Here is a 57,671-nt window from a genome sequence, read left to right as displayed (position 1 = left end):
GGGTATGATAGGGAGGCATAACCACTTTCTCCATCATCTGTCCGATGATACCGTCTGCCAAGATAATAGCGGGGTTATTGTATTTGAAAGCCAGATCAAAACCAAGGCCTACGAAATCGGCCATCTCTTGTACGGAAGAGGGTGCCAAGGTAATCAAACGGTAATCGCCATGGCCACCGCCTTTCACGGTCTGGAAATAATCAGCCTGACTCGGCTGGATCGTTCCTAATCCGGGACCGCCACGCATAACGTTCACGATCAGACAAGGAAGCTCCGCTCCTGCGATATAAGAAATACCTTCTTGTTTCAAGCTCACGCCCGGACTGGAAGAAGAGGTCATCACTTTCTTTCCGGAGCCGGCTCCGCCGTATACCATATTAATAGCGGCTACCTCGCTCTCCGCTTGTAAGACTACCATGCCGGTCTTTTCCCACGGCATCTCTGCCATAAGGGTTTCCAATATCTCCGACTGCGGAGTGATCGGATAGCCGAAGTAACCGTCCACGCCATAGCGGATAGCCGCATGGGCGATGGCCTCGTTACCCTTCATTAATTTTATATCTTCTGCCATATCTTGATATAACTTTATATTTTTACTTTGTAGATCGTTAGACAACCGTCCGGACAAACTAACCCGCAACTAGCGCAACCGATGCATGCGTCCGGGTTCTTCATGTACACATAGTGATACCCCTTGTTGTTTACTTCTCGTGGGTGCAACTCCAGTACATCCGACGGGCAGGCTACTACACAAAGGTTACATCCCTTGCAGCGCTCTGTGTTTACAACAACAGCTCCTTTTATTTTCGCCATAATACTTGTTTATTTAAAATCTAAATGTAACACATTTCTATTGAGGCATCAAAGTTAGTAAAAAATTACTCGTTGCCAAGATTATAACGTTTCATTTTGTTGAATAGCGTCTTTCTACTGATATTTAAAGCCTCGGCGGTCAGGGTACGGTTATAGTTACTTTTGATGCTTCTTTATCACTTAATTGGTATGGAGAGGATTTCGCTTATTGGAAAAGTACGATGTGCGATGATAAAATGTAGGTAAATAACAATGGGCATCGTAAGCTCTTTACAATGCCCATTCAAAGAAGGTTACAATGGGCATTCTAATCACCTTATAATGCCCATTGTAATATTGGGTTACGCCTTAGCGCTTTTTTGTGAGAGCTTTTCTAGGAAATATACGATCCCGAAACCTAAGATCATCAATCCGACGGCCTCCCAAACAAACTGATTCGGAGCGATATTCGCCTCAACCAACGGCTTGGTCATGCCATGGCTATCCACATAGGTCTCGATCGTTTCTTTCCAAGGCCATACCTTGTTAAGCGAACCCAACATGAATCCGGCCAATACGGCGATCGTTATATCATGGAATTTACGAAGGGCGAATGACAACACGCGGGAGAACGTCGTGATACCAATAGCCGCACCCGCTATAAACACCAACATAACGGGAACGTTAAACGTCTTGACCGCCTCCATGATATAGAAGTATTTTCCGAGCAACACTAAGATAAAGCTACCCGAGATACCCGGCAAGATCATGGCGCAAATAGCGATCGCCCCACAGAGGAAGATAAAGAGTAAATTACTCGGAGTCTCGGCGGGAGTCGCCACGGTGATATAAAAAGCGATCACTCCCCCGACAACAAAACTCAAGATCGTCTTCCAGTTCCATTGCTTGATATCCTTAGAGACGAACCAAGTAGAGGCCAGCACCAAACCAAAGAAAAAAGACCATACCAAGATCGGATGATACACCAAGAGATACGTAATGATCTTCGCTAGGGAGAATATACTAATACCAATACCACCCACGATAGAAAGCAAGAAATTAGCGTTGATCCCTTTCCAGAAGGCCGCTATTTTCCCCGTGAATAATTGTTTCAATGTCGTCCCGTTAATACTTTTGATAGAGTCGATCAGTTCCTCGTAGATACCTACGATAAAGGCGATCGTTCCTCCCGACACGCCGGGAACGACATCCGCCGCTCCCATACCCATACCTTTTAATACTAAAAAACCGTAGTCCTTGAGATTTCGTTTGTTAGGCATATTACATTATTAATTGTCTAATTACTGTTATCTTTATTCTTTAAAAACTCTTTTACCAGATCCTCGGGTTGGATATGTTTCTTCTCTTTATCGGAATCGATGGTAAAGTCCGCAAATACTTCTGGTCCCACTTTACGAAGCAAATAAAGAAGATCATCTCCGGATATTTGGCCGATATGCTCCATGAAATTTTCCATATCACGGTTATCCAGATAAGCCATAGCCAAATGGATATGAATCATTGGAGTCTTCGGGTTGATTTGAAGGACTTTCTTGTAATAAGAGATCGCCTTATCTACATCTCCCTTAGAAAGCAAATATTGTCCGGCATGAAGCAGGCTGTTGCATTCTTCTTGAGTTTCCGGATTGATACTTTTCTTATCGATGATCTTGAATATCTTATTCGTAATAGCGATAGCCTCCTCCTTTTTCCCGCTATCAAGCAAGCAAAGCGCTAAAAGAGAAAGGAGACGGACATTGTTCGGATACAATTGCGCCGCCTTGAATAACATGATGGAAGCCTCGTTGTCACGCTCAGTCTCGGTACAACAACGGATATAATTGATATAATTGGTCGGCCCATCCTCCATATCCGGATCGTTTATGATCGTGGAAAGCAGTTGGTAAGCCTTCTCATATTGCTCCAGCTTCATATAACATTCCGCCATGAGTGGAGAGATACGGCGCATCACCTCCTCATCACCCTCGATTTCTTGATATTCCTCGATCGCCTTCTCATAGCTCTCGTTCATATACAGGCAGTACGCTTTCAATATTTTCAGTTCCGTATCGGAATCATCACACGTCAAGGCGAAGTCGAAAGCCTCGATCGCTTTCTCGTAATCGCCAACCATGGAATGTAGCCTTCCCAGCGTAAACCAATACTCGTATGAGAAAGGATTCTTATCGATTAGCTCATTACATAACTCGATCGCCCGGGGAACGTCTCCTTCCGTCTCGAGGATGTAGCAAAGCTCATTCTTAAGGATCAAGTTATCCGGAAATAAAGCCAAGCCACGGTCCACGAAATCGCGGGCCTCTTTGTTCATGTCTAAATCATTCAGGATGGGGGAGATGTACTCGAAGACTTCCTCCAAATAGTCACAATCCCTAGTGATCAACTCTTCCGTGATCTCCAGAACCTTGGGATATTGGTTGAGCGAGCAATAGCATTCCATTTTTAACATATCCAGATCTTGGTTATCAGTCTCCGCTATATTCTCGAGCAGAGCGAGAGCGCTCTCATAATCCTCGTTATACGCGAATTGCCTGCCTTTCTTGATTTGCAAGGCGGAATTACCGGGATGAAGCTTTAGCCCGAGGGCTAAGACTTCATCAAAGTAAGTATAATCGTTCGAATCTTCAAAGCTGTCCAACATTTCATCGATTTGATCAGCGTCGAAATAAGGCTCCTTACCCTCTTCCTTCGCTGAAAGATAATGTTGTAACAAGCGTGAGATATCGTCTTTTTTCATTTACTATTCTTTATTTATTAATCTTGCTCCACGTGTCCTTTAGTCCTACGGTACGGTTGAATACCAAGTTGTCGGGGGTGGATTCGCTATCTATGTTGAAATAGCCGATACGCTGGAATTGAAGGTAGGAAAGCTTGGGCAAGGTAGCCACGAACTTCTCTACGTAACAGTTTTTCCGGATCTCCAAGGAGTTCGGGTTGATGATTTCCTTCATCGCCTCTAGCGGGGAGCAATTCTTCTCCTCCCGGATAGCGGCCAATTCGTCTCTAGGGTTCTCCACTTTCCAAAGGCGGTCGTATAAGCGTACTTCCGCTTTTTGGCAATGGGCGCAGCTTACCCAGTGCAAGGTACCTTTTACTTTACGGTTAGCGTCCGGCATACCGCTGCGGGTATTCGGATCGTATTCGCAATATACCTCGGTAATCTCACCGTTCTCGTCTTTCTTACAGCCCGTACATTTTACGATATAGGCGTTCTTCAGACGAACTTCCTGTCCCGGTGTCATCCGGAAATATTTCTTGGGAGCGTCTTCCATGAAATCCTCACGTTCCATCCACAACTCACGGCTGAACTCGATCGTATGGCTGCCGGCTTCCGGATCTTCCGGGTTGTTGATCGCTTCCAGCTCCTCCACCTGTCCTTCCGGATAGTTGGTGATAATCAGTTTCACCGGATTGATCACGGCGGATACACGGATGGCGCGGGCATTCAGATCCTCGCGTACGGCGCTTTCCAGCAAGGCGAACTCGTTCAGGGCGTCGTAAGTCGTATAACCGATCTTGTCGATGAACTTACGGATAGACTCCGGAGAGTAACCCCGGCGGCGGAAACCGCAGATGGTCGGCATACGGGGGTCATCCCAGCCGTTTACCAAGTTCTCTTTTACCAATGTAAGCAGGTTACGCTTGCTCATCAGCGTGTAGCTTAGGTTCAATTTGTTGAACTCAGTCTGTCGGGGGCGGTTGTCGTTCAAGTCCTCGCCTTCCTTCAGCCAGTCGATAAACAAATCATACAGAGGACGGTGTACGACAAACTCCAAGGTACACAAGGAATGCGTCACGCCCTCGAAGAAATCGCTCTGTCCGTGGGCGAAGTCGTACATCGGATACGCTTTCCACGTCGTGCCCGTACGATGGTGCGGATGGTTAACCACCCGATAGATGATCGGATCGCGGAAGTGCATGTTCGGGTTTGCCATGTCGATCTTCGCGCGAAGTACCATGGCACCTTCCGCTATCTCACCCGTGTTCATCTTCTTGAAGAGAGCTAGGCTTTCCTCGATCGGACGGTTGCGATACGGGCTCTCGATGCCCGGTTGTGTAGGCGTGCCCTTTTGCTGGGCTATTTGTTCGGATGTCTGCTCGTCAATATATGCTTTACCTTCCTCAATGAGGCGGATCGCGAAATCCCACAATTGCTGGAAGTAGTCGGACGCGTAATAAATATTTCCCCACTGATATCCCAGCCATTGGATATCCTCCTTGATCGCCTCCACGTATTCCTCATCCTCCTTCGTCGGGTTCGTGTCGTCGAAACGGAGGTTGCAGATACCGCCATGGCGTTCAGCGATGCCGAAATCTAGGCAAATGGCCTTCGCGTGGCCGATGTGAAGGTATCCGTTGGGCTCGGGCGGGAAACGGGTTTGTACACGTCCTCCGTTCTTGCCTTCCGCTAAATCTTTCTCTACGGCTGCCTCAATGAAATTCAGGTTCTTCTTGCCTTCTTCTTCGTTTGTATTGATATCGCTCATACTTAAAAATTGATAGTTTTTCTTCGAATGGGGCAAAGGTAGCGATTTCTTTTTAAAATAGGCTGATGAGCAGGGCTATATTTAGGACGGTTACCATCGTTCCCAACAGCAAGAGGATGATGGTCGTAGAGCGGCTGTTCGCGTAGACACCCATGACCTTCTTGCTGGAAGTGAGGTACACTTGCGTGAAGACCGTGATCGGCAATTGCACGCTCAACAACATCTGCGACAGGATCAATCCCTTGAACGGATCGCCGATCAGGAATATGATGGCCAAGGCGGGGACGAACGATAGCAGGACTCCCAGCTTTGAGTGGAGGTCGGTATGATTGTACGCCTCGCCATAGAATCCGGCGAAGATGGAAGCCCCGGCGATACCGGATGTGATGGTCGAGGAGATACCTGCCAGTAATAGGGCGGCGGCGAAAATCACCCCGGCGTTATTTCCTACGAGGGGTACCAATAACTGTTGCGCTTGGTCCAGCTCGTCTACGGCGATGTTTTGCTTGAAGAAGGTAGAGGCGGCCAAGATGATCATCGCCGAGTTGATCGCCCAGCCGATCACCATGGACAGGAGCGTGTCGTAGAACTCGTACTTCAGTTGTTTCTTGATGACCGACTCGTCTTCTAGGTTCCATTCCCGGCTCTGTATCACCTCCGAGTGCAGGAACAGGTTGTGAGGCATCACGACGGCTCCCAGTACGCTCATGATGATCAGCATGGAGTTCTCGGGGAAGGTGGGTTTCACCCAGCCTACCACGGCCTGCCCCCAGTCTACGTCGACCAACGCCAGCTCGTATAGGAACGAGAGCCCGATAATGGACACGAACGTGATGATCCAGCGTTCGGTCTTACTATATGTATTACTGAATAGCATGGCGAGGCATACGATGGTGACGATCACCGCTCCCGCCTTGATCGGCATACCGAACAGCATCCGGAGGGCGATGGCTCCACCGAGTATCTCGGCGAGGGAGGTGGATACGCTGGCGAGCATGGCCGATCCTAGGATCGGGCGGCTTAGCACGCGGGGCATGTATTTGTTGGTCGCCTCTGAGAGGCAGAGGCCGGTCACGATACCGAGGTGGGCCACGTTGTGCTGGATAATGATCAGCATGACGGACGAGAAGGTGACGACCCACAGGAGGGCGTAGCCGAACTCGGAGCCTGCCGCAAGATTCGTCGCCCAGTTTCCGGGATCGATAAAGCCTACGGTGACAAGTAATCCGGGGCCGATATATTTTAGCAAATCCAATGCCCCGGAGCGGGGGCGGTGGTTGATCTTCAGTTTGTCTAGTAAGTTCATGTTTGTATAGATACTTTTAAATTTAAAAAACAGTGTAAAGATACGAATAGTTTCGTTGTTACCCAACGGTGGCCGGAAATACGTTCGTACGGCCGATGGCGGGTATCCGTACGGCTGTCCTCTTGTAGCTGCCCGGCCGCGTGTCCGCGTTTATGCGGATACGGTAAACGAGCTACGGGAATGTCAACACGAAGGTAGTCTGCCGTTGGGCCGGGTTGCTTCTCAACGCGATGCTGCCGCCGGACAGGCGCATGATCTGTCGTGAGATGGACAGCCCGATACCGCTTCCACCTTCTTTCGTGGTGAAGAACGGCACGAATATATGCTCGGCTTCCTCGGGGGGGATGATGGGGCCGTTGTTCGTCACTTCTAGGATAACGGCCTCGTTGGGGTCGCAATACGCCTTGAACAAGATAAGGCCGTTTTCTTGCTCGTGCCCGATCGCTTGCATGGCGTTCTTCAAGAGGTTCAAGACTACTTGCGTGATCAGGTTCTCGTCGGCGTAGACGATCAAGTCCTTCGGTTCCACGTCGATGCGAATGGTTATGTTCGGGTAATTATTGTGGTGGCGGGCCAACCGCGTGAGCCGTTCGGCGAATTTGTTGACGTAGAATAAAGAGGGCTGAGGCGTCGGTATATGCGTAAACTTACGGTAAGACTCGACGAACGCGATCAAGCTCTTTCCGGTAGAGCTGATTACCTCCAAGCCGCCCCGTATCTCCTCGTCGACATTCTGGTGGAGGGAAAGCAAGGTGTCGCTCAAGGAGGTGATAGGGGTGACGGAGTTCATGATCTCATGGGTCAAGACCCGTGTCAGTCGTATCCATGACTCGATCTCCTTATCGTCCAGCTCGCTGTTGATATCATTGATCGCGATGATGCGGACGTGTTTCTCTTGGAGCGTCATCTCGGAGACACGGACCGAGAGATGTACCGTACCCCGCTCGTTGATAAAGGAGATCTGATGTTTCTCGCCGGGACGAACGTCGCTGATGAGGCGCTCTAGATTCTCGTCGATACGTCCGAGCTGGCGGGCATGGGTAAAGACTGTCAATCCCAGCAGTCGCAAGGCCTCGTTGTTTGTCTGGAAAATATTGCCCTTATCATCTTCTACGATGATACCCGTATTCACTTGGTTCATGATCAACTCGTAATATTTCTCTTTCTGGATCGCCTCGGCTTTCGCTTGAAAAAGTATTTGGGTGATGCGGTTTAAGGAGTCGCTAACCAGCTTGTCGTTGGAGGAGCGCCCCCGGGTAGCGTACTTGAAAGCGTAATCGCTATTGTCGATCGCGTCGAACATGAAGGCTACCTTTTGCGCGTTCCGCTTGAACAAAAGGCTGATGCCCCGCAAGGCAGCCAGCCATCCGATGCCTAAGAACAGGAACCACCCCCATTCTTCCGCCAAGGCCAAGTAGGTGAGTGCCGCCGTCAGCCCGATAGCGAGGGCGAGGCGGAAGGTGAGGCTGTAATAAATGCCTTTAAAGTTCATACCGCTTGATCTTATTATAAAGCGTTTGCCGTGAGATACCCAACTGGTTCGCCACGAGCGAGAGATTGCCGCCGAATTTATCCATGGCGGCCTTGATCATAGTATACTCCATTTCCTCGAGCGTAGTGATGTCATTCTTGACGGGCGCCTCCCGCTTACGAGGGAAATCGAAATTGCTGCCATCTAAAGTATCACCGTCGGCGATGATAATCGCTTTCTCCACGGTATGTTCCAGTTCGCGGATATTACCCAGCCAAGGTTGGGCTTTCAGCTTTTCCTTGGCGTCGTCGGTGAGGGCCATGGGCTTTTTACCGTAGATATTGGTATATTTCGTGATGAATATCTCGGTAAGCGGTACGATATCCTCCGGCCGCTCCCTCAAGGGCGGGATCTCTACGTGTATCGTATTGATACGATACAGCAAGTCCTCGCGGAATTGCTCTTTCTGTACCATCTCCTGCAAGTCCCGGTTCGTGGCGCAGATCAAGCGGATATTGATGGGGATCGGGGTATTGCTACCTACCCGTACGATGCTCCGGCGTTGCAAGGCGGTCAGTAATTTGGCTTGCAGATGATAAGACAGGTTACCGATCTCGTCGAGGAACAAGCTTCCGTTGTTCGCTACCTCGAACTTACCGGGGCGATCCGTCCGGGCGTCGGTGAAGGCCCCTTTTACGTGGCCGAATAACTCGCTCTCGAACAGCGTCTCCGTGATAGCGCCCATATCCACCGGTACCATGGCCTCATCCTTGCGGGGGGATAGCAGGTGTATTTCCCGGGCCAGCATTTCCTTACCGGTTCCGTTCTCTCCCGTGATTAATAGATTGGCGTCTGTCTTGGCTACTTTCTCTATCAGCATCCGTAGTTGCTGCATGGCGTTGCTGTCTCCCCAGAACATACCGCTTTCCTTGGATACCAACTGCTTGTTGCCGACACCGCCTTTATGATTGGCCGAGCGGATTTGGTAAGCGGCTTGCAAGGTTTCCAATAATTTGGCGTTGTCCCAAGGCTTTACCACGAAATCGGTGGCTCCTTCCTTGATTCCTCTTACCGCCAGATCGATGTCGGCGTAGGCGGTAAAGAGAACGACTTGTATCGAGGGATAAGCCTTCTTGATCTCGGAGAGCCAGAACAGCCCCTCGTTGCCGCTGTTTATACCGGCGCTGAAATTCATGTCGAGCAATACGACATCCACGTTCTCGTCGTGCAGCGTGTTTTTTATCTTGTTCGGGGTAGAGATGGTGATAACCTTCTCGAAGCAAGTTCCTAACAGCATTTGTACGGCGGTCAGGATACCTTTATTATCATCCACAACTAGTATAGTGCCTTGTTTTGCCATGTCATGTCCATTTATACGGGCAAAGATACTCGATCTGGTCGATACTTCCTAAACCAGATACACCCTATTTCTGTTTCATATACCGTATGGATAAAGAAATAACGAATATAAATGGTCAGACGGGAGGGAATATCCCGGATGGCTTGCCAATCCCTAGCCGTTATTGGGCGATCCTAGCGATTGGGCTTGGTGTTACCGTGTCGGTGTTGGATGGGGCGATCGCAAACGTGGCTTTACCTACGATTGCCGGCGATCTCCATACGAGTCCGTCTGCTTCTATATGGGTGGTGAACGCTTATCAGTTGGCGATCACGATTTCTTTACTGTCGTTATCGTCGATGGGAGAGATCTGGGGGTATCGGAAGGTGTATACGATCGGGTTGCTGTTATTTAGCTGTACCTCTTTGGCCTGCGCTTTATCCGATTCCTTGTTTACGCTGATTATCGCCCGTACGCTACAAGGTTTTGGCGCCGCTGCCATAGCGAGCGTGAATACGGCCTTGATCCGTATTATTTATCCCAAACGTTTTCTGGGGCGAGGTATGGGGATTAATGCCTTGGTGGTATCCGTATCGGCCGCCGCTGGTCCTACGATAGCCGCCGGTATATTGTCCGTGGGGAACTGGCCTTGGTTGTTCGCTATAAATATCCCGATAGGTATTACCGCTTTGATATTGAGCTTTAAGTTCTTGCCGCAAAATCCGGTGAAGGCTGTCGGACGTAAGTTTGATGTTACGGCGGCACTCATGAACGCGCTGACATTCGGTTTGGTGATAGCGATTATCGAGGCGTTCACGCATGATGTACATATCTCATTGATAATAGCGGCGATTGTTATCGTATTGTTCTGTGGGTATTTCTATATCCGGAGAGAGGAACGGCAGGCCTATCCATTATTGCCGATAGACTTGCTGCGTATTCCTCTTTTTACCCTTTCTATCATTACGTCTGTGTTTTCTTTCATCGCTCAGATGCTGGCTATGGTCTCTTTCCCGTTTTTCTTGCAGCGGGTACTGGGACGCGATGAGGTGGCGACCGGCTTATTATTGACTCCTTGGCCTTTGGCGACAATGGTGTGCGCCCCTTTGGCCGGGATCTTGTCGGAGAAAATGAATGCCGGGGTCTTGAGTGGTATCGGGTTGATTATCTTCTCGGGAGGGTTGTTCTCGTTGGCGGAATTACCGGCGCATCCTTCCGATCTGGATATTATCTGGCGCATGGCGCTTTGCGGTTGTGGCTTCGGGTTGTTCCAGACTCCTAACAATAGCCTCATGATCGGGGCCGCTCCGGAAAGTAGGAGTGGAGGGGCTAGTGGTATGTTGGGTACGGCCCGTTTGCTGGGACAAACTTGCGGGGCTTCGCTGGTAGCCTTGATGTTTAAGTTATTTCCCGGCCATAGCATGCCCGCGGCGTTATGGCTGGGAAGTGTGTTGGCCTTGATCGGGGCGGTTATTAGTTTCTCCCGGATCAATCGTAAGGCTTGATCGGATTAGGCGAGATGCGATTTTACCTGCATTTTCGCCCGGTATCCCAGCAGGCATACGGAGCATAAGAAGCCTAATGGGTAAGCCATCCAAATCCCGGCGATACCCCAATGGAACGTGAATCCCAATAGATATCCGGCAGGTATGGCTATGATGAAATAAGCGAGAAACGAGATCCACATAATCGCTTTCACGTCGGCTAGCCCTCGTAAGGAGTTCGCTAAAATGATTTGTGCGCTGTCTCCTATTTGATAGAGCATCAATATGGGGAGTAGTGTCTTCACGATTGCGTTGACATGAAGATTATCCGTAAATATCAATCCAAGCCCGGATTGGGTCATGAATAAGGTGGTGCAGACAATACAAACGACAATAAGCCCCAGATGAAGCCCGGCAATGGTGATCTTACGCACCATATACCAGTCGTTCGCCCCTTTATAATAACTGGTACGAATCGCTACGGCGGCTCCAAGACCTAAATAGATGGTAAAACTGATCGTTGATATGGTAATGGCTATTTGATGGGCGGCAAGCTCAAGGCTACCCAGCCAACCCACCATGATGGCGGTGACGCAGAATGTTCCCGCTTCCAAGCCTTGTTGTAGACTGATCGGCCAGCCTATGGAATTCAGCCTTCTCCAACTCTGCTTATTGATACGAATATGGGTGAAACCTTTCCGGTAAGGCTTATAGTCGGTTCGCAGCATGAATACGGCGATGAAAAGCAATAGCATGATGATACGCGAGATAAAGGTGCTTATACCTGCCCCGAGCAGTCCGAGTTCCGGCATTCCGCATTTTCCGTAAATGAGGATATAGTTGCCGATGATATTCAGCAGATTCCCTGTCAATAGAACCCACATGGATATGGATGGGTTGGCTATGCCTTCCACGAATTGACGGAATGAATTATAAAGCATTACGAATAGGATCGAGACTAATGAGACTGCGAAATAAGGTCTTATCAATGGCAAGAGTTCTTCGGGTTGGCCTAAAGAGTCTAGGTTTAGGTAAATCCCCAGTAAGACGGCTATCAATAATAAGGTGGTAGTCATATTGGCAACCAGACTGTTTTTGAGCCAGCCTCCGATCACGATCTTTTTATTCATCGCTAAATTCTGTCCGATCAGCGGGGTAAGATTATAGGAGAATCCAGTTCCCATTATGATAAACGCATTTATTACATTATTGACGAACGATGCCGCCGCTAGTTCCTCCGTACTGTGCTGTCCCACCATGATGGTGTCTGCCAATCCGGTGATGATAGCCCCCAATTGTCCGATGATGATAGGTACCCCTAGCATTACTAAGGATTTATAATATTGTTTGTAACCCGCTATTCTATTGTACATATGTATTGTTCTGTTATTAATGATGGTGTAAAAATCCTTGATCGTATATACCGGATATACGATAGAGTTGTTCTAAATGAAAATGTAAAGATAAATTAGAAGGAATAGGGTGCGGATACGGTAGAACCTCTCGTAGTCCAATGGACGAACAAGATGCTTTTAGTCGTAAAAAAATAATATTCGAATTTACAGCTCATACCTCTTCTTAGATTTAGCGGTGCAAAATTACGTAAAATCACTGGAATCCGCAAACCTTCAAAATTACCTTTGTTTTTGGGATCGCACTTTTTTTATATCTTTACGGTTATAAGATAAATGAATGATTATGGATCAGTTCGTAGAACAATTAAGGCAGGTGTCTCCTTTATCAGATGAGATCGTGGGGCAGTTGTTGGAAGAAATGAAAGAGGTTTCTTTTGCTAAGGGAGAATTATCGATCCGGGAGGGAGAAAGAGATCCGTTTGTTTGGTTCGTGAAAACCGGATTGGTCCGGGCTTTCGTGGAGCGTGAGGGGAAAGATATCTCGTTATGGTTCGCCTCAGATAGCGAGGTGATCAATTTTGTTTATCGGGATATCTCCGCCTATAATGTTCAAATGGTGGAGAATACGACATTATTGAGAATACCGAAAACGAAATTGGATTACCTATGCCGGAGCTCCCTTGAGTTGGCCAATTGGGGATTGAAAATACAAGATTACTATCTTCGGGAATATGAGAACTATTTTATAAACGATAGCTGGATGGAAGCTCGTGAGCAATATGAGTCATTGCTGAAAACCCGTCCGGACTTGATCTTGAAACTACCCTTGAAACATATCGCCTCTTATTTACAGATAACCCCACAGTCATTGAGCCGTATCCGTGCTTCTGTAAAAAAATAGGGAAAAGTCATTATTTATCATAGGGTAATTTTTCTTGTTTTCAATAGCCATATCTTTGCGTCGTTAAAAACGTGAAGTGGATAATATGAAAATGAGTGGAGAAAAGGCGATCCATCGCCAAGAGTTGGAGCGTGGTTTACTAACCCAAAAGATTTCAAGACTATTTCTGAAATATACGATACCGGGAGTAGCCGGCCTATTATTCCTCGGGATTCAGTCGGTGATCGATGGTGTGATATTAGGGCGGTTTGTCGGGGCGAACGCTTTGGCCAGCGTGAATCTGATCTTACCTTGCTATAGTTTGATGACGGCTTTGTCTATCGTGATAGGAGTAGGGTGTCAGACCTTGATCGGTATAAACCTCGGACGTTCGGATCGGCAAGAGGCGAATAACGCTATAACTACTTCGTTCTTGTTTCTTGGAGGAATATCCGTTTTGATTAGCGGGTTGATTTATATATTCGCCGGAGATATCGCCCGTATGTTAGGTGCGAATGACGTATTGGTTACGGGAGCCGTGGACTATATTCGTTCCCTTGTCCCGTTTTTCCCTTTATTATCATTGATGTTCTTAGGAGATTATATGATTAAGGCGATGGGGCATCCGCTTTATGCCATGATCGTAATGGGAAGTACGGTGTTGATTAATATCGGTCTGGATCTTTTGTTTATCCCGGTAATGGGTTTAGGGATTAAGGGGGCGGGATTGGCTACAGGCTTGGCCTTTACCTTGGGAGCGCTGTTCAATATTCCCCGGATGTTCCAGCGAGGGCAAGTCGTAGCGGTACAAAGAGGACGTTTCCGTTGGCCTTTGGTCTGGAATGCGTTATACAATGGCTCTTCGGAAGGAATATCCGAGCTATCTGCCGGAATCACAATTTTTTTGTTCAATATAACGATGATGCGATATTTAGGAGAGCATGGAGTCGCCGCCTTTACGGCGATTAACTATATCTTGTTTATCGCCACCACGGTATTCTTAGGGATATCCGATGGAATTATACCGATTATCAGTTATAATTTCGGGGCGGGAAGATTGGACCGGATCGAGAAAGTGCTGAGATTAGCAGGGCGTGTTAATTTTATGATAGGTATAACGTTATTCGCCATCTTATTCTTTTTCGGGCAACAGATCACGTCCTTTTTCTTTAAGGGAGGAGAGGCTTTGGACGCTTTGGCGATCGCTAATTACGGCATAACGATTTATTGCTTCACCTTCTTGATGAGTGGGCTGAATATATTGGCCTCCAGTTATTTCACGGCTATCGGCAACGCTAAGCTGTCGGTTGTTATCTCTATGCTGCGTAGCTTGGTATTCGTAACCTTTGGTATTATCGTTTATCCTTCTTTATTCGGCATCCAAAGTATTTGGTATAATGTACCGGTGGCGGAGTTGTGTACGTTATTTATCTCCTTTATGTTGGTAAGGAGAGAACTTTTAAAAGAGGCCGTGCTGAAAAATTAATCAGCACAACCTTCTTAATTTCTTATTCGATATTCTTCCGTATCTTGGTCAGATACTCTTTCATCTTCTCGGAATCCTTATCCTTGATGATTTCTTGCAAGATATGCAATTCCTCTTGTATCCGTTCGATTTGGCGAGGGGTACGGGGGTTGAAAAGGATCTCGGTCAATAGATAATCGTCCTCGGACAGAAGGCCGCGGGCGATTTTCATATGGCGTTTGAACGTCGTACCCGGAGCATCCTGATGCTTCATCGTAGCGGCAAATACCATAGTGGAGGCGAAAGGGATACCTAGTGAGTAGGCTACCACTTTATCGTGCTCCTCGAACGTGTATTCGCAGATATGCAGGCGGAGGCTGGAATAAATATCCTTGAAGAAGATCTTGCCCAGATGATCGCCCTCGGAGATAATAATCGTATTCTCTTTCTCCAGTTGTCCCAGATTAGCGAATGTCGGTCCGAACATCGGGTGAGTGGAGACATACGGGAAACCGCATGTCTCATAAAACTCCTTTAAATAAGTCTTCACGGAAGCGATATCGGAAATAATGCAATACGGTTGCAAGTAAGGCATTACGGCCTTGAAAGCCTCTATCGTGTAACTTAACGTCACGCAGTTGATGACCAACTCGGGATTAAAATCCTTAACCTCTTCCGGGTTTTGTAGGCGAAGGGCGTTATAGATAAAACGCATACGTTTCGGATCTTTCTCCAATACGGCTACCTCATGATCAAAACTAAGCAGGTCGGTGAAGAAAGAACCCATCTTTCCTGCGCCTAAAATCAATATTTTCATCTTATAAATTATTGTTCGTTCATGATAATCATTTGCTGGCGCACGGATTCCTCATGGATCTCCTTCAAGATCTCCTTTACAAAGTCCGGGCTCAGGTCCATTTGTTCACCCATGCTGGAGCGTTTCTCTAAGATCTCGCTGTAGCGGGGAGACTGTAAGATCGGCATATTGTGCTCTTTCTTATAAACGCCGATCTCCTTGGAGATACGCATACGTTTAGCCAAAAGTTCCAATAATTGTTCGTCGATACCATCGATCTGGCGGCGAAGAGCGGTCAGGTTCTCGGTAGTCTGGTTTACGTCACGGATCACCAATAGGTTCAATACGTAATCCAATACATCCGGGGTGATTTGCTGGGAAGCGTCGCTCCATGCGCAATCCGGGTTACAATGAGACTCTACGATTAAGCCGTCGAAACTCAAGTCCATCGCTTGCTGGCAAAGTGGGGCTACCAACTCACGCTTACCACCAATGTGACTAGGATCACAGAAAATAGGCAGGTCCGGCATACGGCGGCGAAGCTCGATAGGAATATGCCACAACGGAAGGTTACGGTAGATCTTCTTGTCGTATGAGCTGAAACCTCTATGGATAGCACCCAAACGATGAATGCCCGCTCCGTACAAACGCTCGAACGCTCCGATCCACAACTCCAAATCCGGGTTAACCGGGTTCTTGATCAATACAGGTACATCAACCCCTTTTAACGCGTCGGCGATCTCTTGGACAGCGAATGGATTTACCGTCGTACGTGCTCCGATCCAAAGGATATCGATACCGGCTTTCAATGCCTCGAATACATGATCTTTAGTCGCTACCTCGGTAGATACCAGCATGCCGGTCTCTTTTTTCACTTTCTTCAACCAAGCCAATCCCTCGGCTCCGATGCCCTCGAATCCACCCGGTTTCGTACGAGGCTTCCAAATACCCGCACGGAATATCTTAACGCCTCTGGAGGCTAATCCTTGGGCTGTTTCTAACACTTGCTCTTCTGTCTCGGCGCTACAAGGGCCTGCGATTACGATAGGACGTTGTGTGTCAACTCCCGGTAATGCTAACGGTTCAATCTTCATTTCCATCTTTGTGATCTATATTTTAATTTTCAATTATCAATTATAAATTCTCGATTCTTCTCAAGGCTTCTTCTAAAGTCTCGTTCTTGCAGCAAAGGGATATACGGATATAACGCTCGCCACGGCTACCGAAGATAAATCCCGGCGTAAGGAATACGTTTGCCTCGTATAGCACCTTGTTGGCGATTGCCTCGCCGCTCTCGGCGGAGTCGGGGATACGTCCCCAAAGGAACATACCTACTTGGTTCTCGTCGTACTCGCATCCCAAAGTACGCATGATTTGTCCGGCAAGGTCCCGGCGGCTGCGATAGACACGGTTCATGTTATCGTACCAGTCTTTCTTTGCGCTTAGGGCCTCTACCGCCGCATATTGCATCGGCTTGAACTGTCCGGAGTCGATATTGCTTTTTACCTTCAGTATCCATTGGACGAATTGGGCGTTGGAAGCCAGCATCGCCATACGCCAACCCGGCATATTATGAGCCTTACTCATGGAGTTCATCTCTATACAGATCTCTTTGGCTCCCGGTATGCTTAAGATACTTAGCGGATGCTCATTCAAGATGAAGCTATACGGGTTATCGTTACATATAATAATACCGTGTTTCCGGCCGAAGGCCACTAGCTTCTCGTATAGCTCTACGCTAGCGTTCGCCCCGGTGGGCATATTCGGGTAATTGGTCCACATCAGCTTTACGTTGGAAAGATCCATTTTCTCCAGTTCCTCGAAATCCGGTTGCCATCCCAGTTCCTCTTTCAGCTCGTAAGGGATCAAACGGGCCTCTACCAGTTTGCTGACGGAACTATATGTCGGATATCCCGGGTTCGGAACCAGTACGCCATCCCCCGGATTCAAGAATGCCAGCGAGATATGCAAGATACCTTCTTTGGAGCCGATGAGCGGTTGGATCTCTGTTTTCGGGTCCAAGTCTACGTCGTACCACGTCTTGTACCAGTCGGCGAATCCCTTACGCAGTTCCGGTATGCCCACGTACGGCTGATAACCGTGCTCGTTCGCTTTGCGGGCATGTTCACACAACGTCTCGATGGTCTGTTCCGAAGGTGGAAGGTCGGGGCTGCCTACGCCAAGGTTAATGACGTTCTTGCCTGCGGCGTTCATCTCGGCTACTTCCTTCAGTTTCTTGGAGAAGTAGTATTCCTGTACGCTACCTACACGGTTAGCGGGTGTAATGTTACACACTTTGTCTTCCTTCTGCATATTCGCCTAATATTTTTAAGTCTTTTGTTAACGGTCTGATAGCGTCCAATGCTTGTTTGTAACGGGTAAAATCCGTGAAAGTAAGGTCGATGTAGAACAAGTATTCCCATTCACGCCCGATAATAGGCAAGGACTGTATTTTAGAAAGATTCATGTCGTAAAAAGAGAGAACGGAGAGGACTTTGGAAAGGCTGCCGGAGGTGTGGGGAAGAGCGAATACGAGAGAGGATTTGTTTTTATCGGTTCCTCGAAGCATCTCATCCGCCGTCCAGCGGTCCGCTATAGCGAGGAAGCGGGTGAAATTCCGTTTGTTAGTTTCGATCCCCTCGGCAAGGACTTCCATCTTGTAGATCTGGGCAGCCAGTTTCCCGCATATCGCCGCATGTCCTTTCAGTTGGTTTTCCGAGATCCACCGGGCACTCATGGCGGTATCTTCTTTCTCTACCACCTTGGCGTTGGGCAGAGTATCGAGGAAATCGGTACATTGCATCAACGCTATCGGATGGGAGTTGACCTCTGTTACCTCGTGTATCGAGGTTCCCGGAAGCGCTACCAAGGAATGGGAGATACGTAGCTTATACTCGCCGGTGACGCTCAGCCCGCTTTCACGGATCAGCTCATGGTTTTGAAGGAGGCTTCCCGCTATCGTATTCTCGATGGCCATCATGCCTAGTACGGACGGGTCTTTCTTGATTGTCGTGATAACATCCCGAAACGTATTGCAAGGGATGATTTCTATTTCTTCACCTTCATGATAATTACGGGCGGCGATGTCGTGATACGAACCGGCTATTCCCTGTATTGCTACTTTCTTTTTCATCTTGTTTCTCTATTTTACTCTAAACTGTTACAAACAAAAAAAGTCCCACCGAAACCGGCAGGACTTTATATTTTATTGATATTTATATTCAATCATCAACGCTTTACATACAAACTCCTGCCCTTACTCTGCTAAAGTAAAAGTAATAAAAGTAATATGTAAAGCTAAATCGATTCATTGTCTCTTTGTTTTTAAATACGCAGCAAAAGTAACGCTTTTTTGGAAACTACAAGCAAAAAGTGATATTTTTTTTCTGTTACATTTAATTTTTATCTTAACTGTTTCTGAACTTCTGTGGAGATACGCCTACGTACCGTTTAAAGTACTTACCGAAAAAGGATACATTCGGGAAGTTCAAGGAGTAAGATATCTCTTGGATAGTCAAGTCCGTAGCCATCAATTGCGATTTTGCGTCCATGATTATCATATCGGCTATGATATCGGATACGGAACGTCCGGTCTTTTGCTTGATGATCATGCAGAGGTGCTGGGGAGAAATTCTTAGTTGGCTGGCATAAAAAGCCGTTTGCCGCTTTGAGGTATAATTCTTCATCACCAGTTGGATGAATTTCTTGTGGATCTCGTCGCTACGGGTCGTTATCTTGTTAGGCCATGATTTCCCTTGATACAAATCGCTGATCCCATGGATCATGGTAAGCAGGATATGTTTCACCATCTCCCTGTTTATGGATTTCTCTTTCGCTTGTACCCGCTCTAGCAAATGGAAATAATCGTTAATGAAGTCCGCCCGGTCCTCACTCAGTGATATGATCGGATTCTCGTAGATAGTAGGTAAGGCGCTCATCGTAGACTTTATCATGTTCACGCAGTCCATGAACTCGGATGAGAATCCTATAAAGGAAAGGCGGAAACTCTCTTTCTGCTCACAGAACTGAATAATGCTTCCCGGCATCAAGGTGATGAAATCATTCGGTTTCAAAGTGTACTCTGTCAAGTTGATGGATGCCCTTAAATTTCCTTCAACGCATAAAGCGAAAATACCTGCTTTTAACCGGCAAGTCTGCTTGTAAAAGTTTAAGATTGCCTCGGTAATGTCGTTTCCTACGACATAATCCCGGGGCAAATCTAATTGTGGTAAGTTTGCGTTCATCCGTTATTTTATTAATGATCGAACACAAAAGTAGTAAAAGTGCTGTTGATTCACTTCTTAATTTAAAAATAGACCAATTAATCCTTGAATCAGACTTATTCCGCTTGTGCTTCCTTATTCCGTTTATGCAAGCTTTTCAGTTCGAAGGATAGCATGACACGGAATATACCTATTATTAATAAGGCGTAAGCGATCATGTAAACCAACGTGAAGGCCCCTAGGGCGGGTTGCCAGATAACACCGATGGAGCAAAGGATAGCCAAGATACCGAAGACCATGTACCAACCCCAGTTCCGTGTACCGTATCGTTTCAGGTCCATCGAGTAACCGGTTGCCGAGAAGCCTCTGAACATAAGCCAGAATGCCAAGACAAACGGAAGCACCTCCATGCTAAGTCCCGGGCTTGCCATCAAGAATATACCTAAGATCAAGTCGATAATACCTCCGGCCAAATACCATCCCCAACTGCTGATACCCTTTTTGTTCGCCAAGGCGAAAGCGATCTCGAACAAGCCGCTTACGAACATAGAGACGCTGAATAAGATACTAAGCGCTACGTAGCTCGCCAATGGCGCGAACATTAAATAAATAGCGACGATGATGTAAAGCAGTCCGACCAATAGTGACAACCACCAATTCTTGACCGCATAATCCATTTTATCAATAAATGTTTTCATATTGGATAATATTTGTATTGTAATTATCCAATTAACAAAGGGAAGGAAGAAAAAGTTCTGGGTATTTGTGGCTAGGATATCCTTAAAAACTTTGTCCTTTGGAAATTAATTCTTTTCTTTGACGTTTCAAATCAATATAGGTATATAAGTACGAGGATTATGATGAAAAATTTGATAGCGATAACTTGTTTTGTCGTGGCGTTGGTGTCTTGTAATAAGGTGGAACATAAGCTGGAAGGGAAATGGCAATTGAAAACCGTAGAGGCGAATGGGGTGGTCCAGACGGTGGATACGGTTTGGTATAACTTCCAGACCTCTTTGTTCGAGTACCAATTATATGACCCGGCAAAGGACGTATATCGTACGAATTTCGGTTATAAGACGTTGGAGGGAGATACGAGACTGGATCTGGAGTTGGTCAATTATGGAGGTACGCCTTTGGAACAATTCATGTGTTATACGGATTGGACCTCACCTAAACAAACTTTCACGATCGAGCAGTCATCTGTGACGAATCTGGTAATGAGCTGCGAAGGAAGAACGTATACGTTTAAGAAATTCTAAGATATCATGTGCTGTTTGATCTCAGTCCCTCATAAGGAGTACTCCAGTACTCCCTAAGAAGTACTGCGATACTCTTTGCGAAGTACTGGAGTACTTCTTACGAAGTACTCTCAGCGATGTTAGATCATGCGATCAAATCCGCTTCTATAGCTTGTGCCACCTTGATTAAATCGGCGGGGGCTATCTGTATCTGCAAGCCTCGTTGTCCGGCGCTTACATAGATCTTATCGAAGCCGGATGCCGTAGGATGGATATATGTAGGGAAATGCTTTTTCATGCCGATAGGCGAGCATCCTCCCCGGATATAACCGGTAAGCGGTAACAACTCTTTCACGGGGATCATCTCACATTTCTTGTTCCCGGATACCTTGGCCGCCTTTTTCAAGTCCACCTCGTCCGCTCCGGGGATCACGCATACGAAATAACCGCTCTTATCGCCATGTAAGATCAAGGTCTTGAATACTTGGGCGATATCTTCCCCTAGCTGCTCCGCTACATGCGTAGCGCTCAGGTCATTCTCATCTACTTCATAAGGCACGAGCTGGTAGGCGATCTTAGCCTTGTCCAGCAGGCGCGCCACGTTTGTCTTATTAATCTTCTCTTTCATCGTTTAGATCCCTTTCATGGATAATTGAACACGTTTTCTGGATAGGTCTACGCTTAGAACCTTCACCTTGACATGCTGATGGATGGAGACCACTTGGGTAGGATCGCTTACGAAACGATCCGCCAGCTCGGAGATATGGACAAGCCCGTTTTCCTTGATCCCTACATCGACGAAACAACCGAAGTTGGTGATGTTGGTCACGATACCGGGCAATACTTGCCCTTCTTTCAAATCCTCGATCGTTTTCACCGTAGGATCGAACGCGAATACTTGGATCGTTTGGCGGGGATCACGGCCCGGTTTATCCAGTTCCTCCATGATATCAAGCAAGGTAGGCATCCCGACCTTATCCGTAAGGTAGTCCGTTAGTTTTAGTTTCTTTTTAAGCGCTTTGTCGGTGATCAGGTCGGCTACCGAGCATTTTAGGTCCTTGGCCATCCGTTCGACGATCGGGTAGCTCTCGGGGTGTACGGCCGAGTTGTCCAACGGGTTCTTTCCGTCGGGTATCCGTAGGAATCCAGCGCTTTGCTCGAAAGCCTTCTCTCCCATACGGGGGACTTTCATCAGTTCTTTCCGGGAAGTGAAGGGTCCGTGCTCCGCCCGGTAATTCACGATGTTTTGCGCTAGCGTAGGGCCTAATCCCGAGATGTAAGTCAACAAATGCTTGCTCGCCGTATTCACGTTTACACCCACCAGATTCACGCAACTCTCCACGGTTTGATCCAGACTCTTTTTCAAGGCGTTTTGCTCTACGTCATGCTGGTATTGGCCGACACCGATACTCTTCGGGTCGATCTTGACCAACTCGGCCAAAGGGTCCATCAGCCGGCGACCGATGCTGACAGCTCCGCGTACCGTGACGTCGTATTCGGGAAACTCCTCCCTAGCGATCTTGGACGCGGAGTAGATAGAGGCTCCGTTCTCGCTGACTACGAACACTTGTACCTTGCGGTCGTATCGTATATTCGTGATGAACTGCTCAGTCTCACGACTGGCGGTACCATTACCGATGGCAATGGCATCTATGGCGTAAGTGGCTACTAACTGGGCGACCTTAGCGGCGGCTTTGCCCTTCTCGTTCTGGGGCGGATGCGGGAAGATCGCTTCGTTATGCAGTAAATTCCCCTGCGCATCCAGACAGACCAACTTACATCCGGTACGGTAGCCGGGGTCTACGCCTAATACCCGTTTTTGTCCCAAGGGAGGAGCGAGCAGCAATTGCCGGAGGTTCTCGGCAAATACCCGGATCGCCTCCTCATCGGCTTTCGCCTTGCTCTGGTTGGAGAACTCCGTCTCGATAGAGGGTTTCAGCAGGCGTTTGAAAGAATCGTCGACAGCTGTAGCCACTTGCTCGGAAACCTCTCCACGACCTTTTACGAAACGCCGGTTCAAGCGATCCAGACAAGATTCCGCGTCGGGAGAGATACTTACACGAAGGATACCTTCCGCCTCTCCCCGTCGGAGAGCCAATAAGCGATGGGAACTGGCCCGGTTTAAAGACTCGCTGAAATCAAAGTAATCCCGGTATTTAGCGCCTTCCTCTTCTTTCCCCTTGATCACTTTGGATGTGATCATGGCGGTATGAGCGAAAGAGTTACGTACGGTATTACGTGCCGATTCGTTCTCGTTAATCCATTCGGCGATAATGTCCCGTGCCCCTTGCAAGGCTTCTTCGGCGTTTTTCACTTCCCCCTTGATAAAACTCTTGATGCGTGCGGATAGGTTATTCTCGTTTTGCATCATAACGATCTTAGCCAAGGGCTCCAGTCCTTTTCGGCGTGCGATCTCCGCCTTGGTGACCCGTTTCGGTTTGTAAGGGAGATATAAATCCTCGATCTCGGTGCTATCCCAAGATTCCTCGATGCGTTTCCGGAGCTCGGGAGTAAGTTTCTCTTGCTCTTCTATCGTGGCGAGGATCGTTTCCTTTCGTTTGCTCAGTTCCGTCAGTTTATCCAGTTGATCTTTGATGGCACCGATTTGCACCTCGTCTAATCCTCCGGTCACCTCTTTCCGGTAACGACTTATAAAAGGTATGGTAGCGCCTTCGTTCAAGAGCCCGATTGTCCGTTCCACTTGTCCTTCCGGAATTTGTAGAAAACGGGCTATAAGCGTGTGAAATACGTTTGTCATATCTAGTTTTCTTAGAATTGGAGTACAAATATACGGTTTTGCTTATATTTTCGGTCGGGATACTCACTTCTTGGGCTTATTATTTGTATCTTTCATTAATTTTCAAGAATTTTACGGCCGGAATATTCAAGCCTTTGATTAAAAAAATCAACATGGAAGTTAATACTACGGAGAACAAAACTTTGGAACAGGATTATAGGGATTTAGCAGGATTGTTATCTAATATCGTGGACTCGTTGCCCATCTACTTTTTCGTGAAGGATACGGGTGATAATTTCAGGTACGTGTACTCCAGCCCTTTGATGAACCAACTTTACGGACGATATCATAATGATGTGGTCGGGAAAACAGATTTTGACCTATTTCTAGATCCGGTCGTCGCCCAATCTTTCAGGGATATGGACGAGGAGGTGGTGAAAACGGGTAAGATGCAGCGTTTCGTGGAGCAAATGATCGATCCGAAAGGTATCTTGCGTACTATGGATACGATGAAACTGCTAGCGCCCCGTGAGGATAAGCCTCCTTATTTAGTAGGGATTTCATGGGATATTACAAAGCAAAGGCAGGTCGAGGAGGAGTTGCATAGCTATAATAAGCGCTTGGCGCTCGCATGTCAAGCGGGTAAGATCTACCCGTGGCTTTGGGATCTGGTAAACGGTACGGCGGAGCTTTCCTTGGAAGAAAACGGCCAGATCAAGCATGTGCAGATCACCCACGCTAGTTTTACGGAGAAGATCCATCCGGATTACCGGAAGGTCTATGAGAATATTACAACCGCTTTCATGCGGGGCGAGATCGATTCCATGCGATTCAGTTTCCCTTGTCGTTATTTCTCGGATGAGTATGTATGGCTGGAGAAGATCGGTGAGGTCTATGAGGCCGATCCGGACGGCAAACCGATCCGCTCGATCGGAATCCTTCGGGATATGACCGTCGATAAACGGCACGAGGCGGATGTGCAGGCCAAGCGTTTGGCGGAAGAGAGCGACCGGATGAAGTCCGCTTTTATCGCTAACATGAGCCATGAGATACGTACCCCTTTAAATGCCATCGTCGGCTTTTCTACCTTATTGGCGGAGAGTGACGATGAGGAGGAAAAAAAGGAATATCTGAGGATCATAGAGAGTAGCAATGAGTTTTTGTTGCAGTTGATCGGTGATATCTTGGATATCTCGAAGATCGAGTCCGGAAAGATGGAGTTTATTTATACGACCCTGCGTTTGAGTGAGATATTCGCTCCCCAGCAGCAAGCTTTCGCCTTGAGAGTGGCCCCGGGTGTAAAGGTTATCTTTGAGTCGGACGGTAATGACTATTGTATTGTGTCGGAGAAGACCCGTTTGACTCAGGTTTTGACCAATTTCCTTTCCAACGCCGTGAAGTTCACCAGCTCGGGTTCTATACGGTTTGGTTATCGTTTGACCGATGATGGTATCTATGTCTACGTAACGGATACGGGTATGGGAATCAGTAAGGAGTCTCAAGCGAGCATATTCAATCGTTTCGTGAAATTGAACAGCTTTAAGCAAGGAACAGGATTAGGGCTTTCTATCTGCAAGACGATTATTGAGAAGTTGAAAGGTAAAATCGGGGTTGAGTCGGAGGAGGGAAAGGGCTCTACATTCTGGTTTACGATACCTTGCCAACCGATGAAAGTGAAATAAGACATTCAAGTTTGGTTGGAATTTATAGGTAAATCACCTCATCCGCCAACAACCGAATCTCATCCGGATTATGTGACGTGAAAAGAATGATCCGTTCTTCTTTCATTTGCTTTTCTCGTATTCGTTCTATAATACGATGGCTTAAGGCTTCATCCAAGCCTTTGAACGGCTCGTCCATCAAAAGGAGAGGAGAAGGGTATGCCAATGCCCTAGCTATAGCGATACGTTGTTGCTGTCCGTAACTAAGCTCTTTAGGATATCGGTTCCCGAAGGGCTCCATTTCCATTTCCTGTAAGTGTTTTTGGGCGATTCGCCGGGCTTTCTCCTCCGTGAGAAAAGAGGAGAGGGGGAGGATGATATTTTCTTCTGCGGTTAGATAGGGCAGGAGTTGCGGTTGTTGGAATATGGTGGCGATTCCAAAGTGTCTTGTGGGATGTATCTCTCCTTCCGTAGGCAATAAGATACCTCCGATTAGGTTTAATAACGTTGTTTTTCCTTTGCCTGAAGGTGCGCTAATTCCATAAATAATCCCTTTTTGAAAGGAATGGGAAAAGTGCTGTATGCCGTATTGGTAACTTATATCTTTCGTGTCTAAAACTGATAATGTAGGGGTGGGGATGGTCTGATCCTCATTCGCGAAAGATATTTTAGGGGTGATATCAGCGACTTTGCTAATTCCTTTGTCAAAAAAGAAACTGATGAATACCGCCACGATCGTCCAAGCGAGCAGCTCAGGGACAGCGATAAAGTTTTGCGCCCTTTTCATCTCGCTTCCGATTCCGAATGCGCATTGCGACAAGACTTCTCCCATAATGATCGCACGCCAGCCGAATCCGGTGGCGGAGGCAAGCCCGCTATATAAGAATGGCTTTAGCTGCGGATAGATGATCTGGAATAAGACATTGGAACGTCTGATATGGAATTGACGTGCCATAATGGATAAACCCGGACGCAGGTCGAGGATTCCCCGTGTCAGATTCTCTGTTAGTAGCGGGAACATGGTGAGAAAGGCGATCATCAAAGGGATGCTTTCCGGATTTAGGAATATAAGCGCTAAAAGTATGAAGGATATGACCGGGATCGAGCGCATGATGGCAAGCAGAGGTCTGAATAATTCATACACCCACTCAAAACGGGCGAATAACCCGGCCATCCCTATCGCACAAACGAATGAGATCGACATGCCTAAGACTCCCCGGAGTATAGTAGCTCCGACCGACTGATAGAAACTACCGGAGACGAGCCATTCGCAAAGTGTCCGTACGAGTCGAGGAAGTGAAGGTATCAGCTCCGGTTGGTTGGCTATAACGGCGAATAGTTGCCATCCCGCCAAGAGGATAGCGGTAGCGACTATTGTAGTGATTGTTTTTCGCAATCTCATTGTTCTTGGGGTATAAATCCGGCATCGGGAAGCCTCTCGCCGACGGCCTTGGGTTCATACTGTTCGATGAGACGCAGGAACCCCATGACGGCGTCTTTCGCCTCGATAGCTGATAAATAATAGATTTTACACCGCTCGATACTCTTAGGAGTTAAGGCCCCTTGGGCGAAGATTCCATGTTCTTCCAAAGAATGGATGGTCTCTTTCGGATATCGTACGGCTTTTTGGCAGGAGGCTCGTAAGGCATCCTCAAAAGCGATACGATATTTCTCCATCGTCGGGGTGTATACGACCGCTGTTTGGGCGAATCCGAGGGTATCGCTGTCTGTAAAATGATTCAAGTCCGCAGTTATTCGTAAGCTGCTGTCTTTCCGTAAAGCGATGCTTAGAAACGGTTCCCCGAGCACGGCACGATTTACTTTTCCGGCTAAGATGCCTTGGGTGATTTCCCCGGCGGTATTGAAGGCGTAATTCAAAGGATAATCTAATCGTTGGCGGCCGAGATAGTACCGGGTAAGGATATCGGGAGTCGTACCGCTGCCGAATACATACAATGCCGGTTCTTTCAAGGGAGTTTTCTCAACGAGGTAAAGGGTTCCCCAGATCGGGCACCCCGCTAGTTTGATCTTGATCCCTTTATTGTACAAGTTCGCCGCATTGATCATGGGGAGTACGGCTATGTCGGTCTCCTGCTTGATCAGTAAGGCTTGCGCCAGATCAGGCGAGTCTACCACTTTTACTTGTACTTTTTTGTTATCTATAATTGGAGGATTCTCAAGCCAATCGGCGAATGCGATAACGGATGGACCACGAAGTACCGAAACCTTGATTACGGTATCTTCCGTTTGTGCGTGCCGGCAACCGGAGCAACAAAGTATGAATAGTAGAAAAATGTATTTAATCATATCTAGACCTCTATAAAACAATTAAGGATTGCCTCCCGGCAACCCCTAACCAACTTTGTTAACCTTAAATCTAATACTATTATGAAAAAACCACAGTGCAAATGTACTGTTTTCTATATATCTGTCAATAGAATAAATGCTAATTAGTGTTTTGAGGTTCATAAGAAAAGCTAAAAAGCCTTCTTTTGAGTCGCTAGGCTAACCAAAACAATCGTTATCGCCGATAATGGCAAAGCAAATAAGATCGGATCTATCGCATGCCACGGATATACATCGATCAAGACGTCTTGTCCGAATAAAGCCTTGCAAAGTCCTACCGGAGCCGCTTCCGCCTTATGAAGGAACAACATGGCGAATAAACTGGCCAAGCCTCCTACCCATAAGCTGGCCAAGGCCCCTTGCCGGGTAGCCCCTTTCCAATATAGCGAGCAGAAATAGGTAGGTAGGAATGTAGCCGCGCAAATACCCATGAACAAGGCGGTGCCTCGTGCGATAATACTCGCACTTAGCGTATAGCAGATAACGTAGCTGACCAAGATAGAGCATAGCACGCCGATACGTACACCTAATGTAGAGTTCGGATTTTTGCTACGTCCTAGTTTGGGGAATGCGTCTGCCCCGAAAGCCGCTCCCATGGTATGAAATTGTGCGCTAAGGGTAGACATACTGGCAGAGAGAATACAAAGCATGAAAACCGCCCCGAACCACTCCGGCATCGCTTTATTGATAAATAGGGGGATGATCTTGTCCATATCTTTTACCGCCTCGGAGGCGACTACACCTTCCGTCTTGAGGAAAAACAAATTAGACAAGGCTCCCACGTGATAAATCGCCCCTACCGTGACAATCAAGAATACGCAGCCGATCAATACGCCCCTGTTGAGTTGCTTGGTACTTTCCACCATCATGAAGCGTACGACTAGTTGTGGCTGCGCTAAGCAACCGATTCCTACGCCAAGGATCAATGAGGTAACCAATGTATACCATTGTGGAGAGCCTGAGATGGGCATAGCTGTCCATCCTTGATGTCCCAAGGCCTTGAAGCGTTCGGGCACCATGGGGGCGATATCCGTCAACTTCTGGTTTGCCTCGATAAAGCCCATGTCCATGATATGGTAAAACCAAAATAGCAGGAATAGCATACAAGCGAACATGATAACCGCTTGCAACGCATCCGTATAAAGTACTCCCTTGATTCCGCCCGTAATCACGTAGGCCGCTACGATCAAGGTGAAGATCAACAAGGCCAGATGAAGGTCGATATGAAACATCTGCTCAATGAAGACGGCTCCTCCCTTCATCACCACGGCGGCGTAGAGGGGCATGCCGATGAAAATGATCGAGGCGATGAAGATCTGTATAGACCGGGACTTATAGTGTAATCCCAATAATTGCGGGAAAGTCCGTGCGTTATGTGCCTCGCCTAACTTCCGGGTCCTTCGTCCGAAAAAGATAAAGGCTACCACTACGCCCATGAACATGTTCAATAAGCAAAGCCATTGAATACCCATGCCGAACGTAGCGGCTACGCCACCGAAACCAACGATCGCCGATGCCGAGATAAAGGTCGCCCCGTAAGACAGAGCCATGATAATGGGGTTTACTTTTCGTCCGCCTAATAAATAATCACTGGCGTTTTTCGTCTGCCTGTATCCGAGATACCCTAACCAAGCGATTACAAACATGTAAATGATGACAATAATGCCTAATGTTAGCGTACTCATTTTCGTGATCCTTTAGTAGGGTTTGTTTTTTCGTCGTCTTCTTTATTCCAAGTGGTTATCCCGAACCAAATAGAAAATAGGAGGCAGGCGAACGCTAGAAGGTAAGCCAGCCAAATACCGGGGTCGCTGATTCCGAACATATATCCGTGCCTATTAAAGTTTTATTAGATCACTTTCACAGATATACTCGAGATTCTGACGGCGGATTACCTCACGGGCGCTTTCTCGGTTGTTCGTACGCAAGATCAAGATCGCTTTTTCCCGGATGGAGAAACAATACATATATTCTATGCTGATGCCCGCTTTCGTGAAATAAGATAATGTATTGGCAAAACTTCCGGCGCATGAGCTGGTTACGATCGCTAATACGTCAGTCAGGTTTGCGCTGACGTTGTTTTCTTTTAATATCTTGTATGCCTTCTGGGGATCGCTTACGATGATACGAAGGATTCCATACTCGGAGGTGTCGGCTACGGTAGCCGCGATGATGCGGATGCGCTCTTCCGCCAATAACGCTAATATCTCGCTTAATTTCCCGTACTTGTTTTCTAGGAAAATAGAAATTTGATTGACTGTCATAAGGTGTTATTTTAATTGTTTATTTAACAAAGCTTGCGATGATCTTTCACTCGTACCGCCTTGCCATCTGTGGTTGGCAAAGATCCCTTGGCTACCAGCTTGATACGCGGCGTAAGTAATAATTCGTCTTTCAATTGACGGGTGATACCTTTCGTCAAGCGCTGTAAGGCGGAATAATCATCGGTGAATAGGTCACTCAACTCAACCTCGATCAACATCTCGTCGCTGTTACCGATCGTTTCGAGGGTGATCAAGTAATTACTGCCTAACTCCTTGAATTGCATCAATATCTTTTCGATTTGGATGGGGAATAGGTTCACGCCCTTCAAGATTATCATATCGTCGCTACGTCCTTTGAAACGGGCAAGGCGTTTATGGGTACGTCCGCAAGGGCAATCGCCCGGTAAGATGCAAGTAAGGTCACGGGTACGATAACGGAGTAAAGGCATCGCCTCCCGGTTGATGGTCGTTAATACCAATTCTCCGACTTCTCCCTCGGGCACCGGTTGCAGGGTAACCGGGTCTACGATCTCTACGATCACGTTGTCTTCCCAGATATGCAAGCCGTTCTGCTCCGTACATTCGAAGGCTACACCCGGCCCGTTCATCTCCGACATACCGAAACAGTTGTAAGCCTTGACACCCAGAAGCTGTTCGATGCGTTTACGTTGTTCTTCCGAGTGAGGCTCGGCACCGATACATACGGTGTGTAGTTTGGTATCCTTTCTGGGGTCTATTCCCTCCTCATACATAACCTCGGCCAAACGAGTGGCATAGCTCGGTATGATATGTAAACAGGTGGTGCCGAAATCGGTGATGAACTTAATCTGTCGTTTGGTATTACCGGCCGCCGCAGGCACTGTCAACGCACCTAGTTTTTCTGCTCCATACTGGAAACCGAGGCCACCGGTAAACATGCCGTAGCCGGATGTATTTTGGAATACGTCCGTATCCCTTAGCCCCACCATATACATGCAACGAGCTACTTGGTTAGCCCATTGGTCCAAATCCTTGGCGGAATGTAAGACAACGGTAGGATTACCTGTCGTTCCACTGGAAGAGTGGATACGTACACATTTCTGTAACGGGATGGCTGCCAATCCGAACGGATAGTTATTTCTAAGATCATCTTTCGTTGTAAACGGAAGTTTTTGTAAATCCTCCAAGGACTGAAAACTGTCCGGGGTAATTCCTTTCTCTTTGAATATCTTATGGTAAAAAGGGGAGTTGCCCGCTAGTTCTATGGTTTGTTTCAGTCGTTCCAGTTGGAATTTTACCAGATCTTTACGATCCATGGTTTCTATTTCTTTCTGCCAATACATCATCGTTTTTTCAATTAGAGTGTGTTTAATTCATGAAATTAGATTGCAAATGTATCTTTTATTTTGGATAATGCCATGCTTTTGTGTCAAAATATTAGTAATGACCTTTTGAAAATAAGAATTATTAGGCGGTAAGCCGTTGTAAATAAAAAAATAATAGTTATTTTTGTCCATTACGCAATTTAACTTTATGTATGGGCCATGGGAAAATATGACCACCTTTCCAAAGAAGAGTTGATTCAAAGGATTGAGAGACTGGAAGCCGATCTGGAAAAAGCCACTTTGACACCATCCGCGAGCGATAACGAACTTGAGATGCGCCAAAGCCAGCATACGATCAACTTCTTAAATATCTTGATGGATACGATCTTGTCGAACGTATTTGTGGAGATCACGGTGAAAGATATTTTCAACGGTTTCCGGTATATCTATTTTAATAAGGCGGCGGAGGAATTTACGGGGGTCAAGGCGGAAGATATCTTAGGGAAGACGGATTTCGAGCTTTTCCCTGATTCCCGGCGGGCGCATGAGATCCGAACGGAAGATTACCATACGATCAAGACGGGACGTATGGTAAAGGAAATGGTCGAGTATGAGAAACCGAATGGAGAGGTGAGAATCGTAAATATCGTACGTTTACTGATCACGAATCCGGACCCGGGAGCCTCGCCTCTGTTATTGGTCATGCTGAATGATATCACGGAGCAACGTCAAGACCAGTTGGCGCTGATGAAAGTACAAGAGGCGGATAAGATGAAAAACGCTTTTATCGCTAATATGAGCCATGAGATACGGACCCCCCTGAATGCTATCGTTGGTTTTGCCCATCTCGTGACGGAAACGACTAATGCCAGTGAGCAAAGGGAATACTTCTCGATTATAAATAAGAATTGCGATTTATTGTTGAAACAGATTAACGATATCCTGGATTTGTCGAAGATCGAGTCCGGTCGGTTAAACTATAACGTGTCGGAAGTTGAGTTGAGGGATATTTGCCAAGAGGCCTATGTGGTACAATCCTTGAAGATGACTTCCGATGTGGCATTATTATATAACTCGGTCGCCATGCCTTCTGTTCGTCTGTGGATCGATCCGCACCGGGTAGAACAGGTCTTGTTAAATCTCTTGTCTAATGCCATTAAGTTTACTTCCAAAGGTTTTATCTCGCTTTTTTATGAGGTGGAAGATATGTTCGTACGTGTCTCTGTCATGGATACCGGAATCGGGATATCAGAGGAAAAGCTGGAGTCTGTTTTCGAGCGTTTCGTGAAATTGGATGATTTTTATCAAGGGGCTGGTTTGGGACTACCTATCTGCAAGATGATTGTAGAGCAGTTGGGTGGTGAGATCGGTGTGCGATCTGAGCTTGGCAAAGGTTCCACTTTCTGGTTCACCTTACCATTGGTTGTTACGGATAAGGCTGTTGTGGAGAAGGATGATCCTTCTGTTTTAAGTGAATGTCAACTATATTAAATAAAAAAGAAATGAAAAATGCGGTTGTCTTTTTAGCGACAGGCTTTGAGGAAATAGAGGCCTTGGGTACGATTGATGTCTTGAGGCGTGGTGGTGTACGGGTTATGATGGTATCTATTACGGGTGACCGATTGGTGATAGGAGCTCATGATATTCCGGTAATGGCTGATTACCTGTTCGAGGAGGCGGATTTCAGTTGTGTCGATGCCTTGATTTTGCCGGGTGGAATACCCGGAAGCAACCATTTAAATGCGCATGCCCATTTGAAAGAATTAGTCAAGGAGAAAACGGAGGAAGGCGTATTAATCGGTGCTATCTGTGCCGGACCGATGGTTTTAGGTGGTCTTGGATTGCTAAAAGGGAAAAGGGCTACCTGTTTTCCTTTCTTCGAGCCAACAATGGTAGGCGCTACCCCTACGGATAATGGAGTAGAGCAGGATGGAAATATCATCACAAGCAAGGGGCCGGGTTTTATGTTTGAGTTCGGCTTGACGATCTTGAGGAATCTGAAAGATGAGGAAATCGCTTTGGAAGTGGCGGATGCCTTATTATATGACGCTTTGTTGCATGGGACAAAGCATTAATGTGCTTGAACCTTGAGAGAATGTCTCTAAGACATTCTCTCAAGGGATTTTTGTTGTAAAGAGTTTTCCCTTTCCTAAATTATTTCTGGAAAGATTTTTTCATACGTGCGATATCTGTCAAATAGTCTTGCAGATCTTGCTCGTGTTCTTCTTCCTCAGCTAAGATATGCTTAGCGATATCACAAGTCGTGAAGTCGATGCCGTCCGTGAATTTAGCGATTTCTTGATAACGCAAGATGGCACAACGCTCGGAGGCGACATTCTGGTTCAGAAGGCTTACTACGTCAAAGTCTGTCGGTGAATCATATTTGCATCGGGCTAATTCAAACCATTGTTTCGGATCAAGTACCGGAACTCCTTCCAATTCGATGATCCGGTCTGCCAATAATTGGGCGTGATGCCTTTCTTCCTCGGCATGTTCCTCGAATTCACCTTGTACGTCGGAACGCATGGCTCCTTCAACGACCAAGGCTCCTACCCAATATTGATAGTATGCTAGCCATTCTTCCGCTAACGCGGCGTTTAGTTGAGATAATAAATTGTCGACATCCAATTTCCCTCTTAAAATTTTGACGCTTTCTTTTGCCATAGCTGTATTAATTTAGAATTAAACGTATTGTTCGTTTTTTATAGTTCTAACAAGCTTACTAGGGCATTGTTTATTGTTTGTCAAAATTTTAACGTTATGCTGCGATTGTTACAATTTAGGTAATTCCCAAGGTGCCCGGTAATAGGCTTTCGACAAGGCGGTAGCTTCGTTATCGCCGACAAACAAATTGTTTTTATCATCCCAATGAACTTCCCGTTGAACCCGGCAGGAGATATTCGCCAGATGAGCCATCTTCGCTACACGGGCACCGATAGCGACATCGGCGTTCGGAAGCTCACGGCTTTTAATGCAGCTCAACATGTTTCCCACATGATTATAAAGTCCTTTGCCTTCTCCTTTCTTGAAAGGAACGGCTTCCATGCGGGCTACGTTATTGGATACGACCGGTATGACCTCCCAACCGGCCCTGTCGAGTACCATCGTACCATTCTCCCCATAGAACGCTAATCCTTCCTTACGGTTATAGAGTCCGTGATTGATTCCGCAGGCGTGATCCCAGATGATATTAAAATCATCGTAGGCATAAGTTGCCATTAAAGTATCGGGCGTCTCCATAGCGTCGTCCGGATAGGCGAACTTGCCGCCGCCTGAGAATACACGGGTGGGAAGACCTGCGTTCATACCTTCTAGGGCATAATCCAGCAAATGTACGCCCCAGTCCGACATCAAGCCTCCGGCATAGTCCCAGAAGAAACGGAAATTATAATGAAAGCGATAAGGATTGAACGGACGTTTAGGAGCCGGGCCTAGCCACATATCGTAATCCACACCGGCGGGAGCGTCGCAATCCGGTTTAACCGGAAGTGTCGGCTTGCCGTCTTGGTAAGCCCAGACCTTGACCGTACGGATCCGTCCGATATTTCCGGCTTTCAAGAAATTAGCCGCCTCGTCCCAATGCGGGTCGCTACGTTGCCATTGGCCCACCTGTACGATCCGGTTATATTTACGGGCGGCTTTTTCCATCAGGTTGCATTCCTCGATCGTATTGGAGAGCGGCTTCTCTACATATACGTCTTTTCCCGCTTGGCAAGCCCAGACCGTCGGAAGGCAATGCCAATGGTCCGGCGTACCGATAATGACTACATCTACGTCTTTATTATCGATTACTCGTCGCCAGTCCTTATATAAGTGAGGTACTTTTTTCCCTGTTTTCTTCTCAACGTCGGCAGCCCGTTTGTTCAACCATTCGTCATCGACATCGCAAAGAGCCACGCATTCCGTCTCTGGATAATCAAGAAAAGTATTCAAATCCCCGTATCCCATGCTACGGCATCCGATGAGGGCTACCTTTACTTTGTTGCTAGGGGCGGTTTGTCCGTATATGGAGGAATACGATTTACCGATAAGCGGCGATAAAGTAAGTCCGGACATGATAAGTCCGGTTTTTTGCATAAAAGTACGTCTGTTCATGATATTAGTTTTTAATACTGTTATAAATATATTCCATATCCACGTGCTCCCTTACGAGGGCGGCGAGTTTGTCATACTGCTCTTCCTTAAAAGCGGCATAATCGAAAGGACCTGTAGTCGTTTCCGTGTCAAAGCCTTCAGCTAAGTTGTCCAATACGGCCGGATTATCAAGGATACCATGCATATAACTTCCCCAGCATCGGTTGTTGAGGTAATATCCGTCCGTTCGTCCGTCTTCCAGTCGGGCTACGGGCTGTTCGGGGGCGTCACCCAATAGGGTGGTTCGTCCCATATGTATTTCGTATCCTTTACAATCCTTATTCTCCGAGGAGGGGAGGAAAGCAAAGTCGCTTTGTCTCGTGATCTTCTCCTGCTCGATGACCGTGCATTGAGGCAGAAGACCGAGACCGGGAATCGCCGGGATATTTCCCTCGATACTTTCCGGATCTTCCAAGCGGACTCCCATCATTTGATAGCCACCGCAAATACCGATCACCTTTTTACCCGCTTTATGCGCCCGGATAATCGCCATCGCTATCCCATTGGCCCGCAGGCTTTGTAAGTCCGATAACGTATTCTTTGAGCCGGGGAGCAGGATGATGTCGGCTTTCTCTATCTCATCGATATTGTTGGTATAATAAGGATTGAAACGGGGGTCCATCTCCAATACATCAAAATCCGTGAAATTAGACATTCGTTTCAGCAGGATGATAGCTACATTGATTTTCCCGTCTTTATAAGTGTTATTTTTCATATCCAACGCTACGGAATCCTCTTCCTCTATCTTGATATCCCGAAACCATGGGATTACGCCGACCACGGGAATTCCAGTCAATTCCTTTAACAGGTTCCGCCCTTCCTCGAATAAAGAGGCGTCTCCACGGAATTTATTGATGATAACCCCTTTCATTAACGCTCGTTCCTCTGGTCGTAATAAAGCGATCGTTCCATATACAGAGCCGAATACGCCCCCACGGTCTATATCTGCGATCAGGTAGGTGGAGGCGCCGGCTTTCATCGCCATCCGCATATTGGTGATATCCCGGTCTCGCAGGTTTAGTTCGGAGATGCTTCCGGCTCCTTCCAATACGATCGGGTTATAGCGAGCTTCCAGACGGTTGAAGGCTTCGATGGCTTCCTTAAATAGCTCCTCCTTCTGGTTTTGTATCCCGAAATAATCCTTGGCGGACATATTGCCGACTGGCTTTCCGTTTAATACGACTTGTGAGCTTTTATCATTTGTCGGCTTTAGTAATATCGGGTTCATATCCGTATGCGGGGAAATACCGCAGGCCTCCGCTTGTACGACTTGCGCCCGGCCCATCTCGCCACCTTCCGGGGTAGAGTAGGAATTGAGGGACATATTTTGTGCCTTGAACGGTGCCGGTTGATAACCATCTTGCTTGAAAATACGGCAAAACGCCGCGTTAATAACGCTTTTACCCGCATCAGAGCAGGTTCCGACAAACATAATCGGTCGTAGGTGTTGCTTCATCTGTATAGATTTTATTTACACAGTGTACAAAGGTAGTATTTTTGGCCTTTTTATTAAGGAGAAGATATGAAAAAAGAAGAAGATTTTGTTATGGGCCTGTCCATCTACATGGCTTGTCTGCGTGAGAAAAAACGGTATTCCACGGCGAAGAGTTATCAAGATGCCTTGAACTCGTTCAAGTGCTTTTGCGGTATGGAGGCGATTCCTTATGCCTATATTAATAGGAACAGGCTTTTGTGCTATCAGTCATGGTTGTTGGACAAGGGCCGTTCGTTGAATACGGTGTCTACCTATATGCGTCGGATTCGTCACATTTATAACTTAGCCGTGGAGGCGAACGAGGCTCCCTTTGTACCCAACCTGTTCAAGGATGTTTTCACGGGCGTTGAGAGCAAGCGGAAGAAGGCGTTGCCGCGAGAGATGCTGGAGCGTATGTTTAACGCTGAATTGGAGGATCAATCCTTGCGGCGTGTACAGTTGACCGTTCGGTTGATGTTTGCGTTCAGCGGGATAGCGTTTGTGGATCTTGCGCATTTGAAATGGGAGAATATCCGGGATGGGATATTGCAGTATCACCGACAAAAGAGCGGATCTCTCATACAGTTGGAGATTCCCTCCGGGGCGTTGCGGCTGCTGGAGGAGTTGTCCGCTTGTACGGCAAAGGAATCCCTTTATTTGTTTCCTTTTTTGAGTGGAACGAGAACCGGTGAGGCGGCCTACAAAGAATATAACAGGATCTTGTCCCGCTTTAACCATGACTTGAAGTTGTTGGCGAGATCGACAGGCGTTACGCTTCCGGTCACCTCATATACGATCCGTCATTCATTCGCCTCGTTCTTGAAGGAACAAGATGTATCGATCGAGGTTATCAGTGAGTTGTTGGGGCATAAGTCTATTAAGACAACACAGATCTATTTGAAGAGCTTCTCGTTGGAACGTTTATCGAAGGTGAACCGGAATTGTTTTGAGAGCGTGTGTAAACCGATACCCAAAGTGGGGTAAGAGGCTTGCTACTTGGGAAGTAGCGTATTCTTTCACGGCGCAAAAGTAATAAAAAATAACAAATAACAAGCAATCATTAGGTTTAGTTTGTGCTCCGATCTTGATTCTCTTTAAATCTTCGTTCTTATTCCCAGTATATAGACATGGCAATAGAGACGAAATGATTTCGTATTTCCTACATCATCACGTCCCTTCCAAAAATCAAACATACATTCTTGTAGAGACGGGGCGTGCCCCGTCTCATCCCCTCAAAATAGTATTCTAAATTACTGTCAGACGGTGGGAGACGGAGCACGCTCCGTCTCTACAACTGGGTAATAACCATTTTCCAACCTTTTACGCTACTTCCCAAGTAGCTTAATATTTCAAGCGATGGTGATTTTCAGAAAAGCCATTTTTAAAAACATAAAGTGTTGTTTATCAGGAGTAAATAGGGTGCTCTTGGTAGGGCTTTGAATTGTCGTGAGGCTTGAGTGGAGATCTTGATATAATCTTAGGAAAAGATAATCATAATGATGAATGTTTTGAGAGACGGTTGCTCGGAGAGGGGTACGGCGCGAGTTGGCAAGCGTCATGACCTGAAGACTGTACGCTGGTACGTGCTCACGCTTCCTACTACGGGTGTGGCGCGACGTGACAGGATCAGCCCCGCTAAAAGCTTGGATGCCGAGCTTTCCCGGCGCAAGCGTCGTGGGGAGACGTTGTTCGAGTATTTCGCCCCCTCCTATGTGGAGGTGAGGAAGGTGGACGGAAAGATGGTTAACACGAAGCGGCCCCTGCTGTTCAACTACGTGTTTATCCGGTCCTCGGTGGAGGAGATCTTTCAGATGAAGCGTACGCTTCCCCTCTACAATTTCCTTCCCCGGGTCTCTTCCGGAGGCATGGCTCATTTCCCTTATCTCTCGGATGACGAGATGGGTAATTTACGTTGGGTGGCGGAATCTTATTCCAACGAGCTTCCGGTGTACGTACCGGACAGCGACCGCTTGCTGAAGGGAGACCGTGTGCGTATCACGTCCGGTTATTTTACCGGTATGGAGGCGGAGGTGGTGATCCAGCCGGGTGGCGGTCATAAAGATGTGATGGCTCGTATCCTCGATTGCATGTGGGTCCCCTTGTTGGAGGTGAAGCCGGGCGAGTATGAGCTGATCGAGCTGAACACAAAGGGTAAGCACGTCTATACCCATCTGGATAACGACCGTCTGCGGGAGGGTTTGCACGATGCCTTGGGACGTTACCATGCCTCCGGCAGCGTATCAGAGGAGGATACCCGCTTGGCCCTTGAGGTGTTGAGATCCTACGGTTCGCTCCGTGCGGAGACGGACGTGATGCGTTGCAAGATCTACTCATTGCTTCTTTCTGCCTACAAGTTGTTGGGCGATGAGGAGGAGTTCACACGTTTGCATGACACGATGCGTGGTATGCTCCCGGTGTTGAAAGCTCCGCAATCCCGTGCTTTGTTGCTTGTGACGCTCTACGGTTGCACGGACAGCGCCCTTTACCGGCAGATGGCGCATGAGGTGGTGGATCCTTGGCGGGGTGAGTCCTCGCCCAAGAAAAGCAAGTTATCCTTGATCCGCCGGCTGGACGATTGCGATCGCTGGCTGAAACACGAAATCAGTTGACAGTTGACAAGTGACAGTTGACAGTTTAAATCAAAAATCATAAATCAAAAAGAAATGTCTTCCCTTCCTTCTGGCGTTCGTTTGGTGGCGTTGCTGAACGAGCATTTGAGTGATATCATGAGCCGCGAGCGAACGAACACTGCTTCCATCCATTTGTATTGCACGGGTCCTTACTGGGTGGCGTTCGAGTACTCAGCCTATCAGTTGCGCCGTGCGTTCCCGGACAGCGAGGTTACGCCGATGCGCTTGCTCGGCTACCCGTTTCCTGTGGTGATGGTATCCGTGACGGATCGTTCGCTCCGCTCGTATGCCCGCAAGCACATCTTGCGAAGAGACGATAAGGATTACAAGCAATTGACCGTCCCCGGTTTTTCCCTGTCTGATTACCAAGGCTGGCATAAGAGAGAGGTGGAGGGATTGCCATTGCTAAGCGAGACCGTATGAGTGTGGCATACGTATAAGGGCATCGTTTTACACATATATCGACGTCGCCCCACACGTATATCGGTGTAGGCCTATACGAACGTAGGCGTGAGTCGATGCCGATATACGTGCGGGATGGAACCGATGCCGGGGAAAACAGGTGCAAGTAATGCAAGTAATGCAGCACCTTTTTCCCACACACGCACGTGTACATTATATATGTCGAATCAAACTTTCATACGGCTATCCAGCGTTTCTCATCCGGATCGTTCCATGCCTTGTTTGTGATCGTTTAGTGTAAAATTCTTGTTCTATATAATGTACGCACGTGTGTGGGAAAAAGGTGCTGCATTACTTGCATTATTTGCATTACTAGGGCCTATCCATAAGGACATAGATGTATAAAAATAATAACAAACCAGACATGTATCACAGACAATCATTTCCCCGTTTGGGCGATTACATCGCCACGGTTTTACAAGTCACCAGACTGACCAAGTCCATTATCCGCGTAAGCGGAGGCATTGGCAGTGACACTTACAATTCTTTTAAAAAGGCAAGGACATGCACTTTAGCGTTTACTATCGTTTGGTAGATCTCCTTTGGGACCATCTGTCGGACGAGGAACTTTTCCGCCGTCTGGTACGTGAGGCCTTGGAGCGGTATATCGATTACAAGAAAGAGGAGGAGAAAAATAGAGGAAAGGAATAAATTAAGCCATGCTTATAAAAGAGAGTGTTGATAAATCTACTGATTTTATCCCGGATGGGATGACCGCCTTCGAGCGTAACGTGAAGCGTATAGGGGATTGTCTTTTGGCCTTTATCGCCTTGGTCGTATTCTCCCCCTTGTTCTTGATCTGCTACATCGCCGTGAGGCGCGAGGATGGCGGCCCTGCCATTTTCAGGCAGGAGCGGATTGGCCGTTTCGGCCATCCGTTTCATATCTATAAGTTCCGCAGCATGCGTTTGGACGCAGAGAAGTTCGGCCCCGCCCTTTACAAGGGAGGCGCTGATCCCCGTATGACGCATGTGGGCAAGTTCCTGCGCGAGCATCATTTGGACGAGCTTCCCCAATTATGGAATGTATTCATCGGTGATATGGCCTTCATCGGTCCCCGTCCGGAACGGAAGTTCTACATCGACCAGATCATGGAACGTGATCCCCGCTATCGTTTCTTGTACCAGATCCGTCCAGGGGTGACCTCTTACGCCACGCTCTACAACGGCTATACGGATACGCTGGAGAAGATGCTCCGCCGCTTACGCTATGACTTGTTCTATCTGGAGCACCGCTCGTGGTGGTTCGATTTCAAGATATTGGTGAAGACGTTCTTGAACATTGCGTTCGGGAAGAAATTCTAGATAAGGATAACCGAGGAGAGCAATTCTGCCCTCCTTTAAATCAAGAATACCATGAAGAAAGTATTGAAAGGCTGGCTTATCGACAATTCGGTGACCACTGACAATAAGACCGATAAGATCTTGTTATTGGCTTCGGCCGGAAGTTTAACTTTGGATGATGTGCTGGAGGAGATGTACAAGCAAGACACGGGGTTGCGCCCGGAGACGCTTCACCATTCAGTGACGCTCTATCACCGTGTGCTGATGGACTTGATTTTGAACGGTTACAGTGTGAACACGGGCCTGTTCCGTGCCGTAGCCCAACTGACCGGCGTGATCGAGGGCGGTGTGTGGAACAAGGAGAGAAACTCCATCTACGTCTCTCTCACGCAGGACAAAGTGCTGCGCGAGGAGATCGCCAAAACCTCGGTTGAGATCCTCGGCGAGAAGTCGAACATCATGTACATCCTCGAGACTGAGGATAAGAAGACGGGCTTGAAGGATGGTAGCGCTACGGCGGGCCGCAACTTCTTCGTGCGCAGCGCCATGCTAAAAGTGGTTGGCGACGACGAGTCGGTAGGCGTTACGCTGACCAATGCGGCGAAGGCTGTCACAAAATTAACGGACGATCTGATCACGATCAATAATCCCTCCTCGCTCACGTTGCTCCTGCCGGCTGATCTGGCGGAAGGTGAGTATACGCTGACGGTGACGACGCAGTATTCCACATCAAACCGTCTCTTGAAAACGCCCCGTAGCGTAAGCGTGCCGGTCTGGATCGGTGGTCGCCCTGCTGATGGCGGTAGTGATAGCGAGAGTCCGGACGAGATTTAAAGGAAGGGGCACGGCGAGCCTTCTCTCTTCATAAAAAGGGATTGGCTCGCTGTATGATCCCTTCTCCAGCCTTGTATAACCATCTTATGCAGTGCTGTATGAAGCCCTTATGCAGGGTTGAATGATGGGATTATACAAAATAGGTTGGTGTAGATGTTTCAAGTAACTTGCTCTAAATAAAGAAGTGCTTTATGTTATAAGGTGTTTTTATTGGAACAAATAGGAGATATAGTGATTATATGTCAGAATCCATAAAAAAGAAAGCATTGCGAGGTGTCGCATGGAGTGCTGTAGAGAAATTCCTTCGGCAAGGTCTCATGACATTGTTCTCAATCCTTATTGCTCGTCAATTATCACCGTCTGATTATGGTTTGGTTGCGATGCTTACAATTTTCTTGGTGGTGGCGCAGGTCTTTGTGGATTCTGGTTTCGTGGAGGCTCTTATTCAGAAACAAGACAGGACAGAGGTTGATTTTTCCACGACGTTTTGGTTCAATATAGGGGTATCATTATTGATATATGCCGTATTGTTTTTGTGCTCACCCTTCATCGCCAGTTTTTATGATGAGCCTCTATTGGAGGAATTATTGGTATGGATGGCCTTGATATTTGTTATCAATGCGTTCCGTACGGTGCAACAAGCGAAATTGAATATAGCGATGGATTTTCGTAGACAAGCTTGGATTTCTATTATCGCCATATCTGTGAGCGGATGCGTGGGGATTTGGATGGCTTATCATGGTTTCGGTGTCTGGACATTGGTGTGGCAACCGCTTTTACAGAATTTCTTGAATGTGGCGTTGCTTTGGGTATCGGCGGGTTGGATGCCCTCATTCGTTTTCTCCATCCGTTCCTTTAAGGGATTATTCGGTTTTGGATCGAGATTGTTGATGAGTCGGACTTTGCATGCTATTTATGCGAATGGAAGTTTTTTGTTGATAGGAAAGTTTTATTCATCAGCAGCGACAGGTTTGTATAGCCAGTCCACACAGATGACAAGTTTTGTCCCGACGGCTGTTAACGATGTTGTAGCCCGTGTAGCCTATCCGATAGAGTGTGAGCTGCAAGATAATGAAGAGGAGTTGCAACGGCGTTTTTTCCAGATGCTGCGCATGACTTGTTTCGTCCTTTTCCCGTTGATGATGGGATTGGCTGCCCTGGCGGAGCCGGTGGTGCGATTATTGTTGACGGACAAATGGATAGAGACTGTTCCCTTGATACGTATTCTTTGCTTCGCTTGGATTTGGTGGCCGGCCTCGAACATGAGCTGGCAGTTGTTGAACGCAAAGCACAGGAGTGATTATTGTCTGAAGGCAGAGATAATAAAGAAAGTGATCGCTATCTCTATCTTGGTATTTTCCCTCTTTTGGGGTATCAAGGTGGTTTGCATAGGAATGTTGCTCTATTATGTGGCAGATGTCTATGTGATCACTGTATTTTCGGCACGTGTACTGCCCGGAGTGACCTTCGCATCTGAAATGAAGTCCATGCTGCCGATACTGGCGTATGCGGCGGTCATGGGTACGGGCGTTTACCTGTTAGACCATATGATAAGCTCCGATGCGGTGTCGCTCGCCGCGGGAACAGCCGCAGGGATCGTGCTTTACATGGCGGTAACGTTGCTTACCGGATCCCGGGAGGCTTGGTATCTATTGGAAATGATAAAGAAAAGGCGATGATATACCTGATTGTTTTCATTTACCTGCTGTATCTGTCTGTCCGCTATGATATTCTTGGGCGGGAAGATTATAGGTGGACGCATTACAGGATAGCTGTAACTCTGCTGATACTGGTGGCGGGGCTTCGCTGGAGGGTAGGCTCAGATACGGTTTCGTATGCGTCTGATTTTTATTTTAGTCATGACTTGTTCCATTTGGAATGGAGCGATTTTGAATCAGTGATGAAAATGCCGCTATGGGTTCTGTTGCAAGCGACCTGCAAGACGATTTGGAACGATTTTTTACTGTTCCAATTTGTTGTGGCGGCTTTCGGTATAGGGATGATAGCATATTTCATAAAAAAAGTGTGTCCCTCTCTATGCTTTTTCATACTTCTCTGTTTTTTCATAGGCCGTTATACGGCTACGAGTATGGAACATATGAGAGGATCCTTATCCATCATTTTTTTCTTGTTGGGTATATTAGCCGTCAATGACGGGAAAACCAAGAAGTTCCTGCTATATTTCTTGGTTGCAGTCCTGTTTCACGTGTTCACGATTTTCGCGGTTTTCCTGTTTGTTATCGGTTACTACCTAATTCCACGAAAGCCTGCTATTTACTGGCTCCTTTGTGTAGCGATGATTGTCCCGATACTTGTCGGAAAGGATTTTATGACTCCTATAGCAGAGGGTGCGTCATTGTTTCTCCCCAGTGAAGATATGGCTTCACGTATAACAGCGTATGCCACAAGTGAGTGGTTTGGAAACAAAGACTTGAGTATAATCAACTATGTGTGGATGGTTGCGCAGTTGATCGTTTATGTATTCATGCTTCATAAAACGCAGGTGATATATCCCCAGTATATCCGCTTGAAGCAAGATCTGTTTCAAACGTGTGTATGTATAGCTCTCCTATTGGTATGTGCAAGATACAGCCTTATGATCCTGTATAGAATGGTTGATTATTTCTATTTCTTCACGCTTTTCTTATCCGTCATGTTCGCCAAAGGGATATTGATCGACCGTATTGTACGCAGACAGAAAATCCTTGTTTTCTGTGTATTACTCCTATTCCCTCTGTTTTTTGGAGCTAAAGCTTGGTTGAATGAAGATATTATAGGAGGAAGCTACACTTATTCACGTTATTATCCATACAGTTCCGTATTTGATAAGTCCCTTGATCCTGAAAGAGAAAAACATCATCAGTTAAGAGGGAGTGGATGGTCGGTGGAAAATGATTATTAGATTATTTTTTAATAATGTTGCGTTTTATTTTATTAGATAGTGTTGTTCTTGTATTTATTATAAAGTGATTATGACTAGAAATGTTGCGATAATATTATCCGGTGGATCTGGATCTCGTATGGAGTGTGATATACCTAAACAATATTTGAAGATACATGGAAAAATGATAATATCTTATAGTTTAGAATGTTTTGTGTGTAATAAGCACATAGATGGCCTTATTATCGCTATAGATCCGAAATGGAAACGAATTCTGGAAGATGAAACTAATAGTTTTGATATCCCTATTCATTTTGCTATTTCAGGAGAAAGTCGGCAATATACGATATTCAATGCGTTAAAGGTGGCAGAAATGTTTTATGCCCCATCTGATATTGTTATTATTCATGATGCAGCACGCCCACTTGTAACAGATGTACTTATTGATGAATGTATCAATGTATGCCAAAAATATGATGGGGCTATGCCTGTTTTACCAATGAAGGATACGATATATGAAAGTTATGATGGACTGAGCATATCTTCTGTCCTTAATAGAGATATATTATTTGCAGGACAAGCTCCTGAAGCTTTTAAATTAGGGAAATATATAAATGCTTGTAAGTCTATGAATAGGGAAGAATTGTTACTGGTGAGAGGAAGTGCAGAAATAGCTTATAAGGCAGGAATGAAAGTAAAGTTAATAAAAGGTGATGAACGAAATTTTAAAGTAACGGTACCGGAGGATTTAGTTCGTTTAAAATTATTGTTGGAAAAATGAAAGCAAATGTGTTATTTGGTATAGGTGATTTAAAGTATACGAATATACCACTGCCTAGATTAAAATCAGATGAAGTATTAGTTAAAGTTAAGGCGGCTGGGATTTGTGGATCGGATATTGCTAGAGTATTTAAAACTGGAACATATCATTTTCCTACTGTTATAGGTCATGAATTTTCAGGTGTAGTTAGTGATATTGGAAGTTCAACATATTTATCTTGGTTGGGTAAGCGAGTGTCTGTTTTCCCTTTGAAACCTTGTTTTAAGTGTAATAATTGTAAAAATAAGGAATATGAATTATGTTCGAATTATGATTACTTAGGATCAAGATGTAATGGGGGTTTTGCGGAATATGTTGCTGTTCCTGTTTGGAATCTCTTGGAGATTCCGGATTGCGTTTGTTATGAAGAAGCGGCTATGCTAGAACCAGCAGCGGTTGCCTTACATGCATTAAAACGATCTGGTTTTAAAAAAGGAGATACAGTTGTTGTTATCGGTCCAGGAACAATTGGGATGATATTATCTCAAATGGTAAAACTTTTGGGAGCATCAAAAGTGGTATTAGTAGGTAGGACTCAAACAAAGTTGGATTTTGCAAAGACTTATGGGGTAGAGAATATCTGTAATTCTACTACTTCAGATGTATCTGAATGGGTATCAAGGAATATAGATAGCTCCGGAGCCGATATTGTTTTTGAGGGGACTGGGGCATCTATGTCGTTCAATACTAGCTTGAAAATAGTGAAATCTTCGGGTACTATTGTTGCTTTAGGTAATCCAATTGATGATATGACTTTAGAGAAAGATTTTTATTGGAAACTATTGCGAAAGCAATTGCAGATTTATGGTACTTGGAACTCTAGTTTTGGCATCAATGATAATGATTGGACTCAAGTTTTATATTGGTTGGAGAATGAAAAATTGGATCTCAAAAGATTGATTACCCATCGTTTGGATTTTAGCCAGTTAATGGAAGGCTTGATGCTTATGCGTGATAATTCTATTTATTCAAATAAAGTAATGTTGGTAGATCATGAATAGAATATCTAAATTATCCGTTTCGCTTATGTGTGCTGACTTGGTAAACTTGGAGCGTGACATCCATATTTTAGAAGAAAATGGAGTTGATTATTTACATGTAGATATAATGGACGCTGCATTTGTCCCAAATCTTACATTTGGTCCTGATGTGGTTAATTCTATTCGAAAGATTACGAGTCTTCCAGTTGATATTCACTTGCTTATGGAACATCCTCGTACAATTATCCGTTCAATGGACATTAGAGATGGGGATATTGTATCTATTCATAGTGAATGTAAAGAAAGTGTTTTGGAGAATGCGGCTTTTATTAAACAGAGGGGTGCGAAATTTGGATTAGCCTTAAATCCGGATACTTCTATAGATGAGGTACGTAAATATCTCCCTTATGTTGATGTTATATTATTGATGCTTATTGTACCCGGATTTGCTGGAACAATGATGATTCATGGAATGATGGAAAAAGTAGGTGAAACTCGTCAATATTTGGATCAACATAATTATGGAAATGTAGAAATATGTGTAGATGGAAGTGTCAGTACTGAGAGAGCGAAATATATGCGTCAATTGGGAGCCTCTATTTTCGTGGGAGGAACAGCCGGAATTTTTAAACAAGGATGTATTCTACAAGATACGATTCCTTTATTTATGTCATATATAAAATAGTAATTTATGATACTTAAGCTTTGTGTAAAAGAAGTCTTACGATTTCTCTTGCGTGTATTCTATGTGTTTAGAGTAAAGTCAAATAGGGTGTTATTTGAAAGTTATTCAGGTGAAAGAATTTGTTGCAATCCATTTTATATTTATGATAATATTGAGAAAATAGTAGGTAGTAATGTTGAGATTGCTTGGAGTGTTAAGCCGAAATGCAATAATGAATATGCTGATATTAAGTGTGTTAAGAGATTTTTTTTAAGTTATTTTAAATATTTAATGACTGCAAAAGTTTATATAACAAATATTGGAGGATATGATTATATTCCTTTTCGAAAGACCCAAATAGTTATTAATACTTGGCATGCAGGAGGAGCGTATAAGAAAATAGAAAAAGATTTTTATGACATTGGAAGATGTCAGTGGTTATATAATAGATCAATTTTGCATTTCTCTAAGGCTACTTCTTATTTTTTATCATCGAGCTATTCTACTACAAAATGTATGAGTTCTGCGTGGAATTTGCATGAGGATAAATTTGTTAAATTAGGATTACCTAGAAATGATGTGTTTTTTAGTGCTCAAAAAATGAATGAATTGTCAAATTGTATTCGTGATAGATTTAATATTAAACAATCTGATTTTGTCGTATTGTATGCACCAACTTTTAGAAACACGACATCAAGTCCGTCTTATGATTGGAGTTTGAAAGAAAATGAATTATTGGAAGCTGTAAAAAAACGCTTTGCTGCAAAAAGAGTCATTCTATTTTTAAGATATCATATGTGTTTATTTAATAGTCTTTCGTTTAATTCAAAAATGCATGAATATACGTCCACTGTAAGAGATGTTTCAGACTATCCAGAAATGCAAGATTTGTTATGTACTGCAGATATGTTAATAACAGACTATTCATCGAGCGTTTGGGATTATTCATTTACCTATCGCCCTTGTTTTCTTTTTACTCCTGATTTAGAAGAATATAAGAAAAAAACAGACTTCTATACACCTATAGAAGAGTGGGGATTCCCTATTTGCAAGACAAATGAGGAATTGAGAAAACAGATAGAGGCTTTTGATGAGAATAAGTTTAAGCAAGCTATGATACGACATCATGAAAATCTAGGTTCTTATGAGAAAGGGACAGCCACAGAGGAGGTCGCTAAAATTATACTTTCACATATTGATCACTAACTTTATTATGAGAGTTAAAGAATTATTACAAAGTGTCCTTTGTAGATGTGTGATAGAATCGGATCTGAATCGGATAAAGAAAGCGATCAATAAATACTCTGTGATTTCTTTTGATATTTTTGATACTCTTTTACAAAGGAAAGTATCAACTCCTTCAGATGTATTCGACCTAGTGGAAAAAGAATATAATAAATTGAGTTCAATTCCGATTCGGGGCTTTAAGCAAATAAGAATAGAAGCTGAATTGAAATCCAAAAAACAATCTTTAACTGAGGAAACGAATATCTATTCCATTTATAATATGCTACCTTACGATAAAGAGGTAAGAGATTTGTTGCTCCAATTGGAATTGAAGATAGAACGCATTGAGCTTTCAGCAAGGCAGGAAATAAAAGCCTTATATGATTATGCTGCCTTTTTAAGGAAAGAAGTTATTATTATTTCGGATATGTATCTTCCTGTTGGTTTTATAGAAGAAATATTATATGCCAATGGTTACCGGTATCATTCTAAATTATATGTTTCATCTGCTACTGGTGTATTGAAATCTACAGGTAATATGTTTCGGTTTGTTTTGAAAAATACAGGCTATAGAACTCAGGATGTTCTTCATATAGGAGATAATATATTGGGAGATTATATTTGTCCTAAATCATTAAAAATTAAATCTATATGTATTTAAAGTACTTTACGTTGTTCTGCGTCCCCTTGGTCTATTTGTTTCGGACAAGGCCTCATGCGGTCGTATCGTTGTTTTTTACCCATCTGCTGCCCATCGTCTTTTTGTACGGAATGCAAACGGGTTTTACCGTTCAGACGTTGGCTTTGTCATTATCAACGCTGCTAATAGTAGAATGTGTGTATGAAATAGGCTATATTCAGAATGATACGGAGACAGTCAAAAGGGATGACAGTCCGACATGGAGACTCAACGGGACGGAACTGGATTTTTATTATCAGCATAAGCGAGTGGTGTATATTTCCCGTATTATCCAGACAATTGCATTTTTAACGATGCTCCATTTCTTTTTCCCCCATGCGCACACTATCTATTTTGCCGTGGGGTTATTGGTGTTGCTCATCTCGTTCTTGCTGTACAATAGTCTTAGTGGATATGTAAAGATGTTTTTGTACTTCATTCTTTCAAGTTTGCGTTACATTATCCCTTTCCTGTTGTTTCCCGAGAACATATCCGTTTCTCTATTAGTGTTATTATTGCTGATACATTCATTTGTACGAACATTAGAGTTTAAATCGTCCAAGCCTCCTTATATAACAACCAATATTTGTTTTCGGAAATATATTATCCGCTACGATGTATCCAGATTGTATGGATTCAGAGTCATCGCTTATTTTCTGCTGCTTTTGGTTTCAGCTGTTTTGTATAGAATCTCATTCTTCCCTTTTTACTATTTACTGATTATGCTTTATGTTCTGTCATTCAGAACAGCGATATATATGTTTAACAAACTAAGAACCCGATAGATTTATTATGAACATCTATTTCATCAATCCCCCTTTCAAAGCCGAATTCGGGAAGTTCTCCAGAGAATCCCGTAGTCCGGCAATTACGAAAAGTGGGGCTTTATATTATCCTCTATGGCTGATTTATGCGGCTTTGTATTCAAGCAAACAGGGACATAATGTCTCTTTTTTGGATGCTCCAGCTAAACAGTTAAATGAGGAACAGTCTTTAAACATTATTCGGAAGACGGATAATGAGCATTCATTGTTTGTTTTAGATACAAGTACGCCTTCCATTAAAAGTGACGTTGCTTTTGCCGGGAAGCTGAAGGCATTGTATCCTCACTCGTTTGTCGTGCTTGTGGGGACTCATCCTTCGGCTTGCGCAGAAGAGACGTTGGGTTATTCGAATGCGGTGGATGCGGTCGCTATTGGGGAATATGATTGTATCGTGAATGAGCTAGCGAATGTTCTGGACGCAGGAAAGGATCTGCGGGAGGTTCGAGGGCTTTGTTTTTGGGACGGGAAGGAGTTTGTACGAACCGCGCCTATGCCACCGATGAAGAATTTGGATGATCTTCCTTTTGCCTCACAATTTATCAAGGAACATTTAAATGAGAGGGATTACTTTTTCGCTGCTGCCACATATCCCTCTATCCAGATATTTACCGGGCGTGGATGTCCCTTTCGTTGTAATTTCTGTGTCTATCCGCAAACGATGCATGGGCATGCTTTTCGGGCACGATCCGCAGAGAATGTGGTGGCCGAGTTCGAATACATTGCCGCTAATTTCCCAGATGTGAAAGAGGTAGTAATCGAAGATGATACATTTACAGCCAATAAGAAGCGAGTATTGGACATTTGTCGTTTGTTAGTGGAAAAGAAATTGAATAAACGGCTGAAATGGTTATGTAATGCTCGTGTAGACCTTGATTTGGAAACGATGTTGGCTATGAAAAAGGCCGGATGTCGTTTGATTATTCCGGGTATAGAGAGTGGTAGCCAACAGATATTGGATAACATCAAGAAAGGAACGAAGGTGGAATATTTCTATCAGTATGTTGCCAACGCTAAAAAGGCGGGTTTGTTAATACATGCTTGTTATATGGTCGGTAACCAAGGCGAAACCCGGGAAACCATGGAAGAGACTCTTCGGTTAGCGTTAAGGTTGAATACGGATACCGCCCAGTTTTTCCCGTTGATACCTTATCCCGGTACGGAGGCTTATCAGTGGGCGAGGGAAAATAACTATATAGAGACGGATTATGAGAAGTATTGTTTGCCGGATGGTACACATAACACCGTATTGTCTTTACCGGATCTTTCCGCAGGGGAAATGGTTGATTTCTGTAATAGGGCACGGAAGAAATATTATTTACGTGCCAGTTACATTTTACACAGGCTGAGAGTCGGTTTGCGTAATCCTTCAGACTTGAAACGTTCGCTTAAGGCATTCGCTAAGTTGAAACGTTATTTATTTAAATAATCATTTGTATTTAACGTGTTGCCTCTTGTATCCATTATAACCCCGTGTTATAATGCGGCTCCTTTTATATCCCAAGCGATTGAGTCCGTATTGGCTCAATCGTTTGGGGATTGGGAGATGATTATTGTGGATGATTGTTCTAGTGATGATTCACTCTCAATCATTCAAAAGTATGCGAGAATAGATTCCCGTATTCGATATTTACGGACGGATAAACCATCCGGTTCGCCTACGTTACCCCGTAATATGGGAATAAAGGAAGCGAAAGGACGGTATATTGCTTTCTTGGATAGCGATGATATATGGTTACCGAATAAGCTAAGCGATCAGTTAAAAGTCTTCGAGAAATCCGAGGTCGCTATTGTTTTCTCTAACTATGAGAAAGTAAGTCTAGGCGGAGAGCGATGCGGGCGTGAGGTAATGGCTCCTTGTGAGGTTGATTATCGTTTGTTGTTGAAAGGGAATTGTATAGGATGCTTGACAGCCATGTATGATTCAGCCTTGACGGGAAAGATATTTTTCAAGGAAATTGGGCATGAGGATTATGTATGTTGGCTTTCTATCTTAAAGCAAGGGTATAAAGCGCAGAACACAAATACGGTGACGGCTCTTTACCGAGTTAGTGACCATTCGGTCTCTTCGAATAAATTAAAAGCCATGCGTTGGCAGTGGAACATTTTGAGAAATGAGATGGATTTGCCGGTGTATAAGGCTGTTTATTATTTTATTCATTATGCGATTAGAGCTTTTGCTAAGGCTATGAGGTGATCTTACTCAGTGAAATATTTGTATGCCTTAGATCTAGTGCTTACTCATAGACAAACTGTCTTGTAAAATAGAGGGCGATATTCTACTTCCAGCTTATGGAAAGTAAAATATTGCCCTCTATTAGTGTAGAAAAAATTGAGTATTTCATAGAATGAAAACTATAATCGGAGACTTGTTCCGGAAAAAAGTTCTATCTTTGTTCAACAACAGGTGTGGTAAGAAAAAAGGTTATGACGACTATGCGTAAATTACCGATAGGAATACAGAGTTTCGAAAATATTCGGAATGAGAACTATTTATATGTGGATAAGACTGCCTTGATTTACCAATTGGTGACGAAAGGTAAGCCTTACTTTCTGAGTCGTCCTCGCCGTTTTGGGAAAAGTTTATTGATATCTACGCTAGAAGCGCTATGGTTTTCTGAACTTTATAACTCCTTTTTATTCATCTATATCTGATGAGGAAAGAGGCGTACGCTGAAAAACTGGAGGCTAAATGCGAGGGGAAAGATTAGGAGCGTCTTTTATGTCAAACCCCATTCGTATGTAAGTGAGTTTGAGTATATTTGTGTTGACTTTAAATGTAAATAGATTATATGGAAAAACAAAAACAACAACCCCAGCGGTTGCAATCATTGGATGCCCTTAGGGGTTTTGACATGCTCTTTATTATGGGCGGTGCTTCTTTATTTGTCGCTTTGGCGACATTGTTTCCGAATCCTTTTTTTCAGGCGATAGCCGGGCAGATGGAACATGTGGAATGGAACGGATTGGCGCATCACGACACGATCTTCCCATTGTTCCTCTTTATTGCGGGTATCTCGTTTCCGTTCTCACTAGAGAAGCAACGAGGAAAAGGTATGACGGAAGGGGCGATTTACAAGAAGATCGTCCGTCGGGGGATTACCTTAGTTTTCTTGGGATTGGTATATAACGGGCTATTGTCGTTTGAATTTGACCACCTGCGTTGTGCGAGCGTGCTGGCGCGTATCGGGTTGGGATGGATGTTCGCGGCCTTGTTGTTTGTCCGTTTCGGTTGGAAAGTGCGTGCGGGGATAACGGTTCTTATCTTGGTTGGCTATTGGCTGGCGATGGCTTTTGTGCCTGTGCCGGACGCCGGTGGAGCGGGGCCATTCACGCTCGAGGGAAACTTGGTAGGGTATATTGACCGCCTGTTTCTTCCCGGACGTTTGCACGAGACTGTTTTTGATCCGGAGGGTTTATTCTCCACCGTCCCTGCGATTGCCACGGCAATGTTGGGTATGTTCACTGGTGAATGGATTAAGTTACGGAAAGAGGGGCTGACCGACCGAAATAAAGTGCTTTGTTTAGTAGGAGCGGGAGCTGTATTGTTGATCGTCGGCTTGTTATGGAGCTTGGTCTTCCCTATCAATAAGAAGCTATGGACAAGTTCCTTTGTCTGTGTGGTAGGCGCTTATTCCGTTTGGATGTTTGCTTTGTTCTTCTATATCATAGACGTATTGGGGTGGCGTAAATGGACCTTGTTTTTTACCGTGATCGGCATGAACTCTATTACGATCTATTTGGCACAGCGTTTCATCCGTTTCTCCTATACTTCCGAGTCTGTATTCGGAGGGTTGGCGAAGTTGATGCCCGAGACCGCCCAGCCTTTGGTTAGCGCTATCGCATATATCGCTGTTTGTTGGGGATTCTTGTATTTCTTATATCGCCAACGTATTTTCTTGAAAGTATAATAGACGGATGGAGAAGAAGAAATTAAATCGGTTGGAGTCATTGGACGTACTCCGTGGCTTCGACCTTTTTTGCTTAGTGGTGTTGGAGATGGTGTTGCATCCGCTGGCCCATGCGATCGATATGCCTTGGTTTAATTCTTTTATGTGGGGATTCTCGCATGTGGAATGGGAGGGATTCTCTACGTGGGATCTCGTGATGCCCTTATTTTTATTCATGGCGGGAGTTTCCATGCCTTTCTCTTTGTCTCGTTATAAGGATATGCCCGATAAGATGGCGGTATATCGGCGGATCGGGAAACGGGTGCTACTGCTTTGGGTCTTCGGTATGATGTGCCAAGGTAATTTATTGGCTTTGGACCCGGACCGGGTTTATCTGTATTCAAATACTTTGCAGTCGATCGCTATGGGGTATTTGATTGCTTCCTTGTTATTCTTGCATGTAAGGATACGGGTACAGATCGGTATTGCGGCAGCTCTTTTATTAATCTTTTGGGGAACGATGGAGTTTATTACGGTCGGTAACTATGGGGGAGGTTCGTACACACCGGATAGTAATTTGGCCGAATGGATCGACCGCACCGTACTGGGACGTCTCCGGGATGGGGCGACGGTGGAGAACGGGGAGGTGATATTCGCTACTTGGTATCGTTATACATGGATACTGAGCAGCTTGAATTTCGGGGTAACCGTGTTGACTGGGTTGTTCGCCGGATATATCCTAAAGAACAAATTATATTCCGAGCGGCTCAAATTACGGATGTTATTCGGTATTGGTCTGGGTATGGTTATCGCCGGATGGCTTTGGGGTATCGAGCTTCCCGTTATTAAGAAACTGTGGACTAGTTCGATGGTATTGGTGAGCAGTGGGTACTGTTTCTTGCTTATGGGGTTGTTCTATTATTGGATCGACTATAAAGGGCATCGAAAGTATACGACTTGGCTGAAAGTGTATGGCATGAATTCAATACTGGCTTATATGCTCACTAACGTGGTAAGTTTTAGGTGTATCGGCGAATCCTTGTTTTTCGGAACCCAGCAATATTTAGGAAATTATTATCCGGTGCTCATTGCCATGTGCAATGTATCGGTAATTTATGTACTTTTGTATGCGTTTTATAAACATAATATTTTCCTTAAAGTATAGAAACAAGAAAACTTAGATCGAAGAAAGATGGAATCAATCAAACAAATATACCGGATGGGTCATGGCCCTTCAAGTAGTCATACTATGGGGCCGATGCGTGCGGCACAAATGTTCTTGGAACGTAACCGGGGCGCTGTTCGTTTTAACGTAACCTTATATGGTAGTCTGGCGGCTACGGGAAAAGGCCATATGACGGACGCAGCTATTCTTGAGGTACTACAGCCGGTCGCGAAGACAAATATTACTTGGGAACCCAAGACTTTCTTGCCGTTCCACCCGAACGGGATGTTGTTCGAGTCGTATAATGAGAGTGGCGAGGAGCTGGATACGTGGACCGTATATAGTATCGGCGGGGGAACCTTGGCGAACGAGTCTTTCAATGAGTTGAGGACGGAGCAAGTATACGATATGCATACGATCAAGGAGATACAGGCTTGGTGTGAGAAGACTGGCCATTCCTATTGGGAATATGTCGAGCAGCACGAAGGCCCTTCTATCTGGGATTATCTGGCTGAGGTATGGGAAGTGATGCAGGATGCGGTTCGTCGTGGCCTGGAAGCGGAAGGCATCTTGCCGGGAGGTTTGGGCATTCGTCGTAAGGCTTCCGATTATATGATCCGTGCGAAAGGTTATGGCAGCAGTATCAAGAGCCGGGGAATGGTGTATGCCTATGCCTTGGCGGTGTCTGAGGAGAACGCGTGCGGTGGGAAGATCGTGACCGCTCCGACTTGTGGTTCTTGCGGTGTAATGCCTGCGGTCCTTTATCACTTGAAGGAGACGCGTGAGTTCCGTGATTCCCGTATATTGCGTGCGTTGGCTACGGCAGGCTTGTTTGGAAATGTGGTGCGTACGAATGCCTCCGTATCGGGGGCAGAGGTAGGTTGCCAAGGTGAGGTTGGCGTGGCTTGCGCTATGGCTGCCGCTGCCGCTAGTCAGTTGTTTGGTGGTACGCCCGCGCAGATCGAGTATGCCGCCGAGATGGGATTGGAGCATCACTTGGGATTGACTTGCGATCCTGTTTGTGGCTTGGTGCAAATCCCTTGTATCGAGCGAAACGCTTTTGCCGCTGCCCGTGCGCTTGACGCGAATACGTTCTCGAACTTCTCCGACGGAAAACACCGGGTAAGTTTTGATCAGGTGGTTGAGGTGATGCGCCAGACAGGTAATGATTTGCCCAGTCTTTATAAGGAGACCTCGGAAGGTGGTTTGGCGAAGAACATGGAGAACTCGAATAATTAAAAGATACTATTTGATTTACTAATAAATAATCTACTATTGATGATAAACGGAAAGAAAAGCCTGTTTTACACTGTATTGATGGCCGGTGCCTTGATGTCCTGTGGTGGCCCTAAACAGGCTCCAAATGAAGAGGTAGCGAAGAGTGGTAATCCTGTGTTCGAGGGTTGGTACGCCGATCCGGAGGGAATTATTTACGGGGATACCTATTGGATTTACCCGACTACGAGTGATTTATATGAGAAGCAAACCTTCTTCGATTGCTTCTCTTCCAAGGATTTGGTGAATTGGACCAAGCATACCGCCATTCTTGATACGGCAGAGGTGAAATGGGCGAAGATCGCTATGTGGGCTCCTTCGGTAATCAACAAGGATGGCAAGTATTATCTTTTCTTCGGGGCGAATGACGTGCATGAGGGAGAGATCGGAGGCATCGGTGTTGCCGTGAGCGATCGTCCGGAAGGGCCTTATAAGGATTTGCTGGGTAAGCCGCTGATCAACGAGATCGTGAACGGGGCGCAGCCGATCGACCAGTTTGTTTTCCACGACGCTGACAATGATGAGTATTATATGTATTACGGTGGTTGGAAACACTGCAACATGGTACGCTTGAATAAAGACTTTACCGGACTTATACCGTTCGAGGACGGAATGATTTATAAAGAGGTAACTCCCAAGGATTACGTGGAAGGCCCGTTTATGTTTAAGAAGAATGGTAAATATTACTTCATGTGGAGTGAGGGTGGTTGGACCGGACCGGATTACAAGGTCGCTTACGCCATCTCCGATTCTCCTTTTGGCCCGTTCAATCGTATCGGGGAGGTCTTGCGGCAAAATTTCGATATCGCCAACGGAGCGGGTCACCACTCGATCATGCATGTGCCGAATTCGGAAGATTACTACATCGTGTACCATCGCCGGCCGGCCGGGGTCAAGACACGTGACCACCGGGAGACTTGTATTGAGAAGATGACATTTAACGAGGAGGGATTGATCAATCCTGTGGAGATTACGACCGAAGGAGTTGAGGCTCGCACGATCCAATAATTATTTAAGAAGGATTACATAGCAAGAAAACTTAGGTTTTACTTGCTATGTAATTTTTTTATACTACTTTTGACGCATATGTCAAACTATAATGACAAACGATAGTGACAAAACAAAAAATAACATTTAATTATGGAAGCGAAAGACATGAATGAGATGGAGCCTCGCATCATAGAAGCGGCGAAGCGAGTGTTTGTCCGAAAGGGGTACGAGGCGGCTACCATGAGTGACGTGGCGGCAGAAGTGGGTATTGGCAGGACGGCCTTACATTATTA

Annotated in this window: 54 protein-coding genes and 1 pseudogene (2 of these 55 cut by a window edge); 28 read left to right on the top strand and 27 right to left on the bottom strand. The window is 45.7% G+C overall.

The window, feature by feature from the left end; genetic code table 11:
- The 9 genes from ACYIA1_RS21990 to ACYIA1_RS21950 form a co-directional block, all read right to left on the bottom strand.
- Positions 1–571, bottom strand: partial view of a 3-methyl-2-oxobutanoate dehydrogenase subunit VorB gene (locus tag ACYIA1_RS21990; RefSeq protein WP_048927420.1) — the 5' portion only. 509 nt of this gene lie to the left of the window's left edge; only the first 571 of its 1,080 coding nucleotides appear in the window; it begins with the start codon at positions 569–571; its stop codon lies off the left edge, out of view.
- Positions 572–585: 14 nt separating this feature from the next.
- Positions 586–813 carry a 4Fe-4S dicluster domain-containing protein gene (locus ACYIA1_RS21985; RefSeq protein ID WP_005856324.1) on the bottom strand — a complete coding sequence of 76 codons (228 nt, stop codon included), beginning with the start codon at positions 811–813 and terminating at the stop codon, positions 586–588.
- Positions 814–878: 65 nt separating this feature from the next.
- Complete coding sequence (locus ACYIA1_RS21980) at positions 879–980, bottom strand: helix-turn-helix domain-containing protein (RefSeq protein ID WP_255202288.1); 102 nt, start codon at positions 978–980, stop codon at positions 879–881.
- Between the two features lie 174 nt (positions 981–1,154).
- Positions 1,155–2,072, bottom strand: a complete 918-nt coding sequence (locus ACYIA1_RS21975; RefSeq protein ID WP_008780454.1) for a DUF368 domain-containing protein — start codon at positions 2,070–2,072, stop codon at positions 1,155–1,157.
- Between the two features lie 17 nt (positions 2,073–2,089).
- Entirely contained in the window at positions 2,090–3,547 is a 1,458-nt protein-coding gene (locus tag ACYIA1_RS21970) for a tetratricopeptide repeat protein (RefSeq protein WP_008771897.1), read from the bottom strand.
- Positions 3,548–3,557: 10 nt separating this feature from the next.
- A complete protein-coding gene (locus ACYIA1_RS21965; protein ID WP_008778287.1) occupies positions 3,558–5,297 on the bottom strand; it encodes a glutamine--tRNA ligase/YqeY domain fusion protein in 1,740 nt (579 codons plus the stop codon).
- 52 nt (positions 5,298–5,349) lie between these two features.
- Complete coding sequence (locus ACYIA1_RS21960) at positions 5,350–6,603, bottom strand: Nramp family divalent metal transporter (RefSeq protein WP_008780456.1); 1,254 nt, start codon at positions 6,601–6,603, stop codon at positions 5,350–5,352.
- Positions 6,604–6,775: 172 nt separating this feature from the next.
- Positions 6,776–8,095, bottom strand: coding sequence for a sensor histidine kinase (locus tag ACYIA1_RS21955; protein ID WP_048927419.1), 1,320 nt, complete (start codon positions 8,093–8,095; stop codon positions 6,776–6,778).
- Positions 8,085–9,434 (bottom strand): sigma-54-dependent transcriptional regulator, encoded by a 1,350-nt coding sequence (locus ACYIA1_RS21950; protein WP_008771901.1) that lies wholly within the window; start codon positions 9,432–9,434, stop codon positions 8,085–8,087. The genes ACYIA1_RS21955 and ACYIA1_RS21950 overlap by 11 nt, the downstream gene beginning before the upstream one ends.
- A gap of 86 nt (positions 9,435–9,520) precedes the next feature.
- Here ACYIA1_RS21950 and ACYIA1_RS21945 point away from each other — a divergent pair, with 86 nt between their 5' ends.
- Complete coding sequence (locus tag ACYIA1_RS21945; protein WP_005856339.1) at positions 9,521–10,918, top strand: MFS transporter; 1,398 nt, start codon at positions 9,521–9,523, stop codon at positions 10,916–10,918.
- Between the two features lie 5 nt (positions 10,919–10,923).
- On the opposite strand, the gene ACYIA1_RS21940 is transcribed toward ACYIA1_RS21945, so the two are convergent.
- Positions 10,924–12,270 (bottom strand): MATE family efflux transporter, encoded by a 1,347-nt coding sequence (locus ACYIA1_RS21940; protein ID WP_036616726.1) that lies wholly within the window; start codon positions 12,268–12,270, stop codon positions 10,924–10,926.
- Positions 12,271–12,589: 319 nt separating this feature from the next.
- Between ACYIA1_RS21940 and ACYIA1_RS21935 the strand changes: the two genes are divergently transcribed.
- The gene (locus tag ACYIA1_RS21935; protein ID WP_010182830.1) at positions 12,590–13,153 is read left to right on the top strand and encodes a Crp/Fnr family transcriptional regulator; all 564 of its coding nucleotides are present in this window, start codon (positions 12,590–12,592) and stop codon (positions 13,151–13,153) included.
- 85 nt (positions 13,154–13,238) lie between these two features.
- Entirely contained in the window at positions 13,239–14,618 is a 1,380-nt protein-coding gene (locus tag ACYIA1_RS21930; RefSeq protein ID WP_122377601.1) for an MATE family efflux transporter, read from the top strand.
- A 22-nt stretch (positions 14,619–14,640) separates the two neighbouring features.
- On the opposite strand, the gene ACYIA1_RS21925 is transcribed toward ACYIA1_RS21930, so the two are convergent.
- The 6 genes from ACYIA1_RS21925 to ACYIA1_RS21900 all read right to left on the bottom strand — a co-directional run bounded on the left by ACYIA1_RS21925 (position 14,641) and on the right by ACYIA1_RS21900 (position 20,314).
- On the bottom strand, positions 14,641–15,414 hold the full coding sequence (locus ACYIA1_RS21925; protein ID WP_005868245.1) for a prephenate dehydrogenase: 774 nt from the start codon (positions 15,412–15,414) through the stop codon (positions 14,641–14,643).
- An 8-nt stretch (positions 15,415–15,422) separates the two neighbouring features.
- Positions 15,423–16,493 (bottom strand): bifunctional 3-deoxy-7-phosphoheptulonate synthase/chorismate mutase type II, encoded by a 1,071-nt coding sequence (locus ACYIA1_RS21920; protein ID WP_005868246.1) that lies wholly within the window; start codon positions 16,491–16,493, stop codon positions 15,423–15,425.
- A gap of 34 nt (positions 16,494–16,527) precedes the next feature.
- Complete coding sequence (locus ACYIA1_RS21915) at positions 16,528–17,706, bottom strand: pyridoxal phosphate-dependent aminotransferase (RefSeq protein ID WP_349195230.1); 1,179 nt, start codon at positions 17,704–17,706, stop codon at positions 16,528–16,530.
- Positions 17,681–18,526, bottom strand: a complete 846-nt coding sequence (locus ACYIA1_RS21910; RefSeq protein WP_008771907.1) for a prephenate dehydratase — start codon at positions 18,524–18,526, stop codon at positions 17,681–17,683. The genes ACYIA1_RS21915 and ACYIA1_RS21910 overlap by 26 nt, the downstream gene beginning before the upstream one ends.
- Positions 18,527–18,800: 274 nt before the next feature.
- A complete protein-coding gene (locus ACYIA1_RS21905; protein ID WP_480336389.1) occupies positions 18,801–19,637 on the bottom strand; it encodes a helix-turn-helix domain-containing protein in 837 nt (278 codons plus the stop codon).
- Between the two features lie 95 nt (positions 19,638–19,732).
- Positions 19,733–20,314, bottom strand: a complete 582-nt coding sequence (locus ACYIA1_RS21900) for an HdeD family acid-resistance protein (protein WP_005856375.1) — start codon at positions 20,312–20,314, stop codon at positions 19,733–19,735.
- Positions 20,315–20,473: 159 nt separating this feature from the next.
- Here ACYIA1_RS21900 and ACYIA1_RS21895 point away from each other — a divergent pair, with 159 nt between their 5' ends.
- Positions 20,474–20,878 (top strand): lipocalin-like domain-containing protein, encoded by a 405-nt coding sequence (locus tag ACYIA1_RS21895; protein WP_121961264.1) that lies wholly within the window; start codon positions 20,474–20,476, stop codon positions 20,876–20,878.
- A 124-nt stretch (positions 20,879–21,002) separates the two neighbouring features.
- Here ACYIA1_RS21895 and ybaK read toward each other — a convergent pair whose 3' ends face one another.
- Together ybaK and ACYIA1_RS21885 are read right to left on the bottom strand one after the other, a co-directional pair.
- Entirely contained in the window at positions 21,003–21,485 is a 483-nt protein-coding gene (ybaK, locus tag ACYIA1_RS21890; protein ID WP_005856380.1) for a Cys-tRNA(Pro) deacylase, read from the bottom strand.
- A gap of 3 nt (positions 21,486–21,488) precedes the next feature.
- A complete protein-coding gene (locus ACYIA1_RS21885; RefSeq protein ID WP_005868256.1) occupies positions 21,489–23,615 on the bottom strand; it encodes a Tex family protein in 2,127 nt (708 codons plus the stop codon).
- 152 nt (positions 23,616–23,767) lie between these two features.
- On the opposite strand from ACYIA1_RS21885, the gene ACYIA1_RS21880 reads away from it, so the two are divergent.
- Complete coding sequence (locus ACYIA1_RS21880) at positions 23,768–25,276, top strand: sensor histidine kinase (protein WP_022192859.1); 1,509 nt, start codon at positions 23,768–23,770, stop codon at positions 25,274–25,276.
- A 22-nt stretch (positions 25,277–25,298) separates the two neighbouring features.
- Here the strand turns inward: ACYIA1_RS21880 and ACYIA1_RS21875 are convergent, their stop codons facing one another.
- The 6 genes from ACYIA1_RS21875 to ACYIA1_RS21850 all read right to left on the bottom strand — a co-directional run bounded on the left by ACYIA1_RS21875 (position 25,299) and on the right by ACYIA1_RS21850 (position 31,190).
- A complete protein-coding gene (locus ACYIA1_RS21875) occupies positions 25,299–26,657 on the bottom strand; it encodes an ATP-binding cassette domain-containing protein (RefSeq protein WP_122115112.1) in 1,359 nt (452 codons plus the stop codon).
- Positions 26,654–27,562: a substrate-binding domain-containing protein gene (locus tag ACYIA1_RS21870; protein WP_158533111.1), complete on the bottom strand. Its 909-nt coding sequence runs from the start codon at positions 27,560–27,562 to the stop codon at positions 26,654–26,656. The genes ACYIA1_RS21875 and ACYIA1_RS21870 overlap by 4 nt, the downstream gene beginning before the upstream one ends.
- A 170-nt stretch (positions 27,563–27,732) precedes the next feature.
- Positions 27,733–29,286 carry a sodium:solute symporter family protein gene (locus tag ACYIA1_RS21865; protein ID WP_008780467.1) on the bottom strand — a complete coding sequence of 518 codons (1,554 nt, stop codon included), beginning with the start codon at positions 29,284–29,286 and terminating at the stop codon, positions 27,733–27,735.
- The gene (locus ACYIA1_RS21860; protein ID WP_333558132.1) at positions 29,283–29,426 is read right to left on the bottom strand and encodes a symporter small accessory protein; all 144 of its coding nucleotides are present in this window, start codon (positions 29,424–29,426) and stop codon (positions 29,283–29,285) included. Before ACYIA1_RS21860 ends, ACYIA1_RS21865 begins: the two co-directional genes overlap by 4 nt.
- A 13-nt stretch (positions 29,427–29,439) precedes the next feature.
- Positions 29,440–29,865, bottom strand: a complete 426-nt coding sequence (locus ACYIA1_RS21855) for a hypothetical protein (RefSeq protein WP_005856397.1) — start codon at positions 29,863–29,865, stop codon at positions 29,440–29,442.
- Positions 29,866–29,888: 23 nt separating this feature from the next.
- The gene (locus tag ACYIA1_RS21850; RefSeq protein ID WP_005856399.1) at positions 29,889–31,190 is read right to left on the bottom strand and encodes a phenylacetate--CoA ligase family protein; all 1,302 of its coding nucleotides are present in this window, start codon (positions 31,188–31,190) and stop codon (positions 29,889–29,891) included.
- 198 nt (positions 31,191–31,388) lie between these two features.
- On the opposite strand from ACYIA1_RS21850, the gene ACYIA1_RS21845 reads away from it, so the two are divergent.
- Entirely contained in the window at positions 31,389–32,660 is a 1,272-nt protein-coding gene (locus ACYIA1_RS21845; protein ID WP_008780468.1) for a PAS domain-containing sensor histidine kinase, read from the top strand.
- An 11-nt stretch (positions 32,661–32,671) separates the two neighbouring features.
- A complete protein-coding gene (locus ACYIA1_RS21840) occupies positions 32,672–33,244 on the top strand; it encodes a DJ-1 family glyoxalase III (RefSeq protein ID WP_005868262.1) in 573 nt (190 codons plus the stop codon).
- 79 nt (positions 33,245–33,323) lie between these two features.
- On the opposite strand, the gene ACYIA1_RS21835 is transcribed toward ACYIA1_RS21840, so the two are convergent.
- The 3 genes from ACYIA1_RS21835 to ACYIA1_RS21825 all read right to left on the bottom strand — a co-directional run bounded on the left by ACYIA1_RS21835 (position 33,324) and on the right by ACYIA1_RS21825 (position 36,759).
- Positions 33,324–33,833, bottom strand: coding sequence for a ferritin-like domain-containing protein (locus tag ACYIA1_RS21835; protein WP_005856408.1), 510 nt, complete (start codon positions 33,831–33,833; stop codon positions 33,324–33,326).
- A gap of 108 nt (positions 33,834–33,941) precedes the next feature.
- The gene (locus ACYIA1_RS21830; RefSeq protein ID WP_008771916.1) at positions 33,942–35,264 is read right to left on the bottom strand and encodes a Gfo/Idh/MocA family protein; all 1,323 of its coding nucleotides are present in this window, start codon (positions 35,262–35,264) and stop codon (positions 33,942–33,944) included.
- Between the two features lie 4 nt (positions 35,265–35,268).
- On the bottom strand, positions 35,269–36,759 hold the full coding sequence (locus ACYIA1_RS21825; RefSeq protein ID WP_121962738.1) for a cobyric acid synthase: 1,491 nt from the start codon (positions 36,757–36,759) through the stop codon (positions 35,269–35,271).
- 66 nt (positions 36,760–36,825) lie between these two features.
- Between ACYIA1_RS21825 and ACYIA1_RS21820 the strand changes: the two genes are divergently transcribed.
- The 21 genes and pseudogenes from ACYIA1_RS21820 to ACYIA1_RS21720 all read left to right on the top strand — a co-directional run.
- A complete protein-coding gene (locus tag ACYIA1_RS21820; protein WP_413639639.1) occupies positions 36,826–37,761 on the top strand; it encodes a tyrosine-type recombinase/integrase in 936 nt (311 codons plus the stop codon).
- Positions 37,762–38,273: 512 nt separating this feature from the next.
- A complete protein-coding gene (nusG, locus tag ACYIA1_RS21815; protein WP_480336388.1) occupies positions 38,274–39,386 on the top strand; it encodes a transcription termination/antitermination protein NusG in 1,113 nt (370 codons plus the stop codon).
- A gap of 54 nt (positions 39,387–39,440) precedes the next feature.
- Positions 39,441–39,830, top strand: coding sequence for a hypothetical protein (locus tag ACYIA1_RS21810; protein WP_005868272.1), 390 nt, complete (start codon positions 39,441–39,443; stop codon positions 39,828–39,830).
- A 543-nt stretch (positions 39,831–40,373) separates the two neighbouring features.
- The gene (locus tag ACYIA1_RS21805) at positions 40,374–40,520 is read left to right on the top strand and encodes a hypothetical protein (RefSeq protein ID WP_182318885.1); all 147 of its coding nucleotides are present in this window, start codon (positions 40,374–40,376) and stop codon (positions 40,518–40,520) included.
- Between the two features lie 8 nt (positions 40,521–40,528).
- Positions 40,529–41,173 (top strand): sugar transferase, encoded by a 645-nt coding sequence (locus ACYIA1_RS21800; protein WP_011966417.1) that lies wholly within the window; start codon positions 40,529–40,531, stop codon positions 41,171–41,173.
- 51 nt (positions 41,174–41,224) lie between these two features.
- Complete coding sequence (locus ACYIA1_RS21795; RefSeq protein WP_122115056.1) at positions 41,225–41,986, top strand: DNA-binding domain-containing protein; 762 nt, start codon at positions 41,225–41,227, stop codon at positions 41,984–41,986.
- Between the two features lie 239 nt (positions 41,987–42,225).
- Positions 42,226–43,665: a lipopolysaccharide biosynthesis protein gene (locus ACYIA1_RS21790; RefSeq protein WP_011966415.1), complete on the top strand. Its 1,440-nt coding sequence runs from the start codon at positions 42,226–42,228 to the stop codon at positions 43,663–43,665.
- A complete protein-coding gene (locus ACYIA1_RS21785) occupies positions 43,662–44,888 on the top strand; it encodes an EpsG family protein (protein ID WP_011966414.1) in 1,227 nt (408 codons plus the stop codon). The genes ACYIA1_RS21790 and ACYIA1_RS21785 overlap by 4 nt, the downstream gene beginning before the upstream one ends.
- A gap of 70 nt (positions 44,889–44,958) precedes the next feature.
- Positions 44,959–45,648, top strand: coding sequence for an IspD/TarI family cytidylyltransferase (locus ACYIA1_RS21780; RefSeq protein ID WP_011966413.1), 690 nt, complete (start codon positions 44,959–44,961; stop codon positions 45,646–45,648).
- On the top strand, positions 45,645–46,688 hold the full coding sequence (locus ACYIA1_RS21775) for a galactitol-1-phosphate 5-dehydrogenase (RefSeq protein WP_011966412.1): 1,044 nt from the start codon (positions 45,645–45,647) through the stop codon (positions 46,686–46,688). Before ACYIA1_RS21780 ends, ACYIA1_RS21775 begins: the two co-directional genes overlap by 4 nt.
- Complete coding sequence (locus ACYIA1_RS21770; RefSeq protein WP_057326346.1) at positions 46,681–47,352, top strand: ribulose-phosphate 3-epimerase; 672 nt, start codon at positions 46,681–46,683, stop codon at positions 47,350–47,352. Before ACYIA1_RS21775 ends, ACYIA1_RS21770 begins: the two co-directional genes overlap by 8 nt.
- 6 nt (positions 47,353–47,358) lie before the next feature.
- On the top strand, positions 47,359–48,537 hold the full coding sequence (locus ACYIA1_RS21765; protein ID WP_480336387.1) for a CDP-glycerol glycerophosphotransferase family protein: 1,179 nt from the start codon (positions 47,359–47,361) through the stop codon (positions 48,535–48,537).
- 7 nt (positions 48,538–48,544) lie between these two features.
- Complete coding sequence (locus ACYIA1_RS21760; RefSeq protein WP_102949687.1) at positions 48,545–49,219, top strand: hypothetical protein; 675 nt, start codon at positions 48,545–48,547, stop codon at positions 49,217–49,219.
- A gap of 810 nt (positions 49,220–50,029) precedes the next feature.
- Entirely contained in the window at positions 50,030–51,487 is a 1,458-nt protein-coding gene (locus tag ACYIA1_RS21755; RefSeq protein ID WP_011966407.1) for a B12-binding domain-containing radical SAM protein, read from the top strand.
- A gap of 15 nt (positions 51,488–51,502) precedes the next feature.
- Positions 51,503–52,255, top strand: a complete 753-nt coding sequence (locus ACYIA1_RS21750; RefSeq protein WP_122369786.1) for a glycosyltransferase family 2 protein — start codon at positions 51,503–51,505, stop codon at positions 52,253–52,255.
- 230 nt (positions 52,256–52,485) lie between these two features.
- Positions 52,486–52,665 (top strand): annotated as a pseudogene (locus tag ACYIA1_RS21745) (AAA family ATPase); the annotation flags it as partial.
- 185 nt (positions 52,666–52,850) lie between these two features.
- Complete coding sequence (locus ACYIA1_RS21740) at positions 52,851–53,969, top strand: acyltransferase family protein (RefSeq protein ID WP_480336386.1); 1,119 nt, start codon at positions 52,851–52,853, stop codon at positions 53,967–53,969.
- A 7-nt stretch (positions 53,970–53,976) separates the two neighbouring features.
- Positions 53,977–55,113 carry an acyltransferase family protein gene (locus ACYIA1_RS21735; protein ID WP_022192426.1) on the top strand — a complete coding sequence of 379 codons (1,137 nt, stop codon included), beginning with the start codon at positions 53,977–53,979 and terminating at the stop codon, positions 55,111–55,113.
- 27 nt (positions 55,114–55,140) lie between these two features.
- Positions 55,141–56,352, top strand: coding sequence for an L-serine ammonia-lyase (locus tag ACYIA1_RS21730; RefSeq protein WP_008771936.1), 1,212 nt, complete (start codon positions 55,141–55,143; stop codon positions 56,350–56,352).
- 39 nt (positions 56,353–56,391) lie between these two features.
- Positions 56,392–57,396 carry a glycoside hydrolase family 43 protein gene (locus tag ACYIA1_RS21725; RefSeq protein ID WP_413640076.1) on the top strand — a complete coding sequence of 335 codons (1,005 nt, stop codon included), beginning with the start codon at positions 56,392–56,394 and terminating at the stop codon, positions 57,394–57,396.
- A 132-nt stretch (positions 57,397–57,528) separates the two neighbouring features.
- Positions 57,529–57,671 carry the beginning of a TetR/AcrR family transcriptional regulator gene (locus ACYIA1_RS21720; protein WP_005856435.1) on the top strand. 487 nt of this gene lie beyond the right edge of the window, so 143 of the gene's 630 nt are visible here — the first part of the coding sequence; the start codon lies at positions 57,529–57,531; the stop codon falls past the right edge of the window.

Source organism: Parabacteroides sp. KHUB-02 (assembly GCF_056640955.1).
The sequence above is the reverse complement of the archived record's forward strand: the minus strand, read 5'-3'. Positions and strand labels throughout refer to the sequence as shown.

Bases quoted from the DNA above. Each gene is read 5' to 3' on its own strand.
- ACYIA1_RS21985 (WP_005856324.1), bottom strand. From the start codon at position 813: ATGGCGAAAATAAAAGGAGCTGTTGTTGTAAACACAGAGCGCTGCAAG.
- ACYIA1_RS21975 (WP_008780454.1), bottom strand. From the start codon at position 2,072: ATGCCTAACAAACGAAATCTCAAGGACTACGGTTTTTTAGTATTAAAA.
- ACYIA1_RS21970 (WP_008771897.1), bottom strand. From the start codon at position 3,547: ATGAAAAAAGACGATATCTCACGCTTGTTACAACATTATCTTTCAGCG.
- ACYIA1_RS21965 (WP_008778287.1), bottom strand. From the start codon at position 5,297: ATGAGCGATATCAATACAAACGAAGAAGAAGGCAAGAAGAACCTGAAT.
- ACYIA1_RS21960 (WP_008780456.1), bottom strand. From the start codon at position 6,603: ATGAACTTACTAGACAAACTGAAGATCAACCACCGCCCCCGCTCCGGG.
- ACYIA1_RS21955 (WP_048927419.1), bottom strand. From the start codon at position 8,095: ATGAACTTTAAAGGCATTTATTACAGCCTCACCTTCCGCCTCGCCCTC.
- ACYIA1_RS21950 (WP_008771901.1), bottom strand. From the start codon at position 9,434: ATGGCAAAACAAGGCACTATACTAGTTGTGGATGATAATAAAGGTATC.
- ACYIA1_RS21945 (WP_005856339.1), top strand. From the start codon at position 9,521: ATGGATAAAGAAATAACGAATATAAATGGTCAGACGGGAGGGAATATC.
- ACYIA1_RS21940 (WP_036616726.1), bottom strand. From the start codon at position 12,270: ATGTACAATAGAATAGCGGGTTACAAACAATATTATAAATCCTTAGTA.
- ACYIA1_RS21935 (WP_010182830.1), top strand. From the start codon at position 12,590: ATGATTATGGATCAGTTCGTAGAACAATTAAGGCAGGTGTCTCCTTTA.
- ACYIA1_RS21930 (WP_122377601.1), top strand. From the start codon at position 13,239: ATGAAAATGAGTGGAGAAAAGGCGATCCATCGCCAAGAGTTGGAGCGT.
- ACYIA1_RS21925 (WP_005868245.1), bottom strand. From the start codon at position 15,414: ATGAAAATATTGATTTTAGGCGCAGGAAAGATGGGTTCTTTCTTCACC.
- ACYIA1_RS21920 (WP_005868246.1), bottom strand. From the start codon at position 16,493: ATGGAAATGAAGATTGAACCGTTAGCATTACCGGGAGTTGACACACAA.
- ACYIA1_RS21915 (WP_349195230.1), bottom strand. From the start codon at position 17,706: ATGCAGAAGGAAGACAAAGTGTGTAACATTACACCCGCTAACCGTGTA.
- ACYIA1_RS21910 (WP_008771907.1), bottom strand. From the start codon at position 18,526: ATGAAAAAGAAAGTAGCAATACAGGGAATAGCCGGTTCGTATCACGAC.
- ACYIA1_RS21905 (WP_480336389.1), bottom strand. From the start codon at position 19,637: ATGAACGCAAACTTACCACAATTAGATTTGCCCCGGGATTATGTCGTA.
- ACYIA1_RS21900 (WP_005856375.1), bottom strand. From the start codon at position 20,314: ATGAAAACATTTATTGATAAAATGGATTATGCGGTCAAGAATTGGTGG.
- ACYIA1_RS21895 (WP_121961264.1), top strand. From the start codon at position 20,474: ATGATGAAAAATTTGATAGCGATAACTTGTTTTGTCGTGGCGTTGGTG.
- ybaK (WP_005856380.1), bottom strand. From the start codon at position 21,485: ATGAAAGAGAAGATTAATAAGACAAACGTGGCGCGCCTGCTGGACAAG.
- ACYIA1_RS21885 (WP_005868256.1), bottom strand. From the start codon at position 23,615: ATGACAAACGTATTTCACACGCTTATAGCCCGTTTTCTACAAATTCCG.
- ACYIA1_RS21880 (WP_022192859.1), top strand. From the start codon at position 23,768: ATGGAAGTTAATACTACGGAGAACAAAACTTTGGAACAGGATTATAGG.
- ACYIA1_RS21875 (WP_122115112.1), bottom strand. From the start codon at position 26,657: ATGAGATTGCGAAAAACAATCACTACAATAGTCGCTACCGCTATCCTC.
- ACYIA1_RS21870 (WP_158533111.1), bottom strand. From the start codon at position 27,562: ATGATTAAATACATTTTTCTACTATTCATACTTTGTTGCTCCGGTTGC.
- ACYIA1_RS21865 (WP_008780467.1), bottom strand. From the start codon at position 29,286: ATGAGTACGCTAACATTAGGCATTATTGTCATCATTTACATGTTTGTA.
- ACYIA1_RS21860 (WP_333558132.1), bottom strand. From the start codon at position 29,426: ATGTTCGGAATCAGCGACCCCGGTATTTGGCTGGCTTACCTTCTAGCG.
- ACYIA1_RS21855 (WP_005856397.1), bottom strand. From the start codon at position 29,865: ATGACAGTCAATCAAATTTCTATTTTCCTAGAAAACAAGTACGGGAAA.
- ACYIA1_RS21850 (WP_005856399.1), bottom strand. From the start codon at position 31,190: ATGATGTATTGGCAGAAAGAAATAGAAACCATGGATCGTAAAGATCTG.
- ACYIA1_RS21845 (WP_008780468.1), top strand. From the start codon at position 31,389: ATGGGAAAATATGACCACCTTTCCAAAGAAGAGTTGATTCAAAGGATT.
- ACYIA1_RS21840 (WP_005868262.1), top strand. From the start codon at position 32,672: ATGAAAAATGCGGTTGTCTTTTTAGCGACAGGCTTTGAGGAAATAGAG.
- ACYIA1_RS21835 (WP_005856408.1), bottom strand. From the start codon at position 33,833: ATGGCAAAAGAAAGCGTCAAAATTTTAAGAGGGAAATTGGATGTCGAC.
- ACYIA1_RS21830 (WP_008771916.1), bottom strand. From the start codon at position 35,264: ATGAACAGACGTACTTTTATGCAAAAAACCGGACTTATCATGTCCGGA.
- ACYIA1_RS21825 (WP_121962738.1), bottom strand. From the start codon at position 36,759: ATGAAGCAACACCTACGACCGATTATGTTTGTCGGAACCTGCTCTGAT.
- ACYIA1_RS21820 (WP_413639639.1), top strand. From the start codon at position 36,826: ATGAAAAAAGAAGAAGATTTTGTTATGGGCCTGTCCATCTACATGGCT.
- nusG (WP_480336388.1), top strand. From the start codon at position 38,274: ATGATGAATGTTTTGAGAGACGGTTGCTCGGAGAGGGGTACGGCGCGA.
- ACYIA1_RS21810 (WP_005868272.1), top strand. From the start codon at position 39,441: ATGTCTTCCCTTCCTTCTGGCGTTCGTTTGGTGGCGTTGCTGAACGAG.
- ACYIA1_RS21805 (WP_182318885.1), top strand. From the start codon at position 40,374: ATGCACTTTAGCGTTTACTATCGTTTGGTAGATCTCCTTTGGGACCAT.
- ACYIA1_RS21800 (WP_011966417.1), top strand. From the start codon at position 40,529: ATGCTTATAAAAGAGAGTGTTGATAAATCTACTGATTTTATCCCGGAT.
- ACYIA1_RS21795 (WP_122115056.1), top strand. From the start codon at position 41,225: ATGAAGAAAGTATTGAAAGGCTGGCTTATCGACAATTCGGTGACCACT.
- ACYIA1_RS21790 (WP_011966415.1), top strand. From the start codon at position 42,226: ATGTCAGAATCCATAAAAAAGAAAGCATTGCGAGGTGTCGCATGGAGT.
- ACYIA1_RS21785 (WP_011966414.1), top strand. From the start codon at position 43,662: ATGATATACCTGATTGTTTTCATTTACCTGCTGTATCTGTCTGTCCGC.
- ACYIA1_RS21780 (WP_011966413.1), top strand. From the start codon at position 44,959: ATGACTAGAAATGTTGCGATAATATTATCCGGTGGATCTGGATCTCGT.
- ACYIA1_RS21775 (WP_011966412.1), top strand. From the start codon at position 45,645: ATGAAAGCAAATGTGTTATTTGGTATAGGTGATTTAAAGTATACGAAT.
- ACYIA1_RS21770 (WP_057326346.1), top strand. From the start codon at position 46,681: ATGAATAGAATATCTAAATTATCCGTTTCGCTTATGTGTGCTGACTTG.
- ACYIA1_RS21765 (WP_480336387.1), top strand. From the start codon at position 47,359: ATGATACTTAAGCTTTGTGTAAAAGAAGTCTTACGATTTCTCTTGCGT.
- ACYIA1_RS21760 (WP_102949687.1), top strand. From the start codon at position 48,545: ATGAGAGTTAAAGAATTATTACAAAGTGTCCTTTGTAGATGTGTGATA.
- ACYIA1_RS21755 (WP_011966407.1), top strand. From the start codon at position 50,030: ATGAACATCTATTTCATCAATCCCCCTTTCAAAGCCGAATTCGGGAAG.
- ACYIA1_RS21740 (WP_480336386.1), top strand. From the start codon at position 52,851: ATGGAAAAACAAAAACAACAACCCCAGCGGTTGCAATCATTGGATGCC.
- ACYIA1_RS21735 (WP_022192426.1), top strand. From the start codon at position 53,977: ATGGAGAAGAAGAAATTAAATCGGTTGGAGTCATTGGACGTACTCCGT.
- ACYIA1_RS21730 (WP_008771936.1), top strand. From the start codon at position 55,141: ATGGAATCAATCAAACAAATATACCGGATGGGTCATGGCCCTTCAAGT.
- ACYIA1_RS21725 (WP_413640076.1), top strand. From the start codon at position 56,392: ATGATAAACGGAAAGAAAAGCCTGTTTTACACTGTATTGATGGCCGGT.